This is a genomic window from Curtobacterium sp. VKM Ac-2852 (genome assembly GCF_013205045.1).
GTDB lineage: Bacteria > Actinomycetota > Actinomycetes > Actinomycetales > Microbacteriaceae > Curtobacterium > Curtobacterium flaccumfaciens.
On the sequence record NZ_JABMLI010000004.1, the window covers coordinates 510,891 to 567,901 of the forward strand.

Genomic DNA, 57,011 nt, shown 5'->3' on the forward strand with positions numbered 1-57,011 from the left:
GCAGGGTGGCGAGTCGACGTGCCGGAGACATCGGTGTCCGCCGTGCACCGCGGGCACGACCGGACCGCGGGACACCATCCGGACGCTGCAGCACGGTCCGATCCTCCCACGAGCCGCGCACCACCTGCTGGCCGAACCCGATGAACGCGCGGGGAAGCCCGCACACACAGCCCACGAGCGGCCGGGAGACCTACGCTCGGGCGGTGACCACCGAGACGACGGACGAACCGATCGGGCGATCGACGGCGGGTCCGTCGGACGGCCCGAGCGGGCCCGACGGCCCTGCGACCCGACGTTGGACGCTGATCGCCGCGATCGTCGGCGTCGTGGCCGCCGCCGCGTTCCTCGGTGTCGCCGAGTTCGGCGCGCTGCTGCTCGGCGGAGCGGGCAGCCCCCTGGTCGCCGTCGGGTCCGCCGTCATCGACCTCGCTCCCCCGGGTGCGAAGGACTTCATGGTCGCCGTGTTCGGCACCGGGGACAAGGTCGCCCTGTTCGTGCTCATGACGGTGATCGTCATCGCGATCAGTGCCGGTGCCGGTGTCCTCGAACGCGTGCGCCCACCCTTCGGCGCCCTCGTGTTCGCCGCCGGAGGTGTGCTGGCGCTGCTGGCCGTCAGCACCCGCTCGGGCAGCGGGACGCTCGACGGTGCCCCGACGGTCCTCGGCATCGCGGCAGCGGTTGTCGTCCTGCGCCTGCTGCTCCAGAGGCTGCGCCGGTGGGAGGCCGCGGCGACCGTGCCGACGGCGGCACCGCGACCCGCGTCGACGGAGCGCCGGACGTTCCTGGTCTGGGGCGTCGCGACGGCGACCGTCGCGGTCGTGGTGGGCACCGCCTCCCGGCTGGGGTCGTCCGCGATGCAGGCGGCCGCTGCTGCCAGGCGGGCCATCCGGCTGCCCGCCGCGGCGACCGCTGCACCGGCGGTCCCCGCGGGTGCGTCGCTCGACGTCGACGGCATCACCCCCTACATCACGCCCAACGCCGACTTCTACCGGATCGACACGGCGCTGCGCGTGCCGCAGGTCGATCCCGCCGACTGGTCGCTCCGCATCCACGGTGCGGTCGAGCAGGAGATCACGCTGACGTGGGACGAGCTGCTCGCGCTGCCGCTCGAGGAGCACGTGGCCACCCTGAGCTGCGTGTCGAACGAGGTCGGCGGTGACCTCATCGGCACGGCGCGCTGGCTGGGCTACCCCATCCGGAAGCTCCTCGCCCGAGCACGTCCGACGGGCGACGCCGACATGGTGCTCTCACGGAGCATCGACGGGTTCTCCGCCGGCACCCCGCTCGACGTGCTGCAGGACGACGGCACCGCGGCGCTGCTCGCGGTCGGGATGAACGGCGAGCCCCTGCCGACCGAGCACGGGTTCCCGGTGCGGATGGTCGTGCCGGGCCTGTTCGGGTACGTCTCGGCGACGAAGTGGGTCACCGAGCTCGAGGTCACCCGGTTCGCCGACGCGCAGGGCTACTGGACCCCGCGTGGCTGGTCGGAGCGGGGCCCGGTCAAGCTCGAGTCCCGCATCGACACCCCGCGGAACGGGTCGACGGTGACCGCGGGCAAGCCGGTGGCGATCGCCGGGGTCGCATGGCAGCCGCACAAGGGCGTGAAGGCCGTCGAGGTCCGCGTCGGAGGCGGCGACTGGCAGCGCGCCGAACTCGCCGACTCGGTCTCCGCGGACACCTGGCGACAGTGGGTGGTGCGGTGGACGCCGACCGCCGGCTCGCACCGCATCGAGGTGCGCGCGACCAGTGCGGACGGCGAGGTGCAGACGAGCGTGGACCGGCCGCCGGCACCCAACGGTGCGACGGGCTGGCACACGGTCACGGTCGACGCGCGCTGACCGTCCGGGAGTGGGTCTGCGACACGCCCGCTGATTGCCGTCGAGGTGGCAGAAAGCGTCGGTTCGTGGGCGCTCGGGCGACACCTCGTGCCACCTCGGCGAACCTGAGCGGCATGTCGTGACCGCCCGCCGCCGGCGCGCTCCGGTCACCCGACGGCCTGGAGGCCCGGTGCCGGCCCGCCCCGTCCCTCGCCCTGGGCGCGCGACACGCCACGTGCGTCACGCCGGGGGTGCAGAAAGCGTCGGTTCGCGGACGTGCAGGCGACACTTCGTGCCGCCACGGCAAACCTGAGCGGCATGTCGTGACCGCCCACCGCCGGCGCGCTCCGGTCACCCGACGGCCTGGAGGCCCGGTGCCGGCCCGCCCCGCCCCTCGCCCTGGGCGCGCGACACGCCACGTGCGTCACGCCGGGGGTGCAGAAAGCGTCGGTTAGCAGACGCGCAGGCGACACTTCGTGCCACCTCGGCGAACCTGAGCGGCATGTCGTGACCGCCCACCGCCGGCGCGCTCCGGTCACCCGACGGCCTGGAGGCCCGGTGCCGGCCCGCCCCGCCCCTCGCCCTGGGCGCGCGACACGCCACGTGCGTCACGCCGGGGGTGCAGAAAGCGTCGGTTCGTGGGCGCGCAGGCGACACTTCGTGCCGCCACGGCGAACCTGAGCGGCATGTCGTGACCGCTCGGTGCCAGTGCCAGGCAGGCAGACCGGGGCCAGGCAGACCTGGTCAGGCAGGCAGGGTCGCGACGACGCAGGTGCCGTCGACCTCGGCGTCCCGCTCGACCACGGTGGAGAAGCCCGCGGCCGTGAACGCAGCGGCGGACGCCTCGGCCTGGGCCTCGGACACCTCGATGACCACGGCGCCACCGGGACGGAGCCACTCCCCCGCACCCGCGGCGATCCGGCGGTGCAGATCGAGGCCGTCCACACCTCCGTCGAGGGCGACGCGGTGTTCGTGCTCGCGGGCCTCGGTCGGCATGAGTTCGATCGAGGCCGTCGGCACGTAGGGGGCGTTCACCGCGATGACCGCCACGGCGCCGCGGAACCGATCGGGCAACGGCGCGAACAGGTCACCCGCGACGACGATGCCGCGGTCGCCGATGTTCTCGGCTGCGACATCGACGGCGTCCGGGTCGATGTCGGTGGCGACGAGGTCGAGCGCGCCGACCCGACCGAACAGGGCCACCGAGATCGCGCCGGCGCCGCAGCACAGGTCGACCACGCGGTCGTAGCGCTGCAGCCGACGCGCAGCCTGCTCGACGACGACGGTGGTGCGGGCTCGCGGCACGAAGACGCCGGGGGTCACCCGGATGCGGTGCCCGTCGAAGGCGGCCCAGCCGAGCACGTACTCGAGCGGCTCACCGGCCAGCCGACGCTGCACGAGGGTGCGGAGTCGCACCGGCTCACCGTCACCGGCCTCGAGCAACAGGTCGGCTTCGTCCTCGGCGAAGACGCTCCCCGCGGCCCGGAGCCGGGCCGCGAGGGCGTCACGCGCGGGATGTGTCAAGCGGCGCCGTCGAACATCGACGTCACCGAGCCGTCGTCGAAGACCTCGTGGATGGCACGGGCGATGAGCGGGGCGATCGGCAGGACCTCGAGGCGGTCCCAGCGCTTGTCCATCGGCAGGGGCAGGGTGTCCGTCACGACCACGCGGTCGATGAACTCGCTCTGCAGCAGCTCGGTCGCCGGGTCGGAGAAGACGGCGTGGGTCGCGGCGACGACGACACCGGTGGCGCCGGCGTTCTTGAGCGCCTCGGCAGCCTTGGCGATCGTGCGGCCGGTGTCGATGAGGTCGTCGACGAGCAGGCACACGCGGCCGCTGACGTCACCGACGATCTCGTGCACCGAGACCTGGTTCGGCACGAGCGGGTCGCGGCGCTTGTGGATGATGGCGAGCGGGGCGCCGAGCTTCTCGGACCAGATGTCGGCGACACGGACGCGGCCCATGTCGGGCGACACGACGGTGAGCGTCTTCGGGTCGAGGATCTGACGGAAGCGCTCGAGCAGCACCGGCATGGCGAACAGGTGGTCGACGGGGCCGTCGAAGAAGCCCTGGATCTGCGCGGCGTGCAGGTCGACGCTCATGATGCGGTGCGCGCCGGCGGCCTTGAACAGGTCGGCGACGAGGCGGGCCGAGATCGGCTCGCGGCCGCGGCCCTTCTTGTCCTGGCGGGCGTACGGGTAGAACGGCGCCACGACCGTGATGCGCTTCGCCGAGGCACGCTTCAGCGCGTCGACCATGATGAGCTGCTCCATGAGCCACTCGTTGATCGGCGCCGTGTGCGACTGGATGACGAAGGCGTCGCAGCCACGGACCGACTCGTCGAAGCGGGCGTAGAGCTCACCGTTCGCGAAGGTCCGGGCATCGGTCGGCACGAGGTCGACCCCGAGCTCCTCCGCGATCTCGGCAGAGAGCGCCGGGTGTGCTCGCCCCGAGACGAGGACGAGTCGTTTCTGGCCGGTTGTCTTGATTCCGGACAAGTGCGGTGCTCACTCCCTGACCCACGAGGGGTCGATGTCGGCGACGGGTGGTCGCCGGGATCTATTCGCCGTTCGCGAGCCGAGCAGCCTCGGCCGCCGGTGTGCCGGGTCGGTGTTCCTCGACCCATCCGTCGGTGTTGCGCTGTGGGGCGTAGCTGATCGCGAGCGATCCTGCCGGAACGTCCTTGCGGACGGTGGTCCCGGCGCCGGTGTACGCACCGTCACCAATCCTAACGGGGGCGACGAACACGTTGTGCGAGCCTGTACGGACGTTCGAGCCGACCTCGGTGCGGTGCTTGTGCACGCCGTCGTAGTTCGCGGTGATGGTGTTCGCGCCGATGTTGGAGTCCTCGCCCACCTCGGCGTCGCCGATGTAGGACAGGTGCGGGACCTTGCTGCCGCGACCGATCCGGGCGTTCTTCGTCTCGACGAAGGTGCCGATCTTGCCGTCGTCTCCGAGGATCGTGCCCGGCCGCAGGTAGGCGAACGGGCCGACCGAGGCGCCGTCCCCGATCACGGCGAGGGTGGCGTCGACGCGGTTCACGGTGGCGCGGGCCCCGACCTCGGTGTCGCGGAGCGTGGTGTCCGGCCCGACGACGGCGCCTGCGGCGATCGCGGTGGCGCCGATGAGCTGGGTGCCCGGCAGGACCTCGGTGTCGGGCTCGATGGTGACGTCGAGGTCGATCCAGGTGGTCGCCGGATCTTGCACGGTGACGCCTGCGAGCTGGTGGCGGCGGACGATGCGGGCGTTGAGTTCACGCGCGGCGTCGGAGAGCTGCGCACGGTCGTTGATGCCGGCGACGAGCCACGGATCGGTCAGGGTGACCACGTCGATGCGCCCGCCCCGCTCGCTGATCAGCGCGGGGGCGTCGGTGATGTACTTCTCGCCCTGGGCGTTCGCCGTGGTGAGCGACGGCAGGGCCGCCCGGAGGCGTGCCACGTCGAACGCGTAGATGCCCGCGTTCGCCTCGGTGATGGTCAGCTGTTCGGCCGTCGCGTCCTTGTGCTCGACGACGCTGACGAAGGCGCCGGAGGCATCCCGCACGATCCGTCCGAGGCCGGTCGGGTCCGGGGCGATCGCGCTCACGAAGGTCGCCCCGTTGCCGCCACCGACGTGGGCGTCGACGAGGAGCCGGAGCGATGCGGTGTCGAGCAGCGGGACGTCGCCGGACAGCACCACGACGGCGCCGTCGAAGTCGGCGGGCAGTGCTTCGACCGCCACCTCGACCGCGCGGCCGGTGCCGGGGACGTCGTCCTGGTCGACGACGATCGCGTCGGGGGCGCGCTCGACGACCTCGGCCGCGACGAGGTCCCGCTCGTGCCGCACGACGACGGCGACGTGCTCGGGGCTGAGCGACGACGCGGTGCGCAGGACGTGCCCGATGAGCGGCAGTCCGGCGAGCCGGTGCAGCACCTTGGGCGTGGACGACTTCATGCGCGTGCCCTGCCCGGCGGCGAGGACGACGACGGCGATGCGCTGGTCGGTCATGCACCCATCCTGGCGCACCGCAGCCCGGGCCGTCCGACGCGACCACGGCACTGTGCGGAACCGTGCGCAGAACCGCAGCCTGTGGACGGACCGGCACCGCGCCTCCAGGCCGCGCCGACGGCCCGCCGTGGATCAGGCCCGCGCGCCCTGCGGTTCCCGCTTGACGAACGCCATCAGCACCAGCCCGGCGATGAGCACGACGACCACGCCGAGGATCCCGAACCGGGTCGACCCACCGACGGTCACCGCCACGCCGAACAGCGCCGGCGCGAGGAACGACGCGGCCCGGCCGGTGGTGGCGTAGAGGCCGAAGAGCTCGCCCTCGCGGCCGGGGGTCGCCAGCCGCGCCAGGTAGGCGCGGGACGACGACTGCACCGGGCCGACGAACACGGCGAGGGTCAGCCCGAGCACCCAGAACCACTGCGTCTCGTTGCCGGCGGCGAAGACCCCGACCCCGCACACGGCGAGGCCGACGAGCGAGACCATGATGAGCGCACGCGACCCGAACCGGTCGTCGAGGCGTCCCGAGACGAACGTCGCGATGCCGGCCACGACGTTCGCGGCGATGGCGAACAGGATGACCTGCGACGGCGTGAACCCGAACACCTGCGCGGCGACGATCCCGCCGAACGTGAAGACGGCCCCGACGCCGTCGCGGAACACCGCGCTGGCGAGCAGGAAGGCGAGGACGTTGCGCCGCTCGCGCCAGAGCCGCGCGATGTCCCGGCCGAGGTCCGCGTAAGCACTGAACACGCCGCCGCCGCGGGTGCGGTCGGGCACCGCTTCGGGCACGGTGAGGAACAGCGGGATCGAGCTGACGGCCAGCCAGACGGCGGCGATGCCGATCGCGACGCGGACGTCCCACTGCCCGGTGGCGACGGTGGCCGGCAGCTGCAGGAGCCCGCCGACGACCCCGTCGCCCCGGAAGTCCTGGATGCAGAGCACGAGCAGCACCACGAGCAGCACGATCCCGCCGAAGTACCCGGCCGCCCACCCGATGGCGGAGACCCGGCCGGTGCGTTCCCCGGAGGCGACCTGCCCGATCATCGCGTTGTAGCCCACGCTCGCGATCTCGTAGGCGACGGTGCCGATGCCGAGCAGGGCTGCGCCGAGCAGCAGGTACGGCTGGCTCGGCGCCACGAAGACCATGCCGCCGATCGACAGCGCGACGCCGATCGTGGCGATGAGGACCGACCGGCGGCGGTGTCCGGACGAGTCCGCGAGCCGCCCCATGGCCGGTGCCACCAGGGCCACGACGATGCCCGCGATGGTCAGTGCGGTGGACACGACGGCCGCGTTGTGCGCGAGCTCGCGCTCCACGATCGCCTTGCCGGCCGCGGACGTGTCGCCGACGAGCGCCGGGTCCACGAACGCCCGGCTGGCCAGGTACGTGCTGAACACGAAGGTGGTGACGACCGCGTTGAACGCGGCGGAACCCCAGTCCCAGAGCGCCCAGGAGACGAGCGCGCGCCGGTCGGTGCGCTGCGGCACGACGGCGGCCGGTGAAGCGGTCATGCGCGAACCGTAGCGCGTCCCGGTGACACGGCGGTGGCCCCGTTCCGGGTCACGTGCCGGACGGGAGGCGCGGGGCGGCCTGGCCCCGCGCCTCCCGTCCGCCTTGTCCGCGCGCCCGCACCCCGCGTGCGCGTCCGCGGGGTCGCCCGCTTTGGTGCGAGGTCCCGCACTCCGTGCGAGGTCTGCGCGCCGTCACGGAGTACGGAACCTCGCACCGGACGACGCGCCGGTGGCTCAGGCCGGGACGCCGCCGGGGTAGACGACGGACTTGAGCGACTCCGGGTCGGTGTCGCTCTCGAGGGCCTCGCGGACGTCGTCGAGCCCGAAGCGACCGGTGACGAGCGAGTCGAGGTCGACCTGCCCGGACGCGACCAGCTCGATGGCGATCGGCCACGTGTTCGTGTACCGGAAGATCCCGGTGACCGTGACCTCGAGGTTCTGGATGTGCTCGACCGGCAGTGTCATCTCGGAGTTGCCGAGCCCGACCAGCACCGCGGCACCCGCCGGGCCGACCGCCTTGATGCCGTCCGACACCGCACGGGGTGCACCGCTGGCGTCGATGAACGCGTCGACGGGGACGATGTCGGACGCGACGGACACGGCGGTGGGGTCGACGACCTCGGTGGCGCCGTACTCCAGGGCCCGCGCACGGCGCTCCGGCACCAGGTCGCTGACGACGATGCGCGACGCACCGAAGGCCTTCGCGACCTGGGCGCAGATGATGCCGATCGGACCGGCGCCGGCGATGAGCACCGACGAACCGGGCACGATGCCCGCCTTGCGGACGGCGGCGATGCCGACGGACAGGGGTTCGAGGAGCGCGCCGGCCTCGAACGACACGGCGTCGGGCAGGACGTGCGCGAACTCGGCCTCGATGGTGACGAACTCGGTGAAGGCCCCGTCGACCGGCGGCGTCGCGTAGAAGCGCATGTGCGGGCAGAGGTTGTAGCGGCCGGCCAGGCACTGCGCGCAGCGGTGGCAGGGGCGCTGCGGCTCGATGGCCACGCGCTCCCCCACGCGGGACGGGTCGACGCCCTCGCCGACGGCCTCGATCGTGCCGGACAGCTCGTGGCCGAGGACGAGGGGCTCCTCGACGACGAAGTCGCCGATGCGGCCGTGGCGGAAGTAGTGCACGTCGGAGCCGCAGACCCCCACGGCGGCGACGCGGACGAGCACGTCGCCCGGGTCGACGGCGGGGACGGGGCGGTCCTCGACGGTGAGGTCCTGGGTGCCGAGCAGGACGCTGGTGCGCTGGGTGGAGGTCATGCGGTTCTCGCTTCCTCGGCCGCGTCGTCGCGGCCGGACGTGTGGGTGGTGGAGGGGTCGGCGGCGGACGCTGCGGGCGTGGTCGCCGGCGCTGGCGCGGGCGCCGGCGCCGGCGCCGCGGGCAGGGTGGCGTCGCGCAGCAGCTCCGCGAAGCCGATCTCGGCAGCGCCACGGACCAGGACGTCGCGGCCGAGTGCCGCCGGGACGATGCGGAGCCGGTCGGTCATGGCGGCCATCGTCTGCGCCCGGACGTCCTTTTCGATCCGGTCGCCGACGTGTCCGAGCAGCGCACCGAGGAACCCGCCGAGCACGACGACCTCGGGGTCGACGGTGTGGATGGCGTTCCGCAGTGCGGTCGCGAGCGCGGTGACCTGTCGGTCGACGACCCGCTCGAGCTCGGGCCGGCCCTCGGCGAGTGCCGCGGCGAGCGCGTCGAGGTCGTCCGGCGGGGTCCCGGTGACCGCGGTGAGTGCGGAGCGCGACGCCTCGGTCTCCAGGCAGCCGACCGCACCGCAGTGGCAGCGGATCCCGTTCGCCGCGACGAAGGTGTGCCCGAGCTCGCCTGCGTACCCGTCGGCGCCGCTGAAGGGCCGGCCGGCGCTGACGATCCCGCCGCCGATGCCGCTCGCGCCGCCGTTCAGGTAGACGAGGTCGTCGACGCCGCGGGCGCTGCCGTACAGCCGTTCCGCCCAGGCACCGAGGTTGGCGTCGTTCGCGGCCCGGACCGGCAGCCCCAGGCGTTCCGCGAGCGGTGCGGCGAGGGGTTCGTCACGCCATCCGAGGTGTGGGGCGTCGCGCACGGTGCCGTCCTCGACCCGGACGATGCCGGGCACCGCGACGCCCACCCCGACGATCCGGGCCGCGGGTCCGGTGCGGGCGAGGAGTGCTACGAGGACCCGGGCGACGGCGTCGATCGCCTGCGCCGCGGTGGGCACGGTGGTCTGCGGCTCGACCAGCCGGTCGCGGACGGTGCCGTCGAGGCCGACGAGGGCTACTCCGACGGCGTCGATCTCGACCGTGACCGCGGCGGCGAGGACGTCGCCGGACGCCCGGACGACTCCGCTCGGCCGTCCGACACCGGTACCGGGGGTCCCCGCGGCGGGGGTCTCCTCGTGCACGAGACCGGCGTCGACGAGTTCCCCGACGAGCGCGAGGATGGTGGAGCGGTTCAGGCCGGTGCGCCGGGTGAGCTCGGCGCGGGTGACGGGGCCGTCCTCGTGGACGAGCCGGAGGACGCGCGCGGCGTTGCCCGGCGTCGCCGTGGGCTGCCGTGCCATGGGTCCTCCTCGTTGGTGGGTGCGGTCGTGGGTGGGGTTTCGGGCTGAGCGACGAGTTTCGCACCGACGAGCCCGTGAACTGTCGCGCAGCGCGAAACCTCCGCGACCGCGACCGCGACCGCGACGGCGACCGCGACCGACCGCGGCGGCGACCGACCGCGACGGCCCGGTCAGCGCGACTGCGAGAACGCGGCGTCGAACGCGGCGTCCGGCGGCGCGATGGTACCGAGCTGCCGGACGAACGCCAGCGCCTCGGGCCCGCCGACGAGCCGGTCCATGCCGGCGTCCTCCCACTCGACGCTGGTCGGGCCGGCGTACCCGATGTGGTTCAGCACGCGGAACACCCGCTCCCACGGCACGTCCCCGTGGCCGGCAGTGACGAAGTCCCACCCGCGCCGGGGGTCGCCCCACGGCAGGTGCGAGGACAGCCGCCCGTTGCGCCCGTCGAGCTGCTTCACCGACTCCTTGCAGTGCACGTGGTACACCCGGTCGGCGAAGTCGAGCAGGAACGCCGCGGGGTCGAGGTCCTGCCAGACGAAGTGCGACGGGTCGAAGTTGAACCCGAACGCCGGCCGGTCCTGGAACACCTCGAGAGTGCGCTTGGCCGTCCAGTAGTCGTAGGCGATCTCGGACGGGTGCACCTCGAGTGCGAACCGGACCCCGACCTCCTCGAAGACGTCGAGGATCGGTGACCAGCGGTCGTGGAAGTCCTGGTACCCGGCGTCGATCATCCCCGGGGGCACGGGCGGGAACCCGGCGACGGTCTTCCAGATCGACGAGCCGGAGAAGCCGGTGACGGTGTCGACCCCGAGCGCCGCGGCGGCGCGGGCGGTCCACTGCAGTTCCTCGGCTGCACGCTGCCGCACGCCCTCGGGGTCGCCGTCGCCCCACACGTGCGGCGGGACGATGTCCTCGTGCCGCTGGTCGATCGGGTCGTCGCACACGGCCTGGCCGACCAGGTGGTTGGCGATCGTCCAGACCTGGAGCCCGTGGCGTTCCAGGATCGCCTTGCGCTCGGCGACGTACTCCGGGTCCGTCGCGGCGCGCCGGACGTCCAGGTGGTCGCCCCAGCAGGCGATCTCCAGCCCGTCGTAGCCCCACTCGCCGGCGAGCCGGGCGACCTCTTCGAAGGGCAGGTCGGCCCACTGTCCGGTGAACAGGGTGACCGGCCTGGAGGCCCGGGTCGTCTCCGTCGTGTCGCTCGCGTCCGTCGTCGTCATCGTCGTCGTCCTTCTTCGCGGTGGTCGGGTTCCGTCACCAGGATCCGGGTGCGGACCCGGCGGGGACGGTGGCGGGTCGCTCGACGCGCGAGTGCACGTCGACGACCGAGTGGTCTCGGGCGGCGGCGGAGACCGCCTCCATGACCTCGAGCACGTGGAACGCGAGGTCGCCGGAGGCTCGGTGCGGCCGGTCCGTCGCGATCGCGTGCGCCATGTCGGCGAGGCCGTAACCGCGGCCGGCGTCGGCGTACCCGGCGGCGACGGGCAGGTCGCGCCACGAGCGGTCGTCGGCGGTGGCGATCGACACGGTGTCCGAGAACCGGTTCGGGTCCGGGACGCCCAGGGTGCCGGCGGTGCCGTACACCTCGAACAGCGGGGCGCGGGTGGCCCACACCTCGAACGAGACGGTCACGGTGGAGACCACCCCGCCTTCGTGCTCGAGGATCGCGACGACGTGGGTGTCGATGTCGACCGGGATCGACGTGCCGGCGTTCGGCCCGGTGGCGATCGTCCGTTCGCGGGTGGAGCGGGTGGCGCTGCCGCTGACCCGGACGACCGGCCCGAAGAACGTGACGAGGCTGGTCAGGTAGTACGGCCCCATGTCGAGGAGCGGTCCGCCGCCCGGCTGGTAGTAGAACGCCGGCGCGGGGTGCCAGAGCTCGTGCCCGGGTGCGCTCCAGGCGACGGCGGCACCGACCGGGGTGCCGATCGCGCCGTCGTCGAGGGCGGCCCGTGCGGTCTGGATGCCCGTGCCGAGGACGGTGTCCGGGGCGCTGCCGACGCGCAGGCCGGCGGCGCGGGCGGCCTCGAGCACCGGTGCGGCCTCGGCGGTGGACATCGCGAGCGGCTTCTCGCCGTAGACGTGCTTGCCCGCGGCGAGCGCCCGGGTGGCGATGTCGGCGTGCGCGGCCGGGATCGTCAGGTTGAGCACCACGTCGACGTCGTCGGCGGCGAGCAGGTCGTCCACGGTGGTCCCGCGCACGCCCTGGGCCGCACCGACCTGCTGGGCACGGGCGACGTCGAGGTCGGCGACCGCGGCGAGCTCGAGGCCGGGCAGGGCCGGGAAGTGCTCGAAGTACTGCTGGCTGATGACCCCGACGCCGACCACGCCGACGCGGAGCGGCTTGGCAGCAGCGCCGCGGAGCACCCCCTCGTTCACCTTGCTGCCCACAGGAGTCCCCGTTCGATGATGGTGCGGACCGGCTGCGACTCGACGATCTCGATCCGGTGTCCGGGGGCCGAGACGAAGATGCGTCCCTTCCCCCACTGCCGGGTCCAGATCGCCGGTGCGGTGACCGGCCGGTTCCAGGGGTCCCACGAGCGGGCCTCCTGCGTGGTGGTGGCGAGGACGTCGTCGTACTCGTCGCTCAGCACCCAGTACTGCTCGGTGACGAGGTCGAAGTCCTCGATGCCCTGCGTGATCGGGTGCTCGTGCCCGAGGTCGGTGATGTGCACCGTGTAGGGGATGTAGTTGTCGGACTGCTCCCCGACCCGTTCGTCGGGGTGCTTGCCCGCGTGGTGGGCGAACTGCCCGCCGATCATGTGCAGGTAGTCGGCGTTGTCGCGGTACGAGTCCGCGATGCCGCCGTGCCAGCCGGCCAGGCCGGTGCCGTTCAGGACGGCCCGCTGCAGACCGGCGAACTCGTCGGCGGCGATGGTCGTCATGGTGTTCACCTGGACGATCAGGTCGACCGTGTCCATGTTCTCCTGGTCGGCGTACACGGCGGGCGATCCCTCGACCCGGACCGCGAAGCCGTGGTCCTGCAGGAACGGGATGAACAGGTCGGTGGTCTCGACGGGCTGGTGGCCGTCCCACCCGCCGCGGACGACGAGCGCCTGGCGGGTCTGCTCGGCGGCGCTCACGAGGTCGCCGTCCAGGTGCTGCCGGCGGCCGCGCTGCGTTCGACCGCGTCGAGGACCCGCTGCACGTGCAGGCCGTCGGCGAACGACGGCGACGGGTCGGTGCCGGCGACGATGGCGTCGACGAAGTCCTTCACCTGGTGGCTGAAGGTGTGCTCGTACCCGATGAGGTGCCCAGTCGGCCACCACGCGGCCATGTAGGGGTGCTCGGGCTCGGTGACGAGGATGCGGCGGAACCCCTGCTCCCCCGCCGGGGCGTTCGACTCGTACAGCCGGAGCTCGTTCATCGACTCGAGGTCGAACTGGATCGCGCCCTCGGAACCGCTGATCTCGAGCGTCAGACCGTTCTTCCGCCCGGTCGCGTAGCGCGTCGCCTCGAACGTGCCGATCGCGCCGTCGGCCGCGCCGCCGTCGAGCCGCGCCGTGAAGAACGCGGCGTCGTCGACGGTGACCTGCCCGCGCTCGCTCGACGCGGTGCCGGAGAGCCCGACCCCCTCGGCCATCAGCGGACGCTCGGTCACGAAGGTCTCGAGGGTGCCGGACACGGTGGCGAGCGACGCGCCCGTGACGTGCTCGACCAGGTCGATCGCGTGCGCGCCGATGTCACCGAGCGCCCCAGAGCCCGCGAGCGACTTGTCGAGGCGCCAGGTCATCGGGCCGTCGGCGTCGGCGAGCCAGTCCTGCAGGTAGAGCGCACGGACCTGGCGCACGGTGCCGATCCGGCCGTCCTGCACCAGCTGCCGGGCGAACGCGATGGCCGGCACCCGGCGGTAGCTGAACCCGACCATCGCCCGGACACCCTGTGCACGGGCAGCGTCGGCGGCGGCGGTCATCGCCTCGGCCTCGGCGACGGTGTTCGCGAGCGGCTTCTCACACAGGACGTGCTTGCCGGCCTGGAGCGCGGCGATCGCGATCTCGACGTGCGAGGACCCCGGGGACACGACGTCGACCACGTCGATGTCCGGATCGGCCACGACGGCCCGCCAGTCGGTGGACGCCGCCTGCCAGCCGTACTGCTGCCGAGCGGCCTCGGTGCGTCCGGGATCACGCCCGACGATCACCGCCATCTCCGGCTCGGTGCCGAGGTCGAAGAACCTGGGGGCGGTCCGCCACGCCTGTGAGTGTGCGGCTCCCATGAAGCCGTGCCCCACCATCGCGACCCGCAGTCGTTGCTGCACCGTCGACTCACTTGCCATCCGCTCGCTCCTTTGCGATCACGTGCTTGCCACAGCCAACACTACCGCTTATGTTGGGCGCGGCAACATTTTGTTTCGACGACGAACGGTGACCACCATGGCAACGACGCCCACCCGTGCAGACAAGTTCTCCTTCGGTCTCTGGACCATCGGCTACAACGGCTCCGACCCCTTCGGCGGGCCGACCCGACCCGCCCTCGACGTGGTCGAGGCGGTCGAGAAGCTCGACGAGCTCGGGGCCTACGGCCTGACCTTCCACGACGACGACCTGTTCGCGTTCGGTTCGACCGACGCCGAACGCCAGACCCAGATCGACCGCCTCAAGGGTGCGCTCGAGTCGACCGGGCTCGTCGTGCCGATGGTCACGACGAACCTGTTCTCCGCCCCGGTCTTCAAGGACGGCGGCTTCACCTCGAACGACCGGCAGGTCCGCCGCTTCGCGCTCCGCAAGGTGCTCCGCAACATCGACCTCGCCGCCGAGCTCGGCGCGTCGACGTTCGTGATGTGGGGTGGCCGCGAAGGCTCCGAGTACGACAGCGCCAAGGACGTGCAGGCCGCGCTCGAGCGCTACCGCGAGGCCGTCAACCTGCTCGCCCAGTACGTCACCGACAAGGGCTACGGCATCCGGTTCGCCATCGAGCCGAAGCCGAACGAGCCCCGCGGCGACATCCTCCTGCCGACCCTCGGCCACGCGATCGCCTTCACCGAGACGCTCGAGCGTCCGGAGCTGTTCGGCATCAACCCCGAGGTCGGCCACGAGCAGATGGCGGGCCTGAACTTCACGGCCGGCATCGCCCAGGCGCTCTACCAGGGCAAGCTCTTCCACATCGACCTCAACGGTCAGCGCGGCATCAAGTACGACCAGGACCTGGTGTTCGGTCACGGCGACCTGCAGAACGCGTTCTCGCTCGTCGACCTGCTCGAGCACGGCGCCCCGCAGGGCGGCCCGGCGTACGACGGCCCGCGCCACTTCGACTACAAGCCGAGCCGCACCGAGGACATCACCGGCGTCTGGGACTCCGCGTCGGCCAACATGCGCATGTACCTGCTCCTGAAGGAGCGTGCGCAGGCGTTCCGCGCCGACCCCGAGGTGCAGGCGGCGCTCGAGGCCTCCAAGGTCGGCGAGCTGTCGACGCCGACGCTCAACGACGGCGAGTCGTACGACACGTTCCTCGCCGACCGTTCCGCCTACGAGGACTTCGACGCCGACGCCTACTTCGGCGGCAAGGGCTTCGGCTTCGTCCGCCTGCAGCAGCTCGCCATCGAGCACCTGATGGGCGCGCGGAATTGAAGGCAGACGCGCCAGCGGCTGCATTCCGCGCGCTGAGGCGGCCTGCCGCCGAGGGGGCTGAGAACACGGACGAGCGCCAGCTCGTCGCCGGCGTCGACTCGTCGACCCAGTCCTGCAAGGTCACCATCCGTGACGCCGCGACCGGTGCGGTCGTCCGCGAGGGACGCGCGTCCCACCCGGACGGCACGTCCGTCGACCCCCGCCACTGGTGGGACGCCCTCGGTGCCGCCGTCGCGGACGCCGGCGGCCTCGACGACGTCGGTGCCGTCGCCATCGCCGGGCAGCAGCACGGCATGGTCGCGCTCGACGCCGACGGCCGCGTGGTCCGCGACGCCCTGCTCTGGAACGACGTGCGCAGTGCGGACGCGGCCGCGCAGATGGTCGACGAGCTCGGCCAGGAGGCGTGGGTCGCCCGGACGGGGCTGGTGCCGGTCGCGTCGTTCACCGGTACCAAGCTGCGGTGGCTCCGCGACGCGGAGCCCGAGAACGCGGCCCGCGTCGCGGCCGTGGCGCTCCCCCACGACTGGCTGTCGTGGCGGCTCCGCGGCCACGGCCCGGCGGACGAGAGCCCGCTCGGCCCCGACCTCGACGCCCTGGCGACGGATGCGTCCGATGCCAGCGGCACGGCGTACTGGGACCCGGTGCGCCGCGAGTACGACCCGGAGCTGTTCGAGCTCGCGCTCGGGCGGCCGATGCGTCCGGCGTCGATGGGGGACGACGACGCCGTGGTCGTGCCCCGCGTGGTCGCTCCCGACGAGGCCATGGGCACCCTGTCCACCGACGTCGAGCTGCCCGGCGGCGCGGTCGCCCGGACCGGCCTCGTCGTCGGCGCCGGACTCGGCGACAACGCCGGGGCAGCGCTCGGCCTGGGTCTCGGCCCTGGCGACGTCGCGGTGTCCCTCGGCACCAGCGGCACGGTCTTCGGGGTCAGCGACGCCGAGGTGCGTGACCCGAGCGGGACCGTGGCGGGCTTCGCCGACGGGACCGGGTCGCGCCTCCCGATCGTCACGACGCTCAACGCGGCCCGCGTGCTCGAGGTGATCGGCGGCCTGCTCGGCGTCGACCACGACGCACTCGGCGAGCTGGCGCTGCAGGCGCCGGCCGGGGCCGACGGCCTCGTCCTGGTGCCGTACTTCGTCGGCGAGCGCACGCCCAACCGCCCGGACGCGACCGCGTCGCTGCTCGGCATGACGCCGGCGACCACCGACCGGGCGCACCTGGCCCGGGCGGCCGTCGAGGGGATGCTCTGTGCCCTCGCCGACGGACTGGCCGCGGTGCAGGACACCGGGGTGACCGTCGAGCGGCTGCTGCTCATCGGCGGCGCTGCGCGGAACCCGGCGGTCCGCACCGTCGCCGCACAGGTGTTCGGCCGTGACGTCCTGGTGCCGGAGCCCGGCGAGTACGTCGCCGCGGGTGCTGCGAAGCAGGCCGCGTGGGCGCTCACCGGCGCACTGCCGACGTGGGACACCGCGACGACCACCGTGCCGTCCGACCCGCACCCCGAGGTGCTCGAGCAGTACCGCGCCGCGGCGCGCTGACCGACGCACCGGATCCGACACTCCCCGCCCCCGGCGCCCTCCACCAGGGCGCCGGGGGCATCATCGTCCCCGGAGGACCCCCATGCCACTGACCGACCTGCCCCTCGACGCGCTCCGCGCCCACCGCTCGGACGTCCGTCGTCCCGCCGACTTCGACGCCTTCTGGGCGGACACGATCGCCGCCGCCCGGACCGCCGGCGAGGGGTTCGAGACGACCCTCGTGCCCGCCGAGACCCCGGTGACGGGTCTCGTCGTCGAAGACCTGACGTTCCCCGGGTTCGCCGGCGACCCGGTGCGCGCCTGGGTCAACCGTCCGGTGGTCGACGACCGCGGCGCACTGCCGGTCGTCGTCGAGTTCCTCGGCTACGGCGGTGGCCGTGGTCGCCCGGGCGAGCGCGTGCACTGGGCCCTCGCCGGGTACGTGCACGTCGTGATGGACACCCGCGGCCAGGGCTCCGGGTGGGCCGGCGGTGACACCCCGGACCCGCACGGCTCCGCCCCGCACGCCAGCGGCTGGATGACGAGCGGCATCGGCTCACCGGCCGACCACTACTACCGCCGCGTCTACACCGACGCCGTGCGGCTCGTCGAGGCGGTGCGGACGCTGCCCGGGATCGACCCCGAGCGCATCGCCCTGACCGGCGGCAGCCAGGGCGGCGGCATCACGATCGCCGCGGCGGCCCTGGTCGAGGCACACGTCGGGCCGGTCGCCGCGGTGCTGCCCGACGTGGCGTTCCTGGCCGACTGGCGGAACGGCACCGACGTCGCGGTCGGGGGTCCGTACCTGGAGCTCGCGCAGTACCTCGCCGTCCACCGCGACGCGGCCGAGCGCGTGTGGGAGACCGCCGCGTACCTGGACGGGGTGAACCACGCCGCCGGCATCACCGCCCCGGCCCTGTTCTCGGTCGCGCTGATGGACGACGTCGTGCCGCCCCGGACGACCTTCGCCGCGTTCAACGCCCTGGGCTCCTCCGACCGCGAGATCGTCGTGTACCCGTACAACGGGCACGAGGGTGGCGGCTTCCGACACTGGGAGCGTCAGGCGGCGTTCCTGGCGGACCGGCTGCAGCGCTCCGTCAGATGAAGTAGTGGTGCCGGTGGTGGGGGCCGGCGCTCCCGCCCCCGACGTCGTAGTGCACGGTGAGGGTCTGCTCCCAGTCACCGCGGTGGTCGCCCCACTCGAACAGGATGCTGTCCGGCACGACGTCGGGCTGGTGGAGCAGGATCCGCTCCGCCAGCCCGGTCAGCCGCTGTTGTCGGGTACGCACGGGCGGGTCAGGTGCTCGTCTGGAGCGTCTTCTTCGGGTACTCGTCGAAGCGCTGGAAGTACGTGCTCGAGAACCGCCCCATGTGGCGGAAGCCCCACCGGTGCGCGACCTCGGCCACCGTCGTCTGCGCGCGGTCGGCGAGCTGGAGTGCGATCCGGACCCGGTCGAGGCGGACCTGCAGCAGGTACGTCATGGGGCTCACGCCGACGTGCTGCACGAAGTTCTCCTGGAGCGTGCGGGAGCTGACCCCGACGGCCCCGCAGACGTCCGCGAGCTGGAGCGGCCGGTCGCAGTGCTCCGCGAGCCAGGCCTGCGCGAGCTGCACGGTGTTCACCGTCCGGCGCACCGGCCGTGCAGCGGGTCCGGCGTCCGTCCCGCCGAAGGCCCGCAGGACGGCCTCGGCCAGCAGCACCTGTGCGGACAGGTGGCCGCCCGGGTTGCGGTCGGGGTGCAGCGCGTTGACGGCGACCGCGTCGATGCGGGCGAGCAGCTGGGACACCTCGGCATCGGCCGGGCGGGATCGCAGTCGGCCGGCGAAGCGGTGGTCGAACACGACCCCGTTCACGGCGTCGAGGAAGCCACCGTCCACCCGCAGCACCTGGACGGTCCCCGCCGGCACGATCAGCGTGAACGGTCGGTTCGTCGGCAGGAGCACCGGCACGCCGGGCTGGGCGGGCGCGTCGTCGTCGACCCGCAGGCACCCCGCGGTGGACCACGCCAGCACCGGCGTGCCGTCCGGCGTGAACGAAGCGGCGGTGGTCGTCGACACCGCCGACGACAGCAGTGCGACGTTGTGGTGGCGCACCGTCCGGTGGCGGAACGCGAACCGGTCGGTGGGTGCGAACCGGACGTCGCGACCGTCGTACACGGCACGCACCGTCCGGACGGCGTCCGCGGGGGTCCGGCCGCACCGCTCGGCCGTCCGGGGCGCGTGGCCGACGGCGACCCGCGGGACGGTGTCGCTGCTCACTGGCCCGATCCTCGCCGGGCGCGGAGGTCCGCGAAGGTGAACCGCTCGCGGTCGACGTCGTCCTCGGACTGCACGATCCACCCGCGTCGGGCAGCGCGTTCCCGAGCCCGGTAGGAGGTGATGTGGACCGGGGCGACCCCCGGTGCACGCTCGTAACCACTCATCAGATCCTCCGATCTGTCCCCGTGCCTCCGACCCTGTTCGGAGGGGGACAGTTTGAGTACCTCTTGGACGATAAGCGCCCTCACCGGGGTCCACAATGGCCCCCGAACGGGTGCGATCCACATCCGCGCACCCCGGATAACGGCGGCGTCGTGGCGTCGGAGGCCGATCCACCCGATCGACTCGTACCCTCCACGTATGGACCAGGCACCGACCACGGCGAGTGGTCCCGAGCACGGCGGAGCACGGCTGTCCCGCACCGTGCACGAGGCGCTGCGGTTCGTGCACGCCCACGCCCGCGACGCGATCTCCGTACCGGACATCGCCGCCGCCGCACACCTGTCGACGCGCGGCCTGCAGAGCGCGTTCCGGCGGGAGCTGCAGACCTCGCCCGCGTCGTACCTGCGCGGGGTACGGCTCGAGGGCGTCCGCCGCGACCTGCTGTCGATGACACCGGCCGACCGTCGCACCATCGCGGACGTCGCGAAGCACTGGCACTTCAGCAACGCCGGCCGGATGGCGGCCGAGTACCGTGCCGCCTTCGGCACCGCACCGTCCGCGGCGCTCCGGTCGTTCGACCCGGAGGACCCGGACCCCCGCGCCACGTCGGACCTCGCCGGGTCCCCGGGTGAGGGATCACGCTTCCGGATCGTGCTCGATTGCGAGGTGGAGGTCGACGACGCCGACGTGACGTTCGCCAGCGCCCTGCGCCGTGCCCAGGGCGACGACCGCCCCTGGCACGGCTACGACCCCGACGGCAGCACGGCCGACGTCGTCGCGTTCCTGCTGGCGAGCGCCGTCCGCGGGGCCGCCGGGGACACCTCCGGCATCCGGCTGCGCGCGGTCAACCCGATGCTGCGGGCGCCCGACGAGCACGGCGGGTACCCGTCGGCCGAGCTCCCGCCGTGGTCGGCACCGGCCGTCCCGCCGTCGGCCACCGGCACGGAACGGGACTGATCACGCCGTCGATGGACGAAAAGCGCCAGGGGGCGAAGAACCGAGGGAGGATGGACCCCGCGGGTCCGGCACGTGCGGCGGGCCCCATCCAACGGAAGGCAGCGCCATGGGCCAGCTCATCTACGACTCGCAACCCCTCGAGCTCCGCCTCGACGACCGTGCGCTCACGCACCTGCAGATCGTCATCGTGAACCTCATCCGCCGCGGGGAGAGCTTCGTCTTCTCGTGGAAGGACGACCCCGCCGTCGGCGGCGGCCGCAGCAGCATCTGGATCCACCCGTACTGCGGACTGCACTTCAAGTTCGCCGGCGGCAAGTCCCCGAGCGTGAACCGCTCCTGGCTCGACGAGCTCTACGCCAGCGCGGCGAGCGGTTCCGGCCTCGTCCTGAGCCCGGAGCCGACGGACGCCGAGGGCCCGGTCTCCGCCGACGACGTCGCCGGGGCCCCGCCGGCACGCCCCACCACGACCATCAGCGCCTCCTGACCGGAGCGCCGCGCGGACGCCGGTCCGCGCTGCTCGCCGTCGTCCTCTCCGCAGGACTCGCACTCGCCGGCTGCACGACCCCGACCACCGCCCGGGCCGAGGGGTTCGACGTGACCGGCTTCCAGCCCGAGAACGCCGACACCGCCCTGGTGGACGCGAGCGCCGCCGCGATGGACGTGGTCGGCGTCGACGGGCTGCTGCTGAACCGCACTGGCTCGAAGGTCACCGCCCCGTCGCACGCTGCCGAGGCCCAGCGCGACCGGGCACACGCCGACGGGCTCACCGCGCAGCTGCTCGTCAGCAACTACTCCGAGGCCGACGGCGACTTCAGCGAGCCGATCGCGCGGAAGCTCCTGACCTCGCCCGCGAACCGCGCCCGGGTCGTCCGATCACTCGCCGCCGACGTGGCCTCGGGCGGCTGGGACTCGATCATGATCGACCTCGAGGCGCTGACCTCGGCCGAGAAGCCCGGTCTCACCGCCTTCGCCCGTGAGCTCCGGGCCGCAGTCGGCGACGACGTCCGGCTCGACATCGCCCTGTCCGCGTCGACCACCGCCGCCGGGTACGCCCGCATGGGCTACGACGTGCGCGCCCTCCGCGCCCCGCTCGACCACCTGACGCTCATGGCCTACGACCAGCACGGCCCCTGGGAACCGGACGCGCCCGGCCCGGTCGGGTCGCTCGCGTGGTCGTCCAAGGCCGCCCGCGCACTCGCGACCCTCGCCCCCCGCGACCAGATCGTGCTCGGTGTCGCCGGGTACGGCTACCACTGGAAGGGGAAACGTCCGGCCGATCAGCTCTCCGACGCCCAGGCCCGGCTCCGGGTCCGGAAGGCGGGCGCGACCGCCCGGTGGGACGCGACAGCCGGCGAGTGGACCGCGACCCTGCCGAGCGGTGAGGTGCTCTGGTGGTCCGACGCACGCTCGCTGCGCGAGCGGGTCGCGCTGGCGGAGCGGCTCGGCCTGACGGGCGTCGCCGTCTGGTCACTGGACCTGTCCGACCGGATCGAACCGCCTCGGGTGACCGCGACCCGCTGACGGACGGGAGGCCCGTGGCGACGCCGCCACGGGCCTCCCGTCCGTCACCCGGTCACGCCCCGGGGCGCGTGATCCGTCAGCCGGTCAGACGAGCGACCACTCCACCAGGCGGGGGTCGCCCGGGGTGACCTCGTGGACCGCGCCGGTGACCGCGACGGAGGCGCGCTCCGTGGCGGTGCCGGGGACGGGGTGTCGGACCGGACCGTCGCCCGAGGCGACGATCCCGCCGGCTGCCACCGGGCCTCCCGGCCGTGACGCCGCCGCGTGCGACGCGACCCAGACCTGCACGTCGCCGGGCTCGACCACCTTGCGCATCCGACGGTCGGTGAACGCGAAGCGCTGCACCGGGACGCGGAAGCGGACCCGCGCGGACTCCCCCGCGGCGAGCGCGACCCGCGCGTACCCGAGGAGCTGCACCTCGGGCCTGGTGACGCTGCCGTGCACGTCGTGCCCGTAGAGCTGCACGACGTCCTCGCCGTCACGGGACCCGGTGTTCCGGACCGTCACCGACGCGGTGAAGACGCCGTCGGAGCGGACGTCCTGGTCGACGACGAGCTCGTCGTAGGCGAAGTCGGTGTAGCCGAGGCCGAAGCCGAACGGTCGCACCGGCGTCGAGTCGGCGGCGGTGACGTCGGACGGACCGCCGAGCCGCGGGTGCAGGTACGTGAACGGCTGCGCACCGGCGGACCGGGGCAGGGACAGCGGCAGGCGGCCCGAGGGTGAGGCCTCGCCGGTGAGCAGGTCGGCGATCGCCAGCCCGCCGCCCTCGCCCGGGAAGAACGCCTGCACGACCGCGGCCGGACGCAATTGGTCGCCGTCGAGCGCCCAGCCGATCGCGTACGGTCGGCCGGTGAGCAACACCATCACGGTGGGGGTCCCGGTCGCGACGACGGCCTCGACCAGCTCGCGCTGCACGCCGGGCAGGTCGAGCGACTCGGTGTCGTTGCCCTCGCCGACCGTGCCGCGGCCGAAGAGTCCGGCCTGGTCGCCGACGACGACCACAGCGACGTCCGAGGCGGAAGCCACGGCGACCGCGTCGGCGAAGCCGGCCCGGTCGTCGCCCGTGACGGCGCAGCCCGCTGCGAAGCGGACCGCCGACGGGCCGAGGGCCCGGGCCACGGCTTCGCGGACGGTCGGGATCGCGAAGCCGAGCGGCAGGTCGGGGTGCGAGGCGAGCACGTGGTTGGCGAACGAGTAGCAGCCCTGCAGGGCCTCGGCGCGGTCGGCGTTCGGGCCGATGACCGCGACCGAGGCCCCCGGCGCGAGCGGGAGGACGGGGGTGGCGCGAGCGCTGCCGCCGTCGGCGGTGCCGCCGTCAGCGCTGCCGCCGTCAGCGCTGCCGCTGTCGGCGGTGCCGCTGTCGTTCGACAGCAGCACGAGCGACTTCGCCGCCAGCTGCCGTGCGAGCGCCTGGTGCAGCGGTGTGTCGAGGTCGATCCCGGTGGGAGCGTCCTCGGCGAACGCGTCCGGTTCGAGCAGGCCGAGCCGCTCCTTCTGCCGGAGCACCCGGAGCACGGCGCGGTCGACGAGGGCCTCGTCCACCTGCCCGCTGCGGACCCGCTCGACCAGCGGCGCGAGGTACGCGTCACCGGTCGGGAGCTCGACGTCGATGCCGGCCTCGAGCGCCAGCGCCGCGGCCTCGCCACGGTCGGCGACGATGCCGTGCATGACCTCGAGGAACGCCACCGAGAAGTAGTCCGCGACGACGGTGCCGTCGAAGCCGAGCCGGTCGCGGAGCAGGTCGGTGAGCAGTTCGCCGTTCGCCGCGACGGGCACGCCGTCGATCTCGGCGTACGAGTTCATGACGCTCCGGGCGCCGCCGTCGCGCAGCGCCATCTCGAACGGCGGCAGGTACACGTCGGCCACCTCGCGGGCCCCGGCGTGCACGGGGGCGTGGTTCCGCCCCGCCTGCGACGCCGAGTACCCGAGGAAGTGCTTCAGGGTCGCGTCGACCCCGGCGGACTGCAACCCGCGCACGTACGCGGTGCCGACCGTACCGACCAGGTACGGGTCCTCGGCGATGCACTCGTCGACCCGGCCCCAGCGGGGGTCACGGATCACGTCGAGCACGGGTGCGAGCCCCTGGTGGACGCCCAGCTGGCGCATGGACGCACCGATCGCGGCGCCGACCTGCTCGACGAGTTCCGGGTCGAACGACGCACCCCACGCCAGCGGGGTCGGGAACGTCGCGGCCTTCCACGCGGCGAGTCCGGTCAGGCACTCCTCGTGGACGAGTGCCGGGATCCCGAGCCGGGTCTCGCGCTGCAGGCGGCGCTGTTCGGCCCAGAGCCAGGCGGCACGCTCGTCGGGTTCGACGGGACGGGTGCCGTAGACGCGGGTGAACTGCCCGATGCCGTCGCGGGTGATGTCCGCCAGGGTGCTGCCCTGCTGCACGGCCGCCATCTCGCCCTGCATGGGGGCGACGACGCCGTTCTGGTCGAGCCAGTAACCGACGAGCTGCGCGACCTTCTCGTCGAGGGTCATCACGGCGAGCAGGGCGTCGGCGCGGGGTCCGGCGGTGGTCGCGGTCGCGTCCGTCGCGGTCGCGTCCGTCGCGCTGTCGGCCTGGAGGCGCGGGTCGCGTCCGGCGGTCTGCGTCGCGTCCGTCGCGGTCACCCCTTCACCGCCCCGGTCAGGCCACCGACGATGCGGCGCTGGAAGATCGTGAAGAACACGAGCGCCGGGATCATCGACATCGAGGTGAACGCGAGCACCTTGGCGGTGTCGACGGAGTACTGCGACGAGAACGACTGGACCCCGAGCGGCAGCGTGTACGCGGCCTCGTTGTTCAGGATGAACAGCGGCAGGATGTAGCTGTTCCAGCTGGCGATGAACGCCAGGATGCCGACCGTGACGACGCCGGGCAGCGACAGCGGTACGACCATCCGGAAGAAGAACCCGAGACGGCTCGCTCCGTCGATCGACGCGGCCTCCTCGAGCTCGTCGGGGATCGCCCGCAGGAACGGCACCAGGATGATGACGGTGGTCGGCAGCGCGAACGCGATCTGCGGCAGGATCACGCCGGCCAGGCTGTTCGTCAGACCGAGGTCCTTGACGAGCAGGTACAGCGGGGTGATCGCGACGGTGATCGGGAACATCAGACCAGCGGCGAACAGGGCGTAGAGCGCCCCGCGGCCGGCGAACCGGTAGCGGGCGAGCACGAAGCTCACCATCAGCCCGAGCACGACGACCCCGAGGGTGGTCGTGACGGCGCTGATCGTGGAGTTGCCGAGCTGCTGCCAGAAGATGCCGCTCGACAGCACGGACCCGTAGTTGCCGAACTCGAACGGTGCCGGCAGCCCAGCGGGGCTCGTGGTGATCTGCGAGTTGGTCCGGAAGCCGCCCAGCACGATGTAGAGCACGGGTGCCAGGTTGGCGGCGACGAACAGGATCGCGACGACGTAGGTCAGCGGGTTCGCGCGTCCGATCGCGGCACTGGACCGGCGCTCCCGCACGGCCCGGCGCCCGGGGGCGACGATGCTCGTGGTGGCCATCAGTTCTTCCTCTCGGTGAGTGCACCCGCGGTGTCGCGGCGGAGCACGAAGCGCTGGTAGATCAGGGCGACCACGAGCGAGATCACGAACATCACGACCGCGACGGCGCTGCCGAAGCCGAAGTTGCCCGAGGTCCGGCCGTTGGCGACCATGTACGTCGCCATCGTCGAGGTGCCCGCGGTCGACGCGATGTACTGCCCCCAGATGATGTAGACGAGGTCGAACAGCTGCAGCGAGCCGATGATCGACAGGAACGCCCAGATGCGGATGGTCGGACCGAGCAGCGGCAGCGTGATGCGCCGCTGGATCTGCCAGTAGCCGGCGCCGTCGATGGCGGCGGCCTCGAACAGTTCCTCGGGGATGCTCTGCAGGCCGGCGAGGAACAGGATCACCGCGAAGCCGATGTACTTCCACGAGATGATCACGAGCAGCGTCCAGATGGCGATGTCGGGGTTCGACAGCCAGTCCGCACGGAGGCCGCCCAGGCCGATGCTCTGGAACAGGTCGTTCACGGCGCCGTTCGACTGGAGCATCAGGCTCCACCCGGTGCCGACGATCACCTCGGAGATGACGTACGGCACGAAGACGAGCACGCGGACGAGTCCTCGGCCGTGCATCTTCTGGTTGAGCAGCAGTGCGAGCACGATCGCGATCGGCCCCTGCAGCACCAGCGAGAGCACGACGATGAAGCCGTTGTGCATCAGGACCGCGTGGAACGCCTTGTCCTGGAAGATGATCAGGTAGTTCTGCAGCCCGACGAAGTCGGTGGGCGGGCCGTAGCCCTGCCACTTGAAGAACCCGTAGTAGGCGGCGAGCGCCACGGGCAGGATCACGAACGTGACGAAGACGATGACCGCGGGTCCGGCGAGGACCGCGATCTCGACGCGCTTCCGCCAGTCCGCGATGCGGCGCTTGGTCCGCCGACCGGCGGGGAGCGGCGAACCGCTCCCCGCCGGGGACGTCCCCGCGGCCGTGTCCGACCCGGTGGTCGGAGTCGTACCGAGCGAGGTGTCGAGGGTCATGCTCAGCCCTTGGCCGCAGCCTGGTTGGTGGTCTCGACGATGTCCTTCGCGCTGCCCTTGTCGGCGAGCAGGTCGACGACGCTGGTGTTCAGCGCGTTGCCGACGTTCTGGCCGTACAGGGTGTCGAGGTACTGCGAGACGAACGGGGCCTCCTGGTAGGCGGCCAGGGCCGTCTTCAGGTAGTCCGAGTCGACGACCGACTGGGCTTCCTTGTTCACCGGGATGGCGTTGAAGGCCTTGTAGTAGCCCTCCTGGTTGTCCTTCTGCACGATGAAGTTCAGGAAGTCGGTGCACGCCTTCTTCGGGGCCTGCGCCGAGCAGGAGTTGCCGTCGACACCACCCATCATCGACTTCGGGTCACCCTTGCCACCGTCGATCGCGGGGAACGGGAACCAGCCGAGGTCGGGCAGCGGCTTGGCGTCCGGCGTCAGCGACGCGATCACGCCCGGGTCCCACGCGCCCATGAGCTCCATGGCCGCCTTGTGGTTGGCGAGGAGACCGGCGGAGCTGCCGGCACCCTGCTGTGCTGCGGTGGTCAGGAAGCCGTCGTTGAAGGGCTTGGTGGCGTTGAAGTCCTCGAGCTGCTCGCCGGCCTTCGTCCAGCAGGCGTTGTCGAACTTCAGCGACTTCGCCGTGTCCTCGAGGGTCTTCTGGCTGCACTCGCGGAGCGCGAAGTTGTAGTACCAGTGGGCGGCCGGCCAGGCGTCCTTCGCGCCGACGGCGACCGGGTCGATGTCCTTGGCCTTGAGCTTCGTGATCGCGTCGTTCAGCTCGTCCATGGTCGTGGGCGTGCCCTCGATGCCTGCTTCCTTGAACAGGTCCTTCGAGTACCAGATGCCCTCGGGGAGCACCGCGCCCGGCATGGCGTAGGTCTTGCCGTCCTTCTCGTACCCGGCGAACGTGCCCGCGCTGATGGACTTCTTCGCGTCGGCGCTGATGGAGTCGGAGATGTCCATGAGCTGCCCGGCAGCGATCATCGCGTCCATCTTGCCGCCCCCGCGCTGCAGGAACACGTCGGGGGCGTCGCCGGAGTTGAGGGCGGTCTGGAGCTTGCCGTCCAGGTCCTCGTTCTGGATCGCCTGGGTCTTGATGGTGACGTTCGGGTACTTCTCCTCGAACGCCTTGACCGTCGAGGCCCAGTAGGCCTTGCCCGGTCCGGTGGTCGAGTTGTGCCAGAAGGTCATCGTGACCTTCCCGCCGTCCTCGGAGGCATCGCTGCCCGCCGAGCACCCACTGGCCACCAGTGCTGTGGCCCCGATCAGCGCGATGGCTGCCGCGGCACGGATCTTCCTCGTCATCGTGGAACTCCTGAAGTGTCGTCGTTGACATGCGCGACATCGACTGCCGCTGCGGAGAGCATGCCTGCTGCTCCAGGTCGATGTCAATCGATATCGATAACGTTTTCTTTACCGATCACATGGTGCCGCAGCGGTACGGTGTGCACATGGACTCGGCACTCGGCGCGCGTCCCGGTGCCGGCCGGGTGACGATCGGCGACGTGGCGCGGGTGGCCGGGGTCTCGATCCCGACGGTGTCCAAGGTGATCAACCAGCGCGACGGGGTCGCACCCGCCACGATGCTCCGCGTGCAGCAGGTGGTCGACGACCTGGGGTACGAGACCTCGCTGGTCGCCCGGAGCCTGCGGAGTTCGCGGACCGGGGTCGTCGGCATCCTGGTGCCCGAGTTCGAGCCGTTCTCGACGGAGCTGCTCCGCGGCATCTCGCGCGCGGCCACCGGCACCGGCTACGAGCTCCTCGCCTACGCCGGCCTGATGACCGGCGCCGACCGACCCGGGTGGGAGCGCCGGTCGCTGTCCCGCCTGTCCGGCACCCTGATCGACGGCGCGATCGTCGTCACCCCGACCACGGCACTGTCGAGCTCGTCGATCCCCGTCGTGGCGATCGACCCGCACACCGGGCCGGAGGGGCACGCCACCGTCGACGCCGACAACGAGGCCGGCGCGGTGCAGGCGGTCGAGCACCTGCTGTCGCTCGGACACACCCGCATCGCGCACCTGCAGGGACGCGCCGACCTGGCCTCCGCCCAGCTGCGCGCCGCCGGGTACCGCTCGGCCCTGACGGCCGCGGGCATCACGGTCGACGAGTGCTTGCTGCGTGACGGCGGCTACCAGGAGGACCAGTCCGCGGCCGTCGCCCGCGAGCTCCTGACCCTCGCCGACCGCCCCACCGCGGTTTTCGCCGCGAACGACTCGTCGGCGATCGGCGTGCTCCGCGCCGCGGCCGAGGTCGGGCTCCGCGTCCCCCAGGACCTGTCCGTCGTGGGTTTCGACGATGTGCCGCAGGCGTCCACCACGACCCCGCCGCTCACCACGGTGTCGCAGCCGCTCGCCGAGCTCGGGTCGCACGCCGTCCAGATGCTCCTGACGATGCTCCGTGGCGAGCCGACCACGGACCACGTCCGGCTCCCCACGACCCTGCGGGTGCGGGCGAGCACGGGCCCCGCGCCGAGGCCGGCGTCCGGCCGCTGAGCACCCGCCGCCGTCAGCGCCGCAGGGTCTGCTTCGGGTACTCGCCGAACCGGGCCGCGTACGCCGCGGAGAACCGGCCGAGGTGGGCGAACCCCCACCGTCGGGCGACGTCGCCGACGACCCCGGCCTGGGGGTCGAGCTCGAGCAGTTCCCCGCGCACGCGGTCGAGCCGGACCTCGCGCAGGTAGGTCAGCGGCGACACGTCGAAGACCCGGCGGAACGACTCCTGCACCGACCGCACGCTCAGGCCGGCGACCTCGGACAGCTCCTGGACCGTGACGGGCTCGGCGGCGTGCGCGTGGATGTACTCCACCGCCGCCCGCAGCCGGGCGTTCCGGGGCAGGCCGAGCACCGCGGGCAGGTCGTCGGCCTGCGGCGGGAAGGTGTCGAGGAACGCGGTGGCCGCCGACCGCTTGGCCTCGTGCCACGCGTCGGAGTCGGGGCCCTCGGCGCGCAGTGCCCGGGACAGCGCCACGAGCGCCCCCTGCCAGCGCTCGGCGGTCTCCGGTTCGGGCATGCGGGTCGGGTCGAACCGGAGTGGTGCCGCTTCGACCTCCAGGTGTTCGAACGCGACGCGGTGCACGTACTCCCGCCCGAAGTGCACCAACCGCTGGTCGTGGTCCTCAGCCGTGAACACGAAGTCGTCCTCGGGCGGTAGGAGCACGGGGACGTCCCAGCGCAACTCCATCCGGACGCGCCCGGAGTCCAGGTGCGCGGTCCCGCTGGTGATCCACGTCACCACGTAGTCGGCACCGACGGGCACCGAGCCGCGCACGGCACCGCGGAGCTGCGAACGCCGGATGCTCACGTCGGAGTCCCCGACGGCCGTGTACCGGTACGAGAAGTCGTCGTCGAGGCGCCGGACGGACCACCGATCGGCGCCGTGGACGGCGGCGAGGTCGCGCTCGGCCGAGTCGGGGTCCCCGCCGGAGACCTCGAAACGGACCGGTTCCCCGGCGCGTGCAGCGGACTGTGGAGTCGGGACGGGGTCAGCCACGGTGCCCCGAATCCGTCATCGCCACCCGCACCGTTCCACGCTCCGCGTTATGTGGATACGCTGGGGCGGTGACTGCGGCGTATCGTGACCCGGACGAGACCCGTGCGAAGGGGGCATTGTCGTGAGCGATGTCGACCTGGACGCGGCGCTGACCCGGCTCGAGGCCGCGGTCTCCGAACTGCGCGGTCGGCTGCGCGACGAGCTCGGTGTCTCCGGCGGCGACCTGACGCTGCTGCAGTTCGTCTCGCGCGCCGAGGAAGCGGGCCGGACGGTGCGCGTGAAGGACCTGTCGAAGCACCTGGGGCTCATCGGCCCGGCGGTCACCGGCATGGTGGACCGACTCGAGCACAGCGGACACATCAGCCGTGTCCCCAACCCCGACGACGGCCGCAGCCGGTACATCGAGCTGACCGATGCTGCCCGCCGCGACTACGCGCGCGCGATGGACGGCACGAACAAGCACCTGCACGACCTGATGGCCTCCTTCTCGGAACGGGAGCGGGCCAGGTTCGTGCGGATCATCGACCGCATCGTCGCAGCCGTCGATCTCGGCGCACCGAGCCCCTGACGGCAGGGTACGGGCGGTCAGGACGACGCCCGGACGAATGTCCAGCATGCGCAGCTAGGTAAGTTCCCTACCTATCTCCGCATGCCGGACACCCGTCACCCCTTGACGGCTCCGGAGGTCAGGCCGGACACGATCGAGCGACGGAACACGAGCACCAGGATGACGATCGGCACCGTCGCAGCGACGCTCGCGGCGAAGATCTGCGCGAACGGCACCGTGAACTGCGTCCCGAAGAGCGCGATGCCGACCGGGATCGTCCGGAACGAGTTCTCGCTGTTGAAGGTCAGTGCCATCAGGAACTCGCTCCACGACGCCGTGAAGGTGAAGACGCCGACCGTGAACAGGCCAGGCTTCGCCATCGGCAGGATCACCGACAGCACGGTCCGCCACGCCCCGGCGCCGTCGATCTCGGACGCCTCCTCGATCGTCGACGGGATCCCCTGCAGGTAGTTCCGCATGATCCAGATGGCGAACGGCAGGTTGAAGGCCACGTACGGCACGATCAGGCCCGGGTACGAGTTGAGCAGCCCGAGGTTGCGCTCGAGCAGGTACAGCGGCGTCAGCACCGCGATCGCGGGGAACACCGACAGCATGAGCAGCGAGGTCATGATCGCCGTGCGCCCCCGGATGAACCGGCCGGCCAGGGCGTACCCGGCGAGGAACGCCAGCGCGAGCACGATCACCGTGGTCGACACCGACACGATGACGCTGTTCACCATGTACTGGCCCAGCGCGTTGTCGCGGAAGGCCACCACGAAGTTGTCGAAGGTGAACGACTGCGGCCAGACGGTGGGCGGCGACTGCCCGATCTCGGACGCCGGCTTGAGCGACGTCGTGACGAGCCAGTAGAGCGGCAGTGCGGTGAGCACCGCGATGACCACACCGCTGACGTTGACGGTGTTGACCCACTTCCGCCAGCCCTTGCGCACACGTTGACGGGGCATCAGTCGTCCCCTCCCTTCGCCTGGTTCCGGAACGCCCGGAGGAACAGCAGACACCCCGCCGCGACGATGACCGCGGTGGAGGTCGCGATCGCCGCGCCCGGTCCGATGTTGATGTCCTGGAAGAGCACCTTGTAGCCCATGATCGCGAGCGACTGGGTGGCGGTGCCCGGGCCGCCGTTCGTCAGCACGAACGGCAGGTCGAAGACGCCGAACGCCTGCAGGATGCGGAACAGCACCGCGATCGTCAGGGTCGGGGTGAGCTGCGGCAGCACCACGCGCCAGAACGTCTGCCAGGTGCTCGCGCCGTCGAGCTCGGCGGCCTCGTAGTGGTCCTCGGAGATCTGCACGAGTCCGGCGAGCAGGATGATCGCGACGAACGGCGTCGTCTTCCAGATGTCCGCGACCATCAGCCCGGTGATCGCGGGCACCGGTTCGCCGAGGATCACCGGGGCGTCCCCGAACAACCCGAAGAACCACGTCGCGACGCCGTAGGTGCTGTCGTAGATGTACTTCCACAGCTGCGCGTTCACGATGGTGACGAGCGACCACGGGATGAGCATGAGCGCGAGCATCCAGCCGCGGGTGGCCCCGAGGCGCTCGAGCACCAGCGCGACGAGCATGCCGAGCACGAGCTCGACCGACACCGTCACCACCGTGTAGAGCACCGTGAAGCCGAGCGCTCGGTACCAGTCGGCGCTCTGCAGCAGGGCCGCGTAGTTGTCGAACCCGAACGACTGGATCGTGAAGCCCTCGTACCCGACCTCGACGTCCGCGAAGCTCAGGACGACCGAGTACACGACCGGGAAGATCGTCACCGCCGCGACCACCAGGAGCGCCGGGGCTGCGAAGCCCCACGCGCCCCGCGAGCGGATGCGGTCGAGACGCGACCGCCCCGTCGGCCGGGGCGGCGGATCGACGCGACCCGTGCCTCCAGGCCGTGCCGGTCGTGTCGCCGTGCCGGCGCTCACAGCGCCGCTCCCTGCAGGGCGAGCGAGATGGCGGAGGCCATCGCGCTGGTGCCGCCGTCGACGGACGCCTGCCCGCCGAGGATGCCGTTGCCGTTCTGGTAGACGCCCTGCGAGACCTTCGGGTAGTAGGCGGTCGAGGTCGGACGGGGCACGAGCGTGATGCCCGCCGCCGTGTCGTAGGTCGGGCGCTCCTGGCGCTTCGCGTCCGCGCTGACGAGGCTCGCCGACCGGGCCGGCAGGACCCCGCCCTCACGGGTCAGGAACTGCTGCGCGGTCTCGCTCGACATCCAGCGCGCGAAGGTCAGTGCCGCGGCGGGTTCCTGGGTGTGCGGGTTGATGTAGTTCCCCCACCCGCCGATCGTCGAGTGGTGCTCGTCCATGCCGTCGAACGTCGGCCGGGCGGCGAGACCCACCTTGCCGGCGACCCGGCTGTCCGGGCCGTTCGCGATCCCCCACGCGTACGACCAGTTGCGCAGGAACGCCGCACGGCCGCCGGAGAAGGCGTCGTTGGTGTCCTGCTCCTGGTACGTCAGGGTGGCCCGTGGCGACGCTCCCGACTTCACCAGCGACCGCATGAACTCGAACGCGCGCTTGGTCTCGGAGCTCGTCGTCTCGGGCTTCGTGAGGTCGTCGTTGAGCAGCGACCCGCCGGCGTCGGCGACGAACTCGGTGACGTTGCAGGTCAGTCCCTCGTAGACGTCGCCCTGGAACGCGAACCCGTACGACACGTCGCCGGTGTCGACGAGCTTCGCGGCGGTCTCGCGCACTTCCTCCCACGACCCCGGCACCTGCAGGGAGTGCTTCGCGAGCAGGTCCTTCCGGTACAGGAAGAACGACTCGTCGATGTACAGCGGGAACATGTAGTAGGTCCCGTCGACGCTCGCCGCCAGCCGCAGGCCCTCGGGGAACTGGTCGAAGAAGTCCTCGCCGACGAGCTGGTTCACGGGGGTCGCGAGCTTGTTCTTCGCGAACTGCCCGGGCCAGGCGACGTCACCGAGGTAGACGTCCGGCGTGCTGCTGCCGGCCGCGATCTGGGTCGTCAGGCTGGTGCGGTTCGTGTCGGTGTCGCTCGGGGCGCTGACGATCCGGACCCGGATGTTCGGGTGCTCCCTCTGGAACTCCGCGATGAGCCTCCGCCGCAGGTCACCGCCGTCCTTCGAGGCGACCTGCCCGGCCCACCAGCTGATCGTCGCCTCACCCTCGGGCGGTTCGGTGGGCCAGTCCTCGACCCTCGTGCGCTCGGGTCGGGTGGAGCAACCGGCGAGCAGCAGCACCCCCGCTCCCCCGAGCATGAACGTCCTCCGGTCGATTGCCATCCGTCCTCCTCGACGTGTGGTGCTGCGAACCTGTACGTCCACACAACCAGGCGGAGCCTGGTCTGTCCGTCAGGCGGCGGTTGCGCGCGGTCGCCTGCGCGGTCGCGCCGCGCACCTTTCGCGGTGGACGACACCTCACGCGCTCGCGGCCCCGCGAACTGTCGCGCAGCCCGAAAACCGGGCCTCCGGCGGCCTGGAGGCGCGTGGCGGGGCCGACCCGCGCCTCCAGGCCGACAGGGGTCAGGCGGGGGCGGGGGCCGTCGAGTCGGCCAGGTGCAGGGCGCACGGGATGAGCGTGTGGGTGCGCTCGGTGCTGCCGCCCTCGAGGCGGTCGACCAGCGACTCGACCGCCAGGCGGCCGAGCTCCGGGCCGGGGGCGTTCAGCGTCGTGAGCACCGGCTCGGTCGCGGCACCGGCGCCGTCGGAGGACACGATCGCGATGACCGAGACGTCCTCGGGGACCCGCCGACCGCCGGCCCGCAACCCGCTGACGAGCCCGAAGTTCGAGTCGTCCTTCATGATGATCGCGGCCGTGACGTCGGGGTCGTGCGCCAGCAGGTCCGCCGCCGCACGACGCCCGCCCTCGGCCGAGGCGCCGGCGGCGACCACGGTGCCGGTCAGTCCGCGGCGCTCGATGCCGGCGTGGAACGCCGCCTCGGAGCGGACCTTCGGCCCGTAGTCGGCCATCGTGGTGCCGTCGAGGTCCTCGACCACGAGCCCGATCCGACGGTGCCCGAGCCCGGTGAGGTGGTCGAGGGCGTCCTCGACGGTGCGCTCGAAGTCGATGTCGACGTACGAGATGCCCGAGGGGTCGGCGGTGCGGCCGATCGCGACGAACGGGACCTCGAGCTCGGTCAGACGGGCGATCCGGGGGTCGTGCATCGTGACCTCCATCACCACGACCCCGTCGGCGAGTCCCCCCGAGATGAGGTCCTGCACGTCGTCCGCCGTCGTCACCGCCGGCCAGAGCACCAGGTGGTACCCGAGCTCCGAGGCGCGGCTCGCGGCACTCGTGAAGAACTGCAGCGCGGTCTGGCCGAGCCGGTGCTCGAGCACCGGGAACACGAGCGCGAGGATCCGGGTGCGGCGCGACGCCAGTGCCCGGGCGACCACGTTGTTCCGGTAGCCGAGCTCGCGCATCGCCGCCGTGACCCGGGCACGGGTGTCGACGGACACGCGCTTGTTCCCGTTCACGACGAAGGACACCGTCGCGATCGAGACGCCCGCCCGGTCGGCGACCTGCTGCATCGTCGCCATGCCGCTCCCTCACCCTGTTGCGCTCACTGTAGCGGGGGCCATGCCCGAAAAAGTTCGTCTAAGCGCTTTACCATCTAACCGCTTCGATGCTAGCTTCGACCCCACTCGGGACGCGACGGAGCGGTTCTGGTCCGGTCGTCCCCGATCCACGAGCGACACGTTCGACTCGTGTCCGGCAACCATCCAGAGAAGAGCGAAGCAATGAAGCCTCGACACCGCAGGATCGCTCCGGTCCTCAGCGCGGTCGCCATGCTGGCGACCGTCCCCCTCGTCCTCGCCGGCTGTTCAGGCGGCTCGTCCGCGAGCTCCGGCGGCAAGGTGGACTCCATCACCGTGCTCGACTACTACAACCAGGGCAACGACAAGAAGGTCATCGGCGAGTACCTCGACAAGTGCGGGGCCGAGAACGACGTCACCATCAAGCGCAGCCTGGTGCCCGGCTCGTCGCTCATCCAGAAGGTCCTGCAGCAGGCGTCGTCGAAGACCCTGCCGGACGTCCTGATGCTCGACAACCCCGATCTGCAGCAGATCGCCGAGACCGGTGCGCTGTCGCCGCTGTCCGACTACGACATCTCGACCGACGGCTACGCCAAGGGGGTGCTGCAGGCCGGGACCTACGAGGACAAGGTCTACGGCCTCGCCCCCACCGTGAACACCATCGCGCTCTTCTACAACAAGAAGGTGTTGTCCGAGGCCGGTGTCACCCCGCCGAAGACGTGGGACGAGCTGCAGTCCGCCGCGGCGAAGCTCACCAAGGGCGACCAGTACGGGTTCGCCGTCGACGCCAACGCCACCTACGAGGGCACCTGGCAGTTCCTGCCGTTCATGTGGTCGAACGGCGGCGACGAGAAGGACATCGCGACCCCGGAGACCGAGGAAGCGCTGTCGCTCTGGAAGGGCCTGGTCGACGACGGCTCGATGTCGAAGAGCGTCGTGAACTGGACCCAGGCCGACGTGAACGACCAGTTCATGGCCGGCAAGGCCGCGATGATGATCAACGGCCCGTGGCAGATCCCCGGTCTGAAGGAGTCGAAGGTCGACTACGGGATCGCCCAGATCCCCGTGCAGGCCGCCAGCGACAAGGCCGTGGCCCCGCTCGGTGGCGAGGTCTGGACCGTCCCGAACACCGGTGACAAGGCGAAGCAGGCCGTCGCGGCGAAGATCGTCGACTGCATGAACAGCGACGCGAACCAGCTCGCGATGGCGAAGCTGCGGTACACGATCCCCTCGAAGACCGACGTCGCGCAGCAGTTCGGCAAGGACGTCCCCGAGGAGCAGGTGTTCGTCGACCTCGTCGCCGACGCCCGCGCCCGCACCGGCGAGCTCGGTGCCGACTGGCCCAAGGCCGCGACGAAGATCTACACGGCCGTGCAGTCGGCGCTGACCGGGCAGGACTCCCCGGCCGACGCCCTGCAGAACGCGCAGTCGAGCAACTGAGCATGACGAGCACCGCGACCCCCGTCGCCCCACGGCGGGCCGCCGGGAACGGAGCACCCGCTCCGTCCCGGCGGCCCCGCCCGGGCCACTCGCTGCGCTTCGAACGGATCGCGCAGCTGCTGTTCCTGCTGCCGGCCGTCCTGTTCCTGCTGCTGTTCTTCGGCTACCCGGTGGTCAAGAACATCGTCATGAGCTTCCAGGCGTACACGACGTCGACGTTCTACACGGGCGAGGCACCGTGGGTCGGCCTGGCGAACTACGCCTCGGTCGTGTCGTCCCAGCTGTTCGGCACGGCGATGCTCAACACCGCGCTGTTCACGATCGGGTCGATCGTCGGCCAGTTCGTCCTCGGCTTGCTGCTCGCCCTGTTCTTCCGACGGAACTTCCCGCTGTCCGGCCTCCTGCGCTCGCTGCTCCTGCTGCCCTGGCTGCTGCCGCTCATCGTCTCGAGCGCGGTCTGGAAGTGGATGCTCGACCAGGACTCGGGCGTCGTCAACCAGTTCCTCAGCACCTTCGGCATCCCGTCGGTCCCGTGGCTGACGAGTCCCGCCGTGGCGCTCATCACCGTCATCGCGGTGAACATCTGGATCGGGATCCCCTTCAACACCACGATCCTGTACGGCGGTCTGCAGGACATCCCCACCGAGCTGTACGAGGCAGCGGCACTCGACGGCGCGACCGGGTGGAAGGCCTTCTGGGCGATCACCTGGCCGATGCTCCGCCCCGTCGTGAGCGTCACGCTCGTGCTCGGCGTGGTCTACACGATCAAGGTGCTCGACATCATCCTCGGGTTGACGAACGGCGGGCCGGCGAACGCCACCCAGACCATCGCGACCCAGTCCTACGACCTGTCGTTCAAGCAGTTCGACTTCGGGCAGGGCGCCGCGCTGAGCAACATCCTCATCGTGATCTCCGCCCTGTTCGCGATCGTCTACCTCCGCCTCAACAGGAAGGCCGTCGATGACTGACGCAGCGTCCACCACCGACGCCCTCCGGACCCGCGCGGTGGTCACCCGCGGCACCCGGCGGCCCGTCCGTCCCACGAGCGCGAAGCAGTGGGTGCTGTCCGGCGTCGGGATCCTGATCCTCGCCGTGATGCTGTTCCCCGTCTACTGGATGATCAACATCTCCCTGCAGCCGGCCGGTTCCGCGATCGAGGCCGCCTGGTTCCCGATCAACGCGCAGCTCGGCGGCTACGCCCAGGCCATCGCCGACCAGGGCGGTGCCCTGGTCACGAGCCTGGTGATCGCCCTGGGCAGCGTCGTCGTCAGCCTGCTCATCGCGACGCCGGCGTCGTACGCGCTCGCCCAGTTCAAGGTCAAGGGCATCAACGCGGTGCTGTTCGGCATCCTCATCTCGCAGATGATCCCGGGCATCGTCGTCGCGAACGCCCTGTACGCGGCGTACAACGATCTCGGGCTGCTCAACACCGTGCCGGGGCTGATCCTGGCCGACAGCACCGCGGGCGTGCCCTTCGCGATCCTGATCATGCGGGCGTTCATGCAGAACATCCCGCCGTCGATCATCGAGGCCGCCAAGGTCGACGGTGCCGGCAACTTCCGGGCCTTCCGCTCGGTCGTCGTGCCGATCAGCGCCAACGCCCTGATCACCGCCGGACTGTTCACGTTCCTGTTCACCTGGAGCGACTTCCTGTTCGCCCTGACCCTCACCACCACCGAGGACGTCCGGCCGATCACGCTCGGCATCTACAACTACATCGGCACCTTCACCGCCGACTGGTCGACCGTCATGGCCGCCGCGGTGATGGCCTCGATCCCCGCCATCGTGCTGCTGCTCGTGGCGCAGAAGTTCATCGCCGCCGGGGCCACCGGCGGCGCAGTCAAGTGACCGGGTCCCACCACCCCCGAAAGGCACACACCATGACCACCACCCCGCTCCGCATCACCGTCTGGGGCGAGAACGTCCACGAACAGGTCGAGCAGCACGTCGCCGAGCGGTACCCCGACGGCATGCACGGCGCGATCGCGGACGGCATCCGCGAGCACCTGCCCGAGGCCGTCGTCCGGACCGCCACCATGCAGGAGCCCGAGCACGGCCTCACCGACGAGGTCCTCGCGAACACCGACGTCCTCACCTGGTGGGGGCACGCCGCACACCAGGACGTCGACGACGCCGTGGTCGACCGGGTGCACCGGCACGTGCTCTCCGGCATGGGGCTGCTCGTCCTGCACTCCGGCCACTGGTCGAAGATCTTCGGCAAGCTGATGGGCACCACCTGCACCCTCCGCTGGCGCAGCGAGCACGACCAGGAGCTCGTCTGGACCGTCAACCCGCAGCACCCGATCACCCGCGGGGTGCCGAACCCGATCGTCATCCCCGAGCAGGAGATGTACGGCGAGTACTTCGACGTCCCGACGCCCGACGAGCTCGTGTTCATCTCGGGCTTCACCGGCGGCGAGGTGTTCCGGAGCGGCATGACGTACCGCCGCGGCCTCGGGAAGATCTTCTACTTCTCCCCCGGTGACCAGGACTTCCCCGTCTACCACCACCCGGACGTCCGCCGCGTGATCGCGAACGGCGCCGAGTGGGCCCGGCCCGAGCGGGAGCGGGAGATCCCGACGCTCCGCCGCTACGACCTGGGCGAGTACTTCGACGGGCAGCACTACCGCGGTCCGTTCGACGACGCCGAGCCCGAGACCGCTGAGCCGACGGCAAGCGAGCCGACGGCCAGCGAGCCGGCGGCCGAGCGCGACGGGGCGCAGGCGTGAGCCCCCTCCGCGTCCTGCAGGTCGGCGCCGGCGGGATGGGGCGAGCCTGGCTCGCCACCGTCGCCGCCGACCCCGAGGTCGAGCTGGTCGGCATCGTCGACCTCGACCTCGACGCCGCCCGCGCCGGGGCCGAGCACGCCGGCGACCCGTCGATCCCGGTCGGCACGGACCTGACCGCGCTGGCCGCCGAGACCGGTGCCGAGGCCGTCCTCGACATCACCGTGCCGGTCGCGCACCACCCGGTCACCCTGCAGGCGCTCCGGGCCGGGCTCCCCGTGCTCGGCGAGAAACCGGCCGCCCAGACCGTCGCCGAGGCGCTGTCGCTCGCCGCTGCCGCCGAGGCCACCGGCAAGCTGTTCATGGTGTCGCAGTCCCGCCGCTACAACGACCAGCTCGTCGCGTTCCGGCAGCACGTCCGCGACCTCGGTGCCGTGGGCGGGCTGAGCACCCGGTTCGCGAAGGCGCCGCACTTCGGTGGCTTCCGCGAGGAGATGGACGACGTCCTGCTGCTCGACATGGCCATCCACGCCTTCGACTCCGCCCGGTACGTGCTCGAACGCGACCCGGTGTCGGTGTACTGCGAGTCGTGGAACCCGTCGTGGTCCTGGTACCGGGGTGACGCGGCCGCCGCAGCCGTCTTCACGTTCGAGGACGACGTCCGCTACGTCTACGACGGCTCGTGGTGCGCGCCGGGTGCCGAGACCTCGTGGAACGGCGACTGGCGTGCCTCCGGAGCGGCCGGCACGGCGCTCTGGGACGGCGACCACGACCCCTCGAGCGACCTCGACGGCACCCCCGGTTCCCCTGCCGCTGCGCCGTCGGTCGGGCACGAGATCGCCGGGTCGCTGGCGTCCTTCGTCCGGGCGGTCCGCTCCGGCGAGGTGCCGGACGGCGAGGTGCACGGCAACGTGATGAGCCTCACGATGGTCGACGCGGCCATCACCTCGGCCCGCAGCGGGCGCCGGGTCGTCATCGACGAGGTGCTCGAACGGGCGCACCGGGACGCCCTGGCCGCCGAGCAGGACGACGCGATCCGCGACCGTCTGGCCGGGTGGGAGTCGGTCCGCGGCGCCCTGCGCGAGCGGCTGCCCGCGTCCTGAGACGCGACCGCATGACGGACGGGAGGCCCGTGGCGACGCCGCCACGGGCCTCCCGTCGGTCTGCCCTCGCTTCGTGAGCAGGAATGGTCGGGTCCGCACGTCGGACCCGACCATTCCTGCTCACCATCCGCGCGCCGCGATCAGCGCGGGATGACGGAGAACAGGAACTTCTTGCGGACCATGTACCAGGCCAGCAGGATCAGCGCCGTGTGCACCACGAACCCGATCCAGAAGTTGCCCCACGGCACACCGGGGATCGACGCGATCGCCAGGGCGAAGAACACCTGCCAGACGAACACGTACAGGCTCGCCTGCCCGAGCGGGATCCAGAGCCAGCCGATGGCGGCGGCGATGGGCTTCCAGAACACCGTGAGGATCGCGTAGGACACGACCGCGAAGAATGCGATGTCCACCAGGCGGCCCCACTGCAGGTCCACCCGCTGGTACGCCGTGTTGTACAGGGACTCGTACATCGTCGCCGGGAACGGCACCGGGGTGAACCCGAATTTCTCGCCGGCCCACACGTAGACCAGGAACGCCGCGTACCCGCCGACGGCGACGCCGACCAGGACCTTGCCGAGACGCCCGGTGAGCGCGCCGACGATCTGCCGCCGGTAGTACCCGAGCACGAGCCCGTGGGTGAACACCACCTGCCAGGTGAACAGGGGGAACACCGCCTCGAACTGGGAGTTCAGCGGACGGAAGTCGGGGTTGAGCGCCTGGAACACGTACAGCGCCCAGCTGGCGGCGAGGAGCGCCCACCAGAACCCGCGGCGGATCACCCAGATGAGCACCGGGATGAACAGGCTCAGCACCACGAACAGGCCCATGATGTTGAACGGCCACGGCCCCATCTCGAGCAGCAGGAACTGCCGGATCGCGTACCAGGGCGGCGGGTAGGCGAGCAGCTGCATCGCGTTCGGGTACAGGTCGTAGACCCGCCCCTCGGCATCGACACCGCCGGTGCCCGTGCCGCGGTCGGTGAACGTGGTGATGGCGTCGGTGTTCAGGAACGGGACGAAGCTCAGCGCGAAGACCACCAGGATCACCACGAGCGTGACGACGTACTGCTTGCGCGCGCGCTTCCACGCCCCGATGGCCGCCGCCCACTCGCCGAACTTCTTCACGGCGAACGGGTACGTCATGCCGAGGACCATGCCGGACAGGAACACGAACATCTCGGCACCGGTGATCGCACCGACGGCATGCAGCGTGAGGTACGAGTACGGTCCGCCGATCTCGATGTGGGTGATCACCACGGCGAGGATGATGAACCCGCGGAACAGGTCGAGCCGCAGGTCACGGCCGGGCTTGCCGTCGTCGGGGTAGCGCCAGCTCGGCAGGAGCCGGCCGAACACCCCGCTCAGCAGGAACACGATCGCCAGGCCGGCGGCCAGCCAGACGATCCACGCCATCTGCTCGCCGCCGGTCTCGTACTCCTGGGAGATCGCGGCGTTGCCCTGCTGCACGGTCACGCGGTCGGTGACCGGACCGAAGGCGAAGTCCCCGGACTGCTCGAGGTCGGTGCGGAAGGACTCCGCGACGCCCGGGTCCGCGGTGAGTCGCCAGTCGGCCACGCGGTTGCCGGCCTCGGGCTCGCGTCGCTCGGCCTCGAGCACGGTCATGCCCCGGATCAGCGGACGCTCCTGCACGGCGGCCAGCACCTGCCGCCACCAGCTCCGCTTGACCTGGAGCTCGGCGTCGCCCTGCAGCTCACGGTTGTACAGGGCGCCGGTGTCGAGGAGCATCGGGCGGTCGTCGGCGGCCGCGAACCGGTCGTAGAACGTGCCCGACTGGGGTTGGTCGTACCCCCAGTCCTCGTCGAACCGGGCCTCGACCTCACCGCTGCGGGTGAGCGGCACGGCGCGACCGGCGGCCTCGGTCGGGTCGCCCTTGCCGTACGAGAACATCGAGAGCCCGACCCAGTCGACGGCTTCCGCCCCCGGCCAGTACGGCCCGTACGGGTCGTCGGCGCCGGTGAGCTGTCCGTCGCCGTTGGTGTCCGCCTTGGCGACGTCGACCGGGGACAGGTTCCGCAGCCGCCCGGCGGACTCGCCGAACGGGTAGCCGGCACCGTACGACGGGGACCACACCATGAGCGCGTCCGACGTGCCCGCGTGCACGGTCGTGCCGAGCGCCCGGAACGCCCGGACGAACTCGGTCGGCTGCTGGCCCCAGCGGACCCACGTGCCGTTCATCTGCGGTGCGAACCGGACGAGCACCTGGGTGTCGTACTGGTCGTGCAGGTCCTCGAACACGGTGTTGACGGCGCGGGTGTCCGCGGTGTCGAGCGACCGCAGTTCGCGGTCGGGTTCGAGGCTCACGACGAGCACCGCCCCCTGGGTCGCCGCCGCCCGCGCCGAGCGGAGGAGCTCCTGCTTCGCCGTGCCCTCGAGCGGGTAGTCGACGGAGACCCCGTACATCGACGGCGTCGCGCCGAGCCGCCCCTCGTACCCCTCGGGCGAATCGCTGGCCCAGTCGAGGTCGGGGCCGAACCACGTCGACCCCTCGGCCGGCTGCACGGCGGCCGCCGGGTGCACGGACGCAGCCGACGCCGGCAGCGCACCACCGAGCAGGAGCGTGGCGATCGTGACGAGGAGGGCGACCGCGCGGGCCACCGGCTGCTTCACCGGTCGCACGCAAGCGTCCAGACGTTGTGGCCGGGCTCGTGCCGGTGCTCCAACCGGTCGAGCGCCGCGATGGCGAGGGCGAGACCGCGCCCGCTCTCCTGTTCGACGTCGGCCATGGTGACGGCACTCAGGTCGATGTCGACGGGCATCCCGTTGTCGGTCAGCACCGCGGTCAGGGCCCGGTCGGTGGCCTCGAGGCGCACGGAGTACCGGCGCCCGGTCCCCCGGTCGGCGCGGACGGTGTGCTCGACGATGTTCGCGGCGACCTCGGCCAGGGCGGTCTCGAGTGCGAAGCGGAGCCGCACGTCGTCGATGCCCAGACCGTCCCACCACGCGGCGAAGCGGTCCTGCACCTCGTCGAGGGAGTCGGGCGTCGCGGCGACCTCGAACGTGGTCTCGGTGCTCACAGGGGTCCTCCGGCGGTGCTCGACTCGTGTTCGGACTGGACTGGGGTGGCGGGGCCGCGGTACCGGACGGCCCGGATCACGATGCTGAAGATGAACAGGTCGAAGACGACCCACGCGGTGTTCACGAGCGGCGCGATCCCCTCGGCCTGGCCGGTCAGGTAGCGGATGCCGATCATGACCAGCGCGGCGACCAGGGCACCCATCGCGTACAGCTGCGGCTTGACCAGGTCCCACCGCGGCTTCTGCTCGGTCTCGTCCCGCACCTTCGGGGTGACGCGGAACCCGAGCGGCTTGCCCCGGTAGACGTTCTGGAAGGCGCTGGTCACCGACTCGATCCAGACCGGGAAGAGTGCGAGCGAGTACTGCTGCCCGCGCCAGGTCGGTCTGCCGGCGGCCACCACCCAGAACAGCAGCTGGTTGAACACCAGGAACGGGATGAGCCGAGCGAAGAAGTCGACGCTGTAGGCCTGCACGGGGATGACCCCGAACGACAGGCAGAGCACCGGGGCGGCGATGTAGACGATCGCGGCGAACCCGGACAGGTAGCTCCACATCGTCGAGAAGTACATGAGCCGCTGCCCCCACGACAGCCCCTTCTGCACCAGGGGGTTCTCGCGGAAGAACACCTGCATGGTGCCCTGCGCCCAGCGGAGTCGCTGCACGAGCATCGTCGGCAGGTCCTCGGGGGCCAGGCCCTTCGCCAGGATCTCGTCGTGGTACGCCGACTTCCAGCCGAGGCCGTGCAGGCGCATCGCGGTGGCCATGTCCTCGGTCACCGAGATCGTCGCCAGCGGCATGATCGGCTGCGCCTCGTCGTCACGGTTCACGTCGAGGGCACGGGCGAGCACGGCGATGGACTCGATGGCGGCGACCGGTGAGGCCTCACGCCGGCCGAGCACGTCGAGGGCGGCGTCGTCGAGACCCGCGAAGGTGTTGGCGTCGGTGGACATCGCCGCGAGCTCCTGCAGGTCGTTCCGCACGGACTCGAGGTCGGCGGCGGCGAACCGGAACGCGATGGCGTCGATCCCCCGCTGGAACGCGTACGTCACGTCGCCCAGGGGCTCACCGGCGCGCACCTGCTCGCGCGCCTGGTCCACCACGGCCTCGGCGTCGTCGAGGGCGGCGAGCACGCGCGGGTCGGTCTCGGTCTCGCGAGAGCGGGCGAGGAGCTTGCGCGAGGTGGCGAGGGTGCGCTGCACGGACGCCTCGACCTCGGCCACGTAGCGCGAGATGCCGAGCTGCATGAGCGCTTCGCGCCGCAGGATGGCGTTCGACCCGCAGAAGAACGCGGCGTTCCAGCCGTCCTTCGACTGCTGGATCGGACCGTAGAACAGCGGTGCCTGGCTGCCGAGGGGGTCGTCGTCCGGCACGTTCTCGAACCACTGCGGCGTCTGCACGAGCGCCATCCGCGGGTCCTTGAAGTACCCGAGGGTGCGGTCGAGGATCGCCGGGTCGGGCACCTGGTCGGCGTCGAGGATGAGCAGGAACTCGCCCTGCGTCGCGAGCAGGGCGTTGTTGAGGTTGCCGGCCTTGGCGTGCCGGGGTCGGTCCACCCAGTCGGCGCCGCGCGTGATGACGCCGATGCCGAGCGCCTCGGCCGCCGCACGCATCTCGGGGCGGTTGCCGTCGTCGAGGATCCAGGTGGTGTGCGGGTGCGTGATCGCCTTCGCCGCCCGGGCGGTGCGCTCGACCAGGTCGATCGGCTCGTTGTAGGTCGTGATGAAGACGTCCACGGTGACGTCGGTGGACGGCTTCGCAGGTGGTTCGCCGCGCTCTCGGAGCCGCCAGGCCCCGAGGGCGAAGAGCAGGGAGTCGATGACGCTGTAGGTCTCGGCGAGGATCAGCGGCACCGCGATCCACCACGAGTGCCAGTTCACCGAGGCCGCCCAGCGCCACACGATGTAGTTGACACCGGCGAGGGAGGCCAGGAGCGCCACCGTCCGCACGGCCACCAGGCGTCGGCGGGCGGTGCCGGTGGTCAGGCGGCGGCGGTCCTGTCGGCTGACGTCGAGCGCGGTCACCGGGTCTCCCCGTCCGCGGCGTCGCCGGACGTGCTGCGTCGCAAGCGTTCCTCCTGATCCCCGCGCGGGCCCCGGCCGCGTCGCACGCCCGAGTGTGGTTCCGTCCGGCAGCTGACCCGGAGGGCACCGTGCCGGTCGTCCGCTCCGGTCATCGGGCACGACCTCGGCGTGACGACCTGTCTACCGCACGGGCGGGTGCTCTGTCAGGCAGCGCACCCGATCTGGGGACAGCACGCGCGTCAGAACGTGGCGGTGAACCCCAGGTCATCCGCCAGACGCACGATGACCTGGTCGAAGTAGGCGGCCGGGTCGGACACGGAACCGACGAAGTGTCCGAAGAGCTCGAACGAGATCGTCCCGAACACCGTCGTCCAGGCCATCAGGGTGCGGACGAGGACCTCGTCGGGCAGGGTGATGCCGAACGAGCGCAGGGTGGCGACCCCGTCTGCGACGGCGGGACCGGCCACCCCGGGAGCCGCCGGAGGAGCGGTGGGTGATCCGGGCCTCCCGGCCGCCGCCGGCGTCGACGTGACGGACGAGCCCGACGCGCCAGGCGCACCGGACACACCTGGCGCGCCGGACCCGACGGCGTCCGTGACCACGCGCACCAGCGCGAGCGTCGTCCGCGTCGCGGGCACGACGGTCTCCCGCGGCGCCGCGTAGCCGGGTACGGGCGAACCGAACAGCAGCGCGAAGTCCCCCGGGTGCGCGACCGACCAGTCCCGGATCGCCCGGCACATCGCCACCCAGCGCGCACCGGGAGTCGGTCCGGCCGCGGCACCGGCGGCCTCGACCGCGGCGCCGAGCTCGTCGTAGTCGGTGATGAGCAGGGCCGTCAGCAGGTCGTCGCGGCTCGGGAAGTACCGGTACACGGCCGACGAGACCATCCCGACGTCACGGGCGACGGCACGCAGGCTGAGGGCAGCAGGACCCTCATCGGTCAGGCGGGTTCGCGCTGCGGCCAGGATCTCCGCGGTGACCGTCTGCCGTGCGAGTGCTCGGGCGGTGGGTGCCATCCGATGATCCTGGCACGGGAGAGCAGCGCACACAAAGGAGAGCACTGCTCTTGCTTTCGCGTCGACGAACCGTCATGCTCATTTTCGAGAGCGGTGCTCTCGCAATCAGGAAGCAGGAGACCATGACCCACCACCTCGTCGTCGGTGCCGGCCCCGTCGGCCGACACGTCGCAGAACTGTTGACCGTCCGGGGCGACCGCGTCACCGTCGTCTCCCGCTCAGGTCGCAGCACCGGCATCGCCGGGGTCGAGCACCTCGCGCTCGACGCCTCCGATGCCGATGCCCTCTCCCGCGCCGCCGAGGGAGCAGCCGTCCTCCACAACTGCGCGAACCCCGGCGACTACACGCAGTGGGAGCGCACCTGGCCCCCGCTCGCCGCAGCACTGCTCACCGCGGCCGAACGCACCGGGGCCACCTACGCCATCACCGGGAACCTGTACCCGCACGGCCCGGTGGACGGGCCGATGCACGAGGGACTGCCGGACGCTGCCACCGACCACAAGGGGGTGCTCCGCGCCACCCTGTGGGCCGATGCCCTCGCCGCGCACGACGCCGGCCGCGTCCGGGTCGTCGAGGTCCGCGCCTCGGACTACCTCGGCCCCGGGATCGGCGCGAACGGGCACGTCACACGCGTGCTGCCGGCAGCGCTGCGGGGACGGACGGTGTCGATGGTCGGTCGCACGGACCTGCCGCACACCTTCACCGACGTGTTCGACGTCGCCCGGACCCTCGTCGCCGCTGCCGAGGACCAGGGCGCACACGGTCGCACGTGGATCGTGCCGAGCAACGCCCCGCGGACGCAGCGCCAGGCCCTCACCGACGTCCTCGCGGCGGCGGGGAAGCCCGCGGTGCCGGTACGCCGGATGCCCGCGGCCCTGTTCCGCGTCGGCGGGCTCGTGTCGCCGATGATGCGCGAGCTGGCCGACCTGACCTACCAGTGGACCGCGCCGTACGTGGTCGACGACCGCGAGAGCCGGGCGCGCTTCGGCATCGAACCGACCCCGTGGGACGAGGTCTGCCGCCGCACGGCCGCCGGCGCGGCCTGAACCACCGCCACCGCCACCCGCCGGCGCACACGGAAGGGGGACAGGACGCGCCGTTGCGCCCTGTCCCCCTTCCGCCTCGCACCGCCGGTCAGATCACCAGCAGCCTCGAGTACTGCGCCGCGTCGAGCTGCTGGGCAGCTCCACCCGCGGCGGGGACCTTCCACAGCCCGACCGAGGGGCCGCTGTCGATGGACACGAACACGTCCCCGTCGGCGGAGGCGGCACCCAGGTGCTCGCCACGCGACCCGGCGGTCAGCCCGGTCACCGGCACGGTGGACGTGCCACCGCTGCCGACCACGAGCTTGTCCGGGATGCCGCGGTCGATCTTGCAACCGGTCGGGCTGGTCGGGTACTCCGCCGGGGCGGGGCAGAACTCCGCCGACTGCAGGAGCGAGAAGCCGTCCGCGTTCGCGGCAGCGTACTCGAACGCGTTCCGCGGTTCGATCTTCGTCAGTTCGGTCGCCCCGGGCTTGAGCTGGTACCAGGTCCACGCCCCGGCGGCACCGGGCGAGCGGATGTCGACGTAGACGTTGCCCTGCGAGTCCGCGAGCACACCGGCGGGGTAGCCGACGGTCGAGCCGCCCGGCCCGGTGAACGTGCGGGGGGCGATGCCGGTGCCCTTGACGTACGGCCGGCTGACCGTTCCGCCGAGCACGACGACCTTGCCGTCCGGGGTGACCGTCCAGAAACGCTCATCGCTCCCGACGGCCTTGCCACCCAGGTCCAGCACGACCTTCGGGGTCGAGGTGCCGACGGACAGCTTCTGCACCGCGCCGGTCACCGAGTCCACCCAGTACAGGTTGCCCTCGGCGTCGGAGCGCAGGTCCGGGGTCAGGTGCAGGCCGGACGCGATGATCGAGATCCCACTGCCGTCGGCCGGGTCGCGAAGGATCTCGGTGCCGTCCGCCGACGGGGTGAACACGTCACCGTCGGCGTTCGCGGCGAAGCCTTCGCCGTGCGTCGCCACGACGGTCTTCGCACCGCTGCCGGAGTCCGCGAACCGCACGACGGCACCGTTGCCGTCGAGGGCGAACAGCGACTGCGTCGTCTCCGGCTCGGGCACCGACGGTGACGTCCAGCGCAGCGTGACCGTGCGACCGGTCCCCCGGTGGCCGAGGGCACGCACCGAGAAGCGGTAGGTGGTCGCGGGCGAGAGCTCGTCGAAGCGGTCGGAGCGGGCGCGCGGGAGGAGTCGGTGGACCTGGTGGTCGTGCCGGTTCGCGACGGCGTCGACGTCGACCTTCCAGCCGGTCACCTTGGCACCGCGGTCCGGGCCGCGCCACGTCAGCGTGGCACTGTCCGCGTCGCCGGTGACGCGGACCGCGGTCGGTGCTCCCGGCACCGACGGAGAGGTGTGCGCCGTCGCCGGCACCGCACCTCCGAAGACGAGCGCCGCGGCGGCGACCGCGGTGATGAGTGCTCGGTACACGATGGTTCCCCTGCCTTCTCCGCGGCTCCCTGCGTCACGGCTCCGGTCATCACAGCACCGTGCGGACTCCAGGGGAACGCCTGCGGGCGGGATCTGCGGTTCCCCGCACCGCAAGATGCGCAGGGCCCGTACCGGCAGACGCCGTCGTGTTCCCGAGACACCGCCGAATCCGACGGCGTCTCGCCGACTCGGCGGCGTGGAACCGACACGACGGCGTCTCGCGGGCCCGGGACCCGCACCGACGACGGACGGGAGGCCCGGTGCCAGCTGGCACCGGGCCTCCCGTCAGGAGGGGCTTGCGTCTCAGTAGCGCGGCTTGCGCTCCGGACGGTCGTCGCGGTCGTCGCGGCGGCCACCGCCACGGCGGTCCGCACGGATCTCGATGAGCTTGCCGCTGATCCGGGTGTCGGTCAGGCGGTCGAGCACACCGGGGTCCATGTCGGCCGGCAGTTCGACGATCGAGAAGTCCGGACGGATCTGGATCGCACCGAAGTCGTCGCGACGCAGGCCACCCTCGTTGGCCAGGGCACCCACGATCTGGCGCGGCTCGACGCGGTGACGACGGCCGACCTCGATGCGGTACGGCGACATCGGCTGCGAACGGCGCGGGCCACGGTCGCCGCGGTCGCCACGGTCGCGGTCGCCACCACGGTCGCCGCGGTCGTTGCGGCCGCCACGGTCGTCGCGGGCACCACGCTCGTCGCGCTCGCTGCGGCGGGCGTCGCGCTCCATCTGGCTGCGGAGGGCGTCGTCGGCTGCGGTGAGGAGCAGCGGCGAGTCGCCCTGCGCCACGACGGCCAGGGCGGCGGCGACGTCGTCCGAGGGGACGTCGTGGTGCTCGACGTAGTGCGCGATGACGTCGCGGAAGGCGGCGATCCGGCCCTGGTCCTCGAGCGCCGCGGTGATGGCGTCGTCGAAGCGGGTCAGGCGCGTCTCGTTGACGTCGTCGATGGTCGGCAGCTGCATCTGCGTGAGCGGCTGCTTGGTGTGACGCTCGATCGCGGACAGCAGGCGACGCTCACGCGGGGTGACGAAGCTGATCGAGTCGCCCGAGCGGCCGGCGCGACCGGTCCGGCCGATGCGGTGCACGTAGGACTCGATGTCGACCGGGATGTCGAAGTTCACGACGTGCGTGATGCGGTCGACGTCGAGGCCACGGGCGGCGACGTCGGTGGCGACCAGGATGTCGAGCTTGCCCGACTTCAGCTGGTTGACCGTGCGCTCGCGCTGGGCCTGGGCGACGTCACCGCTGATCGCGGCGGCGGCGTACCCGCGGGCACGGAGCTTCTCGGCCAGGGTCTCGGTCTCGCTCTTGGTGCGGACGAAGATGATCATGCCCTCGAAGTCCTCGACCTCGAGGATGCGGGTGAGCGCGTCGACCTTCTGCGGGTACGAGACCATCAGGTAGCGCTGCGTGATGTTCGCGGCGGTCTTCGTCTTGGTCTTGACGGTGATCTCGGCCGGGTCGGTCAGGTACTGCTGCGAGATGCGGCGGATCTGCGCGGGCATGGTCGCCGAGAAGAGCGCGACCTGCTTGTCGTCCGGGGTGTCGGCGAGGATCGTCTCGACGTCCTCGGCGAAGCCCATCTTGAGCATCTCGTCGGCCTCGTCGAGCACCAGGTACTTCAGCTCGGACAGGTCGAGCGTGCCCTTCGCCAGGTGGTCCATGATGCGACCGGGGGTGCCGACGATCACGTCGACGCCGCGGCGCAGGGCGGAGAGCTGCACGCCGTAGGCCTGGCCGCCGTAGACGGGCAGGACGTGGACGTTCTTCATGTGGGACGCGAACTGCTCGAACGCCTCGCACACCTGCAGGGCGAGCTCGCGCGTCGGGGACAGCACGAGCGCCTGCGGCTTCTTGCTGCCGGACTCCATGCGGGACAGGATCGGCAGCGCGAAGGCCGCGGTCTTGCCGGTACCGGTCTGCGCCAGGCCGACGACGTCGCGCCCGGCGAGGAGCGTGGGGATGGTGGCTTCCTGGATGGCGGAAGGGGTCTCGTAACCGATGTCCTTGACGGCCTTGAGCACAGCGTCGCTCAGGCCGAGATCGGCGAACGTCACCACGGGCCCGTCGTCGAGGGTCTCAGTGGTGGGGGTGGTGTCCGTGCTCATACCACCAACGGTATCTCGAATGCGCGCTCCGCAGGGACGGGAGGCCCGTGGCGACGCCGCCACGGGCCTCCCGTCCGCCCCGTCGGTCGCGTCAGGAGCGCGTGGTGCCGATCCCCAGGACCGCGTCCGCCCGGTCGTTCAGTCGCGTCAGCATCTCGGCGAGCGAGCGCAGCTCGTCGGAGGCGAACTCCTCCGTCAGGTCGTCGAACACCTCGGCGCCGGCGGCGTCCAGCTCGTCGAGCAGTCGTCGGCCGGCGGGGGCGAGCGTGACGAGCGTGGCGCGGCCGTCCGCGGGGTCCGGCGACCCGATCAGGTGCTCGGCCTCGATCAGCGAGGCGACCCGGCGGCTGATCACCGGGCGCGACAACCCCGTCGCGTCGGCGATCGCGGTCGCCCGGACCGGCCCGTGCCCGGCGACGGCTCGCAGGATCACGCGGGCCGTCGGGTCGAGGCCGCCCCGCGACTCGATGAGCGAGGAGCGCAGGGTCTGCCGGACCCACAGCCGGTCGAGCTGGGATCGCAGGAGTCGCTCGGCGGCACGCCGGTCGTCGGTCACGCGCTCAGCGTAGCGGGCACATTTAGTTGCTTGCCGGAAGCAACAGATGTATCGTTGCGCGGTCTGCAAAGTTTCACAGCCAGAAAAAGGAGTTCGATGACCGCCACCGCACCCGTCCCGGTGCAGCACGGTCGGCACACCGCCGAGGCCCCCGCGGCCTCCGGAGGCGCCGGCCAGCAGCCGCTGATGACCCACCGTCAGATCCTCCTGGTGATCTACGGCCTGATGGCGGGCATGTTCCTGTCCTCGCTCGGCCAGACGGTGTTCGGCACGGCGATCCGCACGATCGGCGACGACCTGCACGGGCTCGACCAGCAGGCCTGGGTGACGACCGCGTACCTCATCACCTCGACGATCGCGACGCCGATCTACGGCAAGCTCTCCGACATCTTCGGCCGCCGCCCGCTGTACATCTTCGGCATCGTCGTCTTCATCCTCGGCGCCGTCCTGTCGTCGATGTCGACCTCGATGCTCATGCTCGCCGCCTTCCGCGCTGTGCAGGGCATCGGTGCCGGCGCGCTGATGTCGCTGCCGCTCGCGATCATGGGCGACATCCTCGCCCCACGTGAGCGCGCCAAGTACCAGGGGTACTTCCTCGCCGTGTTCGGCATTTCGTCCGTGATCGGCCCGCTCATCGGCGGTCTGCTCGCCGGTTCCTCCGAGATCCTGTGGATCACGGGCTGGCGCTGGGTGCTCCTGATCAACGTGCCGATCGGTGTCGCGGCGCTCCTCATGGTCATCGTGTTCCTGCACCTGCCGAAGGTGCACGGCGCCGGCGACGCGAAGCCGAAGGTCGACTGGTGGGGCGCGACCGCCGTCATCGTCACCCTCGTGCCGCTCCTGCTCGTCGCCGAACAGGGCCGCATCTGGGGCTGGGGCTCCCCCGCCGCCATCGCCTGCTACGTCGTCGGTGTCGTCGGCCTGATCGGCCTGCTGCTCATCGAGTCGAAGATGGGCGACGCGGCGATCATCCCGCTCAAGCTGTTCCGCTCGGGCACGTTCTCGATGGCGACCGTCATCGGGTTCCTGGTCGGCTTCGCGATGTTCGGCGCGATGCTCACCATCCCGCTCTACCTGCAGATCGTCGTCGGACTGACCCCGACCGAGTCCGGCTTCGCGACGCTGCCGCTCGTCGGTGGTCTGATGATCGCCTCGATCACCTCGGGGCAGATCGTCGCCCGCGTCGGCCGGTACCGGATCTTCCCGGTCATCGGCACCGCGCTCGTCTCCGCCGGCTACGTCGTCCTGACGTTCATGTCGATCGACAAGCCGCTCTGGTTCCTGATGATCGGCATGTTCCTCATCGGTCTCGGTCTCGGCTCGGTCATGCAGTCGCTGACCCTGGCGTCGCAGGGCTCCGTCGAGGCCCGTGACATGGGCGTCGCCACGTCGTCCGCCACGTTCTTCCGCCAGATCGGTGGCACGCTCGGCACCGCCGTGCTGCTGTCCATCCTGTTCTCGGTGATGCCGGCGAACATCCTGACCGCGACCGCGAACCAGAAGGACCTCGGTCCGGCGCTCGACGCCGCACTCAACCCGACCGTCGCCAGCGCGAAGGCGAACCAGGGCGCCATGGACAAGATCTGGACGCCCGTCGTCACCCCGCTGACGAAGACCGTGCAGTCGCAGCTCGACGCCGCCTCGGCGAAGGCGAAGCAGGCCGCCGACGCCGCGGTCACCGAGCAGGTCACCGCGGCCGTGCAGCAGCAGGTCACCGCCGGTGCCGTGCCCGCAGCAGCAGCGCAGACCGTCATCGACCAGCAGGTCGCCGCGGCCACGCCGGCCGCCGAACAGTCGGCGCTCGAGCAGGTCGCCGAGCAGGCGCACGCCAGCGTGCAGGACGGCACCGTGTCCGTCGACTGGGCGGACGCCGACCAGCGCTCCTACTGGGTCGACGAGCTCACCCCGGAGCTGGCGAAGAAGATCGACGACGGCAACACCACGAGCGACAGCGCCACCAGCACGAACGACACCTCGTTCCTGACCGGTGCCGACAGCCGCCTGACCCGGCCGTTCATGGCGGGCTTCAACGCCTCGTCCGTGACGATCTACTGGGTCGGTCTCGGCGTCATCCTGCTCGCGTTCGTGCTGACCTGGTTCTTCCGGGTGCCGCCGCTGCGCCAGCGGTCCGCCCTGCAGGAGCAGGCCGACATGTCCGCCGAAGCACAGCTCGAGGCCGAGGCGGGCGCCGCCGCAGCCGAGGCCGGCTCGTTCACCGGCCCGATGACCGGGTCCGTCCCGACCGGTTCCACGCCGACGCACCGTCGGTGACCGACCGGGGCGTCCGTCCGTGCCCCCTTTCCGGGCGGGCGCCCCTCCCACACACACCAACCCAGCAGGAGTCCACGTGATCACCACCCCGGCAGCGGCTGCGGCAACGGAGCCGTGCACGCTGCGTGAACGGAAGAAGCAGCAGACCCGGCAGGCACTGCACGACGCAGCGCTCACGCTGGTGTCCGCGCACGGACTCGACGGCGTCACGGTCGAGCAGATCTGCGCCGACGCCGACGTCTCCCCCCGCACCTTCTTCAACTACTTCTCGTCGAAGGCGCACGCGGCGCTCGGGCTCGACTCCGTCGAGGTCCCGGAGCGCTCAGCGGCCTGGTTCGCCGAGGCCGACGGCGCCCTGGTCGACGACCTGTGCGCCCTGGTCGCGGCCACCGTCCCGCTCTCGCAGGACCGCCGTCGCATGAAGGAGCTGCTCGTGCTCCGGCCGGAGATGTCCTCGATGGTGATGCAGTGGATGGCCGAGTCGCGCCAGTCCCTGCTCAGCGTCGTCGGCACCCGCACGGACGCGCAGACCGCCCGCACCGCGGTGACCCTGGTGATGTCAGCGCTCAGCGAGGTGGCGCACCGAGAGACCGTGCGGAGCAACGACGAGCTCGCGGATCGGCTCCGCGCCGTCGTGCGCGAGATGGCGGCGCTCGTCTCCTGAGCCGCCGGCCGTCGGCTCGCCGTGTCGAATCGGGCGTACCGGGTCGAATCGGGCGTACCGGGCAGGAACTTCCTGCCCGGTACGCCCGATTCCGCTTTCCAGCGCACGTGCTCTGGGAAGGAACCGCGCGTCGTCGACGTGGCCGGAAGACGGACTGGAGGCTCGTGGCGGTGTCGTCACGGGCCTCCCGTCCGTCAGGTGGTGATGCCCTGACGCCGCCGCGCCGGCCGGGGCCACACGAGCGCGTCCCGCGAGCGGTCGCGGGCGAACCGGAGCACGCGCAGCACGCGCAGCACGACGACGTCGTGGTCATCCGCTCGGTTGAGCCGCGCCGGATCGACCAGCGCGTCAGACCGACCGCGCGGCCTCCTCGAGTGCCTCGGCGGCTTCGCCGGCGCGCACGATGTCACCGTCGCTGACCGACCTCGCGTTGTACTCGGCCTTGGTCTTCACCGCCAAGAGCACCTCGAGGTGCTTCGCGACCGCCGGCCCGGCAGCTGCACGGAGCACGGGCACGGCTTCGTCGTGCGCTCCCGATCGCGAGTACCTGCCGGTCCGAGCCACGCAGATCGCGTCAGCCGCAGCGATGCCGCTGAGGACGCACTGTGTGACGAACGCGTTCGCGAACTGCGACCCGGCGCTGAACACCCCTCCGTCGCCACCGAACGCGCGGAGGACGTCAGCGGCGTCGAGGAACTCCGTCGCCTTGGCGAGCCGGCCCCTCCGGAACGAATCGTCGCCCGGTGCGGTGGCGCCGGTTCGCGGGGTCATCCGTTCAGCGTACGGAGCTTCCGAGACAGCCAACGACCGTCACCTGCGATGGGAATCCCGTCCCGAGCAACGGACGCGAGGAGCGGATCCGTGCCCTCGATCTCGTCCTCGTCGAAGACGACCGGCCGCACGGTGTTGCCGGTCCAACGACCGGCTGCGCGGCACAAGGCGTGGATCTGGTCCTCGGCGTCCGGGCGTCGGCCGCGAGTGACGACGAAGCAGAGATCGAGATCGCTGTCCGGGCGCATCGCACCGCGGGCTCCGGATCCGAAGAGCGCGGCGTACCGGAGGGGGATCGACCGACAGCGGGAACGGAGTCGTTCGAGCAGGGCACGCCGGAGGTCGGCCAGGGCGGTGACCGCATCGGCGGCGAGGTGTTCTCGGTTCAGGGTGAAGGACTTCGTCCGTCCGGTCCGGTGCCCGTCGACGAGGCCTTGCTCGACCAGTCGATCCGCACTGTTCCGGACCCCGGCGTACGACCGGTCCGGTACCAGGCTGCAGATGCCCCCGATCGTCAGCGGTCCTGGGGCCAGCGCCAACACCGCGAGGACATCGCCGTCCACAGAGGTGGTGACCGTCGCGAAGGGGGATTGCAACTGCATGGAGAGGTCCGATCAGATCGAGTAGAAATCTACCAGATCAGGTAGATTTCTACTCGTATCCGAGGATGTTCGTCAGACGACTGACCAGCCGCCGTCGCTCGGCAGCACCGCACCGTTGACGTTCGCCGAGTCGTCGCTCAGCAGCCAGGTGATGGCGGCGGCGAGCTGCTCGGGCTGGGCGACCGGCGGGATGGTGGTCTGCATGATCGGACCGACCCGGCGGGCCGCGTACTCGCTGCGCATCGGCGCCTCGATGTTCGTGGCGACCGCACCCGGTGCCACCGCGTTCGCCCGGATGCCCTGCGGCCCGTGGAAGAACGCGACGCTCTTGGTGTACCCGGCGATGGCGTGCTTCGACGAGGTGTAGGCAGCCCCGGCGGCCGAGGCCTTCAACGCGGCCTCGGACGCGACGTTCACGACCGACCCCTTGCCGGCGGCGATCATCAGCGGCAGCACGGCGCGGGTCAGGCGCATCGGGCCGGTGACGTTGACGCTGAAGACACGCTCCCAGATGGCGTCGTCGACCTCGTCCGGCGGCAGGAACGCGTCCATGATGCCGGCGACGTTGGCGAGCCCGTCCACCCGGTCGCCAGCGGCGGCGATGAGTGCGTCGATGGTCTCGCTCGCGGCGACGTCACCGACGATGGTCTCCACGGCGAAGCCCTCGAGCTCCGTGCGGAGTGCGTCGAGCCGCTCGGCCACGACGTCGGTCGCGATGACGCGCCCACCCTCGTTCGCGATGCGCGTCGCCGTGGCGCGTCCGATGCCGGAACCCGCTCCGGTGACGATGATGGTCCTGCCGGTGAACCGTCCGGCGGTGGTGTCGGTCATGTGGTCTCCTCGATGCGGGGCGCTCGCTGCGCCACACCCGGTTATAGCACCCAGTGCCGAAAGGTCTCCATGCGCTCGACGAACGACCGTCCGACGGGGCGCCCACGCACCATCGACCCCGACGCCGTGTCCCTCGTCGCACTCCGGCTGTTCGACGACCAGGGCTTCGACGCGGTGTCGATGGACGACGTCGCCGCGGCGGCCGGGGTCAGTCGCCGATCGCTCTTCCGGCTGTTCCCGAACAAGGCGGCGCTGGTGTGGGGCGGTCTCGACGAGTTCGCCGCACGGTTCCGCGAAGCCCTGCGGTCACGGCCGGCCGACGAGCCCTCGGCGGTGGCACTCCGGGCGGCCTACCGGATCGGTGCGACGTTCCCGGACGACGCGGTCGAGGTCACCCGACACCGACTCCGGGTCATCCGCGCGAACCCGTCGCTCGAGCACGTCGGCGCCGCCACGGTCACGGCCCTGACCGACGAGATCCTGCGGTACG

General features: G+C 71.6%; 52 protein-coding genes (2 of these 52 cut by a window edge). 19 read left to right on the top strand and 33 right to left on the bottom strand.

Annotated elements, in window-relative coordinates:
* Positions 1 to 94, bottom strand: the beginning of a protein-coding gene (locus HQQ79_RS17410; protein ID WP_173035906.1) for a hypothetical protein. The gene continues 689 nt to the left of window position 1, outside the view; 94 of the gene's 783 nt are visible here — the first part of the coding sequence; its start codon is at positions 92 to 94; the stop codon falls past the left edge of the window.
* Positions 95 to 203: 109 nt separating this feature from the next.
* On the opposite strand from HQQ79_RS17410, the gene HQQ79_RS17415 reads away from it, so the two are divergent.
* Positions 204 to 1,838: a molybdopterin-dependent oxidoreductase gene (locus HQQ79_RS17415; protein WP_173035908.1), complete on the top strand. Its 1,635-nt coding sequence runs from the start codon at positions 204 to 206 to the stop codon at positions 1,836 to 1,838.
* A 723-nt stretch (positions 1,839 to 2,561) separates the two neighbouring features.
* On the opposite strand, the gene HQQ79_RS17420 is transcribed toward HQQ79_RS17415, so the two are convergent.
* From HQQ79_RS17420 to HQQ79_RS17465, 10 genes are all read right to left on the bottom strand, one after another.
* Positions 2,562 to 3,341, bottom strand: a complete 780-nt coding sequence (locus HQQ79_RS17420) for a putative protein N(5)-glutamine methyltransferase (protein ID WP_173035910.1) — start codon at positions 3,339 to 3,341, stop codon at positions 2,562 to 2,564.
* On the bottom strand, positions 3,338 to 4,315 hold the full coding sequence (locus HQQ79_RS17425) for a ribose-phosphate diphosphokinase (RefSeq protein WP_027464468.1): 978 nt from the start codon (positions 4,313 to 4,315) through the stop codon (positions 3,338 to 3,340). The genes HQQ79_RS17420 and HQQ79_RS17425 overlap by 4 nt, the downstream gene beginning before the upstream one ends.
* Before the next feature lie 61 nt (positions 4,316 to 4,376).
* The gene (gene glmU, locus HQQ79_RS17430) at positions 4,377 to 5,804 is read right to left on the bottom strand and encodes a bifunctional UDP-N-acetylglucosamine diphosphorylase/glucosamine-1-phosphate N-acetyltransferase GlmU (RefSeq protein ID WP_173035912.1); all 1,428 of its coding nucleotides are present in this window, start codon (positions 5,802 to 5,804) and stop codon (positions 4,377 to 4,379) included.
* A 132-nt stretch (positions 5,805 to 5,936) separates the two neighbouring features.
* Complete coding sequence (locus tag HQQ79_RS17435) at positions 5,937 to 7,319, bottom strand: MFS transporter (RefSeq protein WP_173035914.1); 1,383 nt, start codon at positions 7,317 to 7,319, stop codon at positions 5,937 to 5,939.
* Positions 7,320 to 7,553: 234 nt separating this feature from the next.
* A complete protein-coding gene (locus HQQ79_RS17440; RefSeq protein ID WP_173035916.1) occupies positions 7,554 to 8,585 on the bottom strand; it encodes an NAD(P)-dependent alcohol dehydrogenase in 1,032 nt (343 codons plus the stop codon).
* A complete protein-coding gene (locus HQQ79_RS17445) occupies positions 8,582 to 9,862 on the bottom strand; it encodes an ROK family transcriptional regulator (RefSeq protein WP_173035918.1) in 1,281 nt (426 codons plus the stop codon). Before HQQ79_RS17445 ends, HQQ79_RS17440 begins: the two co-directional genes overlap by 4 nt.
* Positions 9,863 to 10,032: 170 nt before the next feature.
* Positions 10,033 to 11,082, bottom strand: a complete 1,050-nt coding sequence (locus tag HQQ79_RS17450; RefSeq protein ID WP_051596489.1) for a sugar phosphate isomerase/epimerase — start codon at positions 11,080 to 11,082, stop codon at positions 10,033 to 10,035.
* Positions 11,083 to 11,116: 34 nt separating this feature from the next.
* Entirely contained in the window at positions 11,117 to 12,253 is a 1,137-nt protein-coding gene (locus HQQ79_RS17455) for a Gfo/Idh/MocA family protein (protein ID WP_367948121.1), read from the bottom strand.
* Positions 12,238 to 12,945, bottom strand: coding sequence for a ThuA domain-containing protein (locus HQQ79_RS17460; RefSeq protein ID WP_173035920.1), 708 nt, complete (start codon positions 12,943 to 12,945; stop codon positions 12,238 to 12,240). Before HQQ79_RS17460 ends, HQQ79_RS17455 begins: the two co-directional genes overlap by 16 nt.
* Positions 12,942 to 14,138, bottom strand: coding sequence for a Gfo/Idh/MocA family protein (locus HQQ79_RS17465; protein ID WP_250897988.1), 1,197 nt, complete (start codon positions 14,136 to 14,138; stop codon positions 12,942 to 12,944). The genes HQQ79_RS17460 and HQQ79_RS17465 overlap by 4 nt, the downstream gene beginning before the upstream one ends.
* A 97-nt stretch (positions 14,139 to 14,235) precedes the next feature.
* Here HQQ79_RS17465 and xylA point away from each other — a divergent pair, with 97 nt between their 5' ends.
* The 3 genes from xylA to HQQ79_RS17480 all read left to right on the top strand — a co-directional run bounded on the left by xylA (position 14,236) and on the right by HQQ79_RS17480 (position 18,051).
* Entirely contained in the window at positions 14,236 to 15,429 is a 1,194-nt protein-coding gene (xylA, locus tag HQQ79_RS17470) for a xylose isomerase (RefSeq protein ID WP_027464459.1), read from the top strand.
* A 32-nt stretch (positions 15,430 to 15,461) separates the two neighbouring features.
* Positions 15,462 to 16,967, top strand: coding sequence for a xylulokinase (gene xylB / locus HQQ79_RS17475; RefSeq protein WP_173036028.1), 1,506 nt, complete (start codon positions 15,462 to 15,464; stop codon positions 16,965 to 16,967).
* Between the two features lie 82 nt (positions 16,968 to 17,049).
* Positions 17,050 to 18,051: an acetylxylan esterase gene (locus HQQ79_RS17480; protein WP_173035923.1), complete on the top strand. Its 1,002-nt coding sequence runs from the start codon at positions 17,050 to 17,052 to the stop codon at positions 18,049 to 18,051.
* Here HQQ79_RS17480 and HQQ79_RS17485 read toward each other — a convergent pair.
* Genes HQQ79_RS17485 through HQQ79_RS17495 form a run of 3 tightly spaced genes read right to left on the bottom strand, consistent with a single transcriptional unit; the run spans position 18,044 to position 19,369 of the window.
* Positions 18,044 to 18,235 (bottom strand): hypothetical protein, encoded by a 192-nt coding sequence (locus HQQ79_RS17485; RefSeq protein WP_173035925.1) that lies wholly within the window; start codon positions 18,233 to 18,235, stop codon positions 18,044 to 18,046. The two genes, HQQ79_RS17480 and HQQ79_RS17485, sit on opposite strands and share 8 nt — an antisense overlap.
* 7 nt (positions 18,236 to 18,242) lie before the next feature.
* Positions 18,243 to 19,205 (bottom strand): helix-turn-helix transcriptional regulator, encoded by a 963-nt coding sequence (locus HQQ79_RS19235; RefSeq protein ID WP_216852646.1) that lies wholly within the window; start codon positions 19,203 to 19,205, stop codon positions 18,243 to 18,245.
* Entirely contained in the window at positions 19,202 to 19,369 is a 168-nt protein-coding gene (locus HQQ79_RS17495) for a hypothetical protein (RefSeq protein ID WP_173035374.1), read from the bottom strand. Before HQQ79_RS17495 ends, HQQ79_RS19235 begins: the two co-directional genes overlap by 4 nt.
* 196 nt (positions 19,370 to 19,565) lie before the next feature.
* Between HQQ79_RS17495 and HQQ79_RS17500 the strand changes: the two genes are divergently transcribed.
* The 3 genes from HQQ79_RS17500 (at position 19,566) to HQQ79_RS17510 (ending at position 21,845) form a co-directional block, all read left to right on the top strand.
* On the top strand, positions 19,566 to 20,324 hold the full coding sequence (locus tag HQQ79_RS17500) for an AraC family transcriptional regulator (protein WP_173035927.1): 759 nt from the start codon (positions 19,566 to 19,568) through the stop codon (positions 20,322 to 20,324).
* Between the two features lie 106 nt (positions 20,325 to 20,430).
* Positions 20,431 to 20,808 carry an ATP-dependent DNA ligase gene (locus HQQ79_RS17505; RefSeq protein ID WP_071245963.1) on the top strand — a complete coding sequence of 126 codons (378 nt, stop codon included), beginning with the start codon at positions 20,431 to 20,433 and terminating at the stop codon, positions 20,806 to 20,808.
* Positions 20,809 to 20,918: 110 nt separating this feature from the next.
* Positions 20,919 to 21,845, top strand: coding sequence for a glycosyl hydrolase family 18 protein (locus tag HQQ79_RS17510; RefSeq protein ID WP_173035929.1), 927 nt, complete (start codon positions 20,919 to 20,921; stop codon positions 21,843 to 21,845).
* 84 nt (positions 21,846 to 21,929) lie between these two features.
* Here the strand turns inward: HQQ79_RS17510 and HQQ79_RS17515 are convergent, their stop codons facing one another.
* The 4 genes from HQQ79_RS17515 to HQQ79_RS17530 form a co-directional block, all read right to left on the bottom strand.
* Positions 21,930 to 24,341 carry a glycoside hydrolase family 3 N-terminal domain-containing protein gene (locus HQQ79_RS17515; RefSeq protein ID WP_173036032.1) on the bottom strand — a complete coding sequence of 804 codons (2,412 nt, stop codon included), beginning with the start codon at positions 24,339 to 24,341 and terminating at the stop codon, positions 21,930 to 21,932.
* 116 nt (positions 24,342 to 24,457) lie between these two features.
* Positions 24,458 to 25,339: a carbohydrate ABC transporter permease gene (locus HQQ79_RS17520; protein ID WP_017886791.1), complete on the bottom strand. Its 882-nt coding sequence runs from the start codon at positions 25,337 to 25,339 to the stop codon at positions 24,458 to 24,460.
* A complete protein-coding gene (locus HQQ79_RS17525; RefSeq protein ID WP_027464452.1) occupies positions 25,339 to 26,361 on the bottom strand; it encodes a carbohydrate ABC transporter permease in 1,023 nt (340 codons plus the stop codon). Before HQQ79_RS17525 ends, HQQ79_RS17520 begins: the two co-directional genes overlap by 1 nt.
* A 2-nt stretch (positions 26,362 to 26,363) precedes the next feature.
* Entirely contained in the window at positions 26,364 to 27,659 is a 1,296-nt protein-coding gene (locus tag HQQ79_RS17530) for an ABC transporter substrate-binding protein (RefSeq protein ID WP_173035931.1), read from the bottom strand.
* A 146-nt stretch (positions 27,660 to 27,805) separates the two neighbouring features.
* On the opposite strand from HQQ79_RS17530, the gene HQQ79_RS17535 reads away from it, so the two are divergent.
* Positions 27,806 to 28,849 carry a LacI family DNA-binding transcriptional regulator gene (locus HQQ79_RS17535; protein ID WP_071246046.1) on the top strand — a complete coding sequence of 348 codons (1,044 nt, stop codon included), beginning with the start codon at positions 27,806 to 27,808 and terminating at the stop codon, positions 28,847 to 28,849.
* Between the two features lie 13 nt (positions 28,850 to 28,862).
* Here HQQ79_RS17535 and HQQ79_RS19240 read toward each other — a convergent pair whose 3' ends face one another.
* Positions 28,863 to 29,846: a helix-turn-helix domain-containing protein gene (locus tag HQQ79_RS19240; RefSeq protein ID WP_173035933.1), complete on the bottom strand. Its 984-nt coding sequence runs from the start codon at positions 29,844 to 29,846 to the stop codon at positions 28,863 to 28,865.
* A gap of 121 nt (positions 29,847 to 29,967) precedes the next feature.
* On the opposite strand from HQQ79_RS19240, the gene HQQ79_RS17545 reads away from it, so the two are divergent.
* Positions 29,968 to 30,414: a MarR family transcriptional regulator gene (locus HQQ79_RS17545; RefSeq protein WP_173035935.1), complete on the top strand. Its 447-nt coding sequence runs from the start codon at positions 29,968 to 29,970 to the stop codon at positions 30,412 to 30,414.
* A gap of 95 nt (positions 30,415 to 30,509) precedes the next feature.
* Here the strand turns inward: HQQ79_RS17545 and HQQ79_RS17550 are convergent, their stop codons facing one another.
* The 4 genes from HQQ79_RS17550 to HQQ79_RS17565 all read right to left on the bottom strand — a co-directional run bounded on the left by HQQ79_RS17550 (position 30,510) and on the right by HQQ79_RS17565 (position 34,899).
* Entirely contained in the window at positions 30,510 to 31,358 is an 849-nt protein-coding gene (locus HQQ79_RS17550) for a carbohydrate ABC transporter permease (protein ID WP_027464448.1), read from the bottom strand.
* Entirely contained in the window at positions 31,358 to 32,326 is a 969-nt protein-coding gene (locus HQQ79_RS19245; protein WP_171907805.1) for a carbohydrate ABC transporter permease, read from the bottom strand. Before HQQ79_RS19245 ends, HQQ79_RS17550 begins: the two co-directional genes overlap by 1 nt.
* Complete coding sequence (locus tag HQQ79_RS17560) at positions 32,323 to 33,642, bottom strand: ABC transporter substrate-binding protein (protein ID WP_173035937.1); 1,320 nt, start codon at positions 33,640 to 33,642, stop codon at positions 32,323 to 32,325. Before HQQ79_RS17560 ends, HQQ79_RS19245 begins: the two co-directional genes overlap by 4 nt.
* A gap of 240 nt (positions 33,643 to 33,882) precedes the next feature.
* Positions 33,883 to 34,899, bottom strand: a complete 1,017-nt coding sequence (locus HQQ79_RS17565; RefSeq protein ID WP_254066338.1) for a LacI family DNA-binding transcriptional regulator — start codon at positions 34,897 to 34,899, stop codon at positions 33,883 to 33,885.
* 201 nt (positions 34,900 to 35,100) lie between these two features.
* On the opposite strand from HQQ79_RS17565, the gene HQQ79_RS17570 reads away from it, so the two are divergent.
* The 5 genes from HQQ79_RS17570 (at position 35,101) to HQQ79_RS17590 (ending at position 40,165) form a co-directional block, all read left to right on the top strand.
* Positions 35,101 to 36,336: an ABC transporter substrate-binding protein gene (locus tag HQQ79_RS17570; RefSeq protein ID WP_111056922.1), complete on the top strand. Its 1,236-nt coding sequence runs from the start codon at positions 35,101 to 35,103 to the stop codon at positions 36,334 to 36,336.
* Between the two features lie 2 nt (positions 36,337 to 36,338).
* Positions 36,339 to 37,304, top strand: coding sequence for a carbohydrate ABC transporter permease (locus HQQ79_RS17575; RefSeq protein ID WP_173035939.1), 966 nt, complete (start codon positions 36,339 to 36,341; stop codon positions 37,302 to 37,304).
* Between the two features lie 127 nt (positions 37,305 to 37,431).
* A complete protein-coding gene (locus tag HQQ79_RS17580; RefSeq protein WP_231495622.1) occupies positions 37,432 to 38,184 on the top strand; it encodes a carbohydrate ABC transporter permease in 753 nt (250 codons plus the stop codon).
* 32 nt (positions 38,185 to 38,216) lie between these two features.
* Positions 38,217 to 39,065 carry a ThuA domain-containing protein gene (locus HQQ79_RS17585; protein WP_173035943.1) on the top strand — a complete coding sequence of 283 codons (849 nt, stop codon included), beginning with the start codon at positions 38,217 to 38,219 and terminating at the stop codon, positions 39,063 to 39,065.
* Positions 39,062 to 40,165 (top strand): Gfo/Idh/MocA family protein, encoded by a 1,104-nt coding sequence (locus HQQ79_RS17590; protein ID WP_173035945.1) that lies wholly within the window; start codon positions 39,062 to 39,064, stop codon positions 40,163 to 40,165. Before HQQ79_RS17585 ends, HQQ79_RS17590 begins: the two co-directional genes overlap by 4 nt.
* Before the next feature lie 140 nt (positions 40,166 to 40,305).
* Here HQQ79_RS17590 and opgC read toward each other — a convergent pair whose 3' ends face one another.
* From opgC to HQQ79_RS17610, 4 genes are all read right to left on the bottom strand, one after another.
* Complete coding sequence (gene opgC, locus HQQ79_RS19250) at positions 40,306 to 42,795, bottom strand: OpgC domain-containing protein (RefSeq protein WP_173035947.1); 2,490 nt, start codon at positions 42,793 to 42,795, stop codon at positions 40,306 to 40,308.
* A complete protein-coding gene (locus tag HQQ79_RS17600; protein WP_111233550.1) occupies positions 42,792 to 43,202 on the bottom strand; it encodes an ATP-binding protein in 411 nt (136 codons plus the stop codon). The genes opgC and HQQ79_RS17600 overlap by 4 nt, the downstream gene beginning before the upstream one ends.
* Positions 43,199 to 45,154 (bottom strand): glycosyltransferase, encoded by a 1,956-nt coding sequence (locus HQQ79_RS17605; protein ID WP_367948123.1) that lies wholly within the window; start codon positions 45,152 to 45,154, stop codon positions 43,199 to 43,201. The genes HQQ79_RS17600 and HQQ79_RS17605 overlap by 4 nt, the downstream gene beginning before the upstream one ends.
* A gap of 308 nt (positions 45,155 to 45,462) precedes the next feature.
* A complete protein-coding gene (locus HQQ79_RS17610) occupies positions 45,463 to 46,239 on the bottom strand; it encodes a TetR/AcrR family transcriptional regulator (protein ID WP_173035949.1) in 777 nt (258 codons plus the stop codon).
* A gap of 122 nt (positions 46,240 to 46,361) precedes the next feature.
* On the opposite strand from HQQ79_RS17610, the gene HQQ79_RS17615 reads away from it, so the two are divergent.
* Complete coding sequence (locus tag HQQ79_RS17615) at positions 46,362 to 47,285, top strand: NAD-dependent epimerase/dehydratase family protein (RefSeq protein ID WP_254066339.1); 924 nt, start codon at positions 46,362 to 46,364, stop codon at positions 47,283 to 47,285.
* A gap of 88 nt (positions 47,286 to 47,373) precedes the next feature.
* Here HQQ79_RS17615 and HQQ79_RS17620 read toward each other — a convergent pair whose 3' ends face one another.
* The 3 genes from HQQ79_RS17620 to HQQ79_RS17630 all read right to left on the bottom strand — a co-directional run bounded on the left by HQQ79_RS17620 (position 47,374) and on the right by HQQ79_RS17630 (position 51,382).
* Positions 47,374 to 48,714 carry a fibronectin type III domain-containing protein gene (locus HQQ79_RS17620; protein WP_173035954.1) on the bottom strand — a complete coding sequence of 447 codons (1,341 nt, stop codon included), beginning with the start codon at positions 48,712 to 48,714 and terminating at the stop codon, positions 47,374 to 47,376.
* Between the two features lie 303 nt (positions 48,715 to 49,017).
* Complete coding sequence (locus HQQ79_RS17625; protein WP_071245939.1) at positions 49,018 to 50,826, bottom strand: DEAD/DEAH box helicase; 1,809 nt, start codon at positions 50,824 to 50,826, stop codon at positions 49,018 to 49,020.
* Positions 50,827 to 50,917: 91 nt separating this feature from the next.
* Positions 50,918 to 51,382, bottom strand: coding sequence for a MarR family winged helix-turn-helix transcriptional regulator (locus HQQ79_RS17630; protein ID WP_163343313.1), 465 nt, complete (start codon positions 51,380 to 51,382; stop codon positions 50,918 to 50,920).
* A gap of 96 nt (positions 51,383 to 51,478) precedes the next feature.
* Here HQQ79_RS17630 and HQQ79_RS17635 point away from each other — a divergent pair, with 96 nt between their 5' ends.
* Both HQQ79_RS17635 and HQQ79_RS17640 read left to right on the top strand, forming a co-directional pair.
* Positions 51,479 to 53,653: an MDR family MFS transporter gene (locus HQQ79_RS17635; protein ID WP_173035956.1), complete on the top strand. Its 2,175-nt coding sequence runs from the start codon at positions 51,479 to 51,481 to the stop codon at positions 53,651 to 53,653.
* Positions 53,654 to 53,729: 76 nt separating this feature from the next.
* On the top strand, positions 53,730 to 54,317 hold the full coding sequence (locus HQQ79_RS17640) for a TetR/AcrR family transcriptional regulator (RefSeq protein WP_051596480.1): 588 nt from the start codon (positions 53,730 to 53,732) through the stop codon (positions 54,315 to 54,317).
* Positions 54,318 to 54,665: 348 nt separating this feature from the next.
* Here the strand turns inward: HQQ79_RS17640 and HQQ79_RS17645 are convergent, their stop codons facing one another.
* Both HQQ79_RS17645 and HQQ79_RS19255 read right to left on the bottom strand, forming a co-directional pair.
* A complete protein-coding gene (locus HQQ79_RS17645) occupies positions 54,666 to 55,088 on the bottom strand; it encodes a hypothetical protein (RefSeq protein ID WP_173035958.1) in 423 nt (140 codons plus the stop codon).
* Positions 55,085 to 55,336: a hypothetical protein gene (locus tag HQQ79_RS19255; protein ID WP_367948124.1), complete on the bottom strand. Its 252-nt coding sequence runs from the start codon at positions 55,334 to 55,336 to the stop codon at positions 55,085 to 55,087. The genes HQQ79_RS17645 and HQQ79_RS19255 overlap by 4 nt, the downstream gene beginning before the upstream one ends.
* On the opposite strand from HQQ79_RS19255, the gene HQQ79_RS18805 reads away from it, so the two are divergent.
* Entirely contained in the window at positions 55,259 to 55,735 is a 477-nt protein-coding gene (locus tag HQQ79_RS18805) for a hypothetical protein (protein WP_254066341.1), read from the top strand. The genes HQQ79_RS19255 and HQQ79_RS18805 overlap by 78 nt on opposite strands.
* Before the next feature lie 27 nt (positions 55,736 to 55,762).
* Here HQQ79_RS18805 and HQQ79_RS17655 read toward each other — a convergent pair whose 3' ends face one another.
* Entirely contained in the window at positions 55,763 to 56,521 is a 759-nt protein-coding gene (locus HQQ79_RS17655) for an SDR family NAD(P)-dependent oxidoreductase (protein WP_173035962.1), read from the bottom strand.
* A gap of 69 nt (positions 56,522 to 56,590) precedes the next feature.
* Between HQQ79_RS17655 and HQQ79_RS17660 the strand changes: the two genes are divergently transcribed.
* A protein-coding gene (locus tag HQQ79_RS17660) for a TetR family transcriptional regulator (RefSeq protein WP_138802645.1) crosses the window boundary here: on the top strand, positions 56,591 to 57,011 show its 5' portion. It continues 158 nt past the right edge of the window; 421 of the gene's 579 nt are visible here — the first part of the coding sequence; the start codon lies at positions 56,591 to 56,593; its stop codon lies beyond the right edge, outside the window.

Bases quoted from the DNA above. Each gene is read 5' to 3' on its own strand.
- HQQ79_RS17450 (WP_051596489.1), bottom strand. From the start codon at position 11,082: ATGACGACGACGGACGCGAGCGACACGACGGAGACGACCCGGGCCTCC.
- HQQ79_RS17500 (WP_173035927.1), top strand. From the start codon at position 19,566: ATGGACCAGGCACCGACCACGGCGAGTGGTCCCGAGCACGGCGGAGCA.
- HQQ79_RS17550 (WP_027464448.1), bottom strand. From the start codon at position 31,358: ATGCCCCGTCAACGTGTGCGCAAGGGCTGGCGGAAGTGGGTCAACACC.
- HQQ79_RS17445 (WP_173035918.1), bottom strand. From the start codon at position 9,862: ATGGCACGGCAGCCCACGGCGACGCCGGGCAACGCCGCGCGCGTCCTC.
- HQQ79_RS17645 (WP_173035958.1), bottom strand. From the start codon at position 55,088: ATGACCCCGCGAACCGGCGCCACCGCACCGGGCGACGATTCGTTCCGG.
- HQQ79_RS19255 (WP_367948124.1), bottom strand. From the start codon at position 55,336: ATGCGCCCGGACAGCGATCTCGATCTCTGCTTCGTCGTCACTCGCGGC.
- HQQ79_RS17635 (WP_173035956.1), top strand. From the start codon at position 51,479: ATGACCGCCACCGCACCCGTCCCGGTGCAGCACGGTCGGCACACCGCC.
- HQQ79_RS17610 (WP_173035949.1), bottom strand. From the start codon at position 46,239: ATGGCACCCACCGCCCGAGCACTCGCACGGCAGACGGTCACCGCGGAG.
- HQQ79_RS17625 (WP_071245939.1), bottom strand. From the start codon at position 50,826: ATGAGCACGGACACCACCCCCACCACTGAGACCCTCGACGACGGGCCC.
- HQQ79_RS17655 (WP_173035962.1), bottom strand. From the start codon at position 56,521: ATGACCGACACCACCGCCGGACGGTTCACCGGCAGGACCATCATCGTC.
- HQQ79_RS17435 (WP_173035914.1), bottom strand. From the start codon at position 7,319: ATGACCGCTTCACCGGCCGCCGTCGTGCCGCAGCGCACCGACCGGCGC.
- HQQ79_RS17465 (WP_250897988.1), bottom strand. From the start codon at position 14,138: ATGGCAAGTGAGTCGACGGTGCAGCAACGACTGCGGGTCGCGATGGTG.
- HQQ79_RS17565 (WP_254066338.1), bottom strand. From the start codon at position 34,899: ATGGCGACGATGCAGCAGGTCGCCGACCGGGCGGGCGTCTCGATCGCG.
- HQQ79_RS17580 (WP_231495622.1), top strand. From the start codon at position 37,432: ATGCTGTTCCCCGTCTACTGGATGATCAACATCTCCCTGCAGCCGGCC.
- HQQ79_RS17560 (WP_173035937.1), bottom strand. From the start codon at position 33,642: ATGGCAATCGACCGGAGGACGTTCATGCTCGGGGGAGCGGGGGTGCTG.
- HQQ79_RS17525 (WP_027464452.1), bottom strand. From the start codon at position 26,361: ATGACCCTCGACACCTCGCTCGGTACGACTCCGACCACCGGGTCGGAC.
- HQQ79_RS17505 (WP_071245963.1), top strand. From the start codon at position 20,431: ATGGGCCAGCTCATCTACGACTCGCAACCCCTCGAGCTCCGCCTCGAC.
- HQQ79_RS17535 (WP_071246046.1), top strand. From the start codon at position 27,806: ATGGACTCGGCACTCGGCGCGCGTCCCGGTGCCGGCCGGGTGACGATC.
- HQQ79_RS17480 (WP_173035923.1), top strand. From the start codon at position 17,050: ATGCCACTGACCGACCTGCCCCTCGACGCGCTCCGCGCCCACCGCTCG.
- HQQ79_RS17570 (WP_111056922.1), top strand. From the start codon at position 35,101: ATGAAGCCTCGACACCGCAGGATCGCTCCGGTCCTCAGCGCGGTCGCC.
- HQQ79_RS17585 (WP_173035943.1), top strand. From the start codon at position 38,217: ATGACCACCACCCCGCTCCGCATCACCGTCTGGGGCGAGAACGTCCAC.
- HQQ79_RS17495 (WP_173035374.1), bottom strand. From the start codon at position 19,369: ATGAGTGGTTACGAGCGTGCACCGGGGGTCGCCCCGGTCCACATCACC.
- HQQ79_RS17520 (WP_017886791.1), bottom strand. From the start codon at position 25,339: ATGGCCACCACGAGCATCGTCGCCCCCGGGCGCCGGGCCGTGCGGGAG.
- HQQ79_RS17440 (WP_173035916.1), bottom strand. From the start codon at position 8,585: ATGACCTCCACCCAGCGCACCAGCGTCCTGCTCGGCACCCAGGACCTC.
- HQQ79_RS17575 (WP_173035939.1), top strand. From the start codon at position 36,339: ATGACGAGCACCGCGACCCCCGTCGCCCCACGGCGGGCCGCCGGGAAC.
- HQQ79_RS17530 (WP_173035931.1), bottom strand. From the start codon at position 27,659: ATGACGAGGAAGATCCGTGCCGCGGCAGCCATCGCGCTGATCGGGGCC.
- xylA (WP_027464459.1), top strand. From the start codon at position 14,236: ATGGCAACGACGCCCACCCGTGCAGACAAGTTCTCCTTCGGTCTCTGG.
- HQQ79_RS17615 (WP_254066339.1), top strand. From the start codon at position 46,362: ATGACCCACCACCTCGTCGTCGGTGCCGGCCCCGTCGGCCGACACGTC.
- glmU (WP_173035912.1), bottom strand. From the start codon at position 5,804: ATGACCGACCAGCGCATCGCCGTCGTCGTCCTCGCCGCCGGGCAGGGC.